This is a genomic window from Sphingobacterium thalpophilum (assembly GCF_901482695.1).
GTDB classification, from domain to species: Bacteria; Bacteroidota; Bacteroidia; order Sphingobacteriales; family Sphingobacteriaceae; genus Sphingobacterium; species Sphingobacterium thalpophilum.
Genome location: NZ_LR590484.1, coordinates 865073 through 922743, shown reverse-complemented (window position 1 = coordinate 922743; position 57671 = coordinate 865073). Strand labels below are relative to the sequence as shown.

The 57671-nt window shown below is 43.9% G+C and carries 48 protein-coding genes and 1 other RNA gene (2 of these 49 running past the window's edge); 32 read left to right on the top strand and 17 right to left on the bottom strand.

All coding sequences use genetic code 11. The annotated features are described in order from the left end of the window. The 3 genes in view from FGL37_RS04015 to FGL37_RS04005 are tightly spaced (at most 21 nt apart) and all read right to left on the bottom strand, a layout consistent with a single transcriptional unit that may run on beyond the window. A protein-coding gene (locus FGL37_RS04015) for a SusD/RagB family nutrient-binding outer membrane lipoprotein (RefSeq protein WP_028072496.1) crosses the window boundary here: on the bottom strand, window positions 1-120 show its 5' portion. It extends 1461 nt beyond the left edge of the window; the window shows 120 of its 1581 coding nt (coding positions 1-120); its start codon is at window positions 118-120; its stop codon lies beyond the left edge, outside the window. A 12-nt stretch (window positions 121-132) separates the two neighbouring features. Next, window positions 133-3357, bottom strand: a complete 3225-nt coding sequence (locus tag FGL37_RS04010; protein WP_028072497.1) for a SusC/RagA family TonB-linked outer membrane protein — start codon at window positions 3355-3357, stop codon at window positions 133-135. A gap of 21 nt (window positions 3358-3378) precedes the next feature. Beyond that, entirely contained in the window at window positions 3379-4545 is a 1167-nt protein-coding gene (locus FGL37_RS04005; RefSeq protein WP_028072498.1) for an ROK family protein, read from the bottom strand. Between the two features lie 349 nt (window positions 4546-4894). Here FGL37_RS04005 and FGL37_RS04000 point away from each other — a divergent pair, with 349 nt between their 5' ends. The 3 genes from FGL37_RS04000 (at window position 4895) to pnp (ending at window position 9523) form a co-directional block, all read left to right on the top strand. Beyond that, window positions 4895-6109, top strand: coding sequence for an acyltransferase family protein (locus tag FGL37_RS04000; RefSeq protein WP_232048628.1), 1215 nt, complete (start codon window positions 4895-4897; stop codon window positions 6107-6109). Between the two features lie 95 nt (window positions 6110-6204). After that, window positions 6205-6483, top strand: coding sequence for a 30S ribosomal protein S15 (rpsO, locus tag FGL37_RS03995; RefSeq protein ID WP_028072500.1), 279 nt, complete (start codon window positions 6205-6207; stop codon window positions 6481-6483). An 853-nt stretch (window positions 6484-7336) separates the two neighbouring features. Next, on the top strand, window positions 7337-9523 hold the full coding sequence (gene pnp / locus FGL37_RS03990; RefSeq protein ID WP_028072502.1) for a polyribonucleotide nucleotidyltransferase: 2187 nt from the start codon (window positions 7337-7339) through the stop codon (window positions 9521-9523). A gap of 233 nt (window positions 9524-9756) precedes the next feature. Here the strand turns inward: pnp and FGL37_RS03985 are convergent, their stop codons facing one another. Both FGL37_RS03985 and FGL37_RS03980 read right to left on the bottom strand, forming a co-directional pair. Beyond that, on the bottom strand, window positions 9757-10083 hold the full coding sequence (locus FGL37_RS03985; RefSeq protein WP_051607384.1) for a DUF493 domain-containing protein: 327 nt from the start codon (window positions 10081-10083) through the stop codon (window positions 9757-9759). Between the two features lie 73 nt (window positions 10084-10156). Continuing rightward, window positions 10157-12439, bottom strand: coding sequence for a GH92 family glycosyl hydrolase (locus FGL37_RS03980; RefSeq protein ID WP_028072504.1), 2283 nt, complete (start codon window positions 12437-12439; stop codon window positions 10157-10159). A 143-nt stretch (window positions 12440-12582) separates the two neighbouring features. Between FGL37_RS03980 and FGL37_RS03975 the strand changes: the two genes are divergently transcribed. Beyond that, window positions 12583-13593, top strand: a complete 1011-nt coding sequence (locus tag FGL37_RS03975) for a LacI family DNA-binding transcriptional regulator (protein WP_028072505.1) — start codon at window positions 12583-12585, stop codon at window positions 13591-13593. Here the strand turns inward: FGL37_RS03975 and FGL37_RS03970 are convergent. Next, a complete protein-coding gene (locus FGL37_RS03970; RefSeq protein WP_037534693.1) occupies window positions 13583-13963 on the bottom strand; it encodes a methionine-R-sulfoxide reductase in 381 nt (126 codons plus the stop codon). The two genes, FGL37_RS03975 and FGL37_RS03970, sit on opposite strands and share 11 nt — an antisense overlap. A 426-nt stretch (window positions 13964-14389) precedes the next feature. On the opposite strand from FGL37_RS03970, the gene FGL37_RS03965 reads away from it, so the two are divergent. From FGL37_RS03965 to FGL37_RS03890, 16 genes are all read left to right on the top strand, one after another. Next, complete coding sequence (locus tag FGL37_RS03965) at window positions 14390-15652, top strand: c-type cytochrome (RefSeq protein WP_028072507.1); 1263 nt, start codon at window positions 14390-14392, stop codon at window positions 15650-15652. Between the two features lie 37 nt (window positions 15653-15689). Continuing rightward, a complete protein-coding gene (locus FGL37_RS03960) occupies window positions 15690-18704 on the top strand; it encodes a TAT-variant-translocated molybdopterin oxidoreductase (protein WP_028072508.1) in 3015 nt (1004 codons plus the stop codon). Window positions 18705-18733: 29 nt separating this feature from the next. Then, a complete protein-coding gene (gene nrfD, locus FGL37_RS03955; RefSeq protein ID WP_028072509.1) occupies window positions 18734-20218 on the top strand; it encodes an NrfD/PsrC family molybdoenzyme membrane anchor subunit in 1485 nt (494 codons plus the stop codon). 6 nt (window positions 20219-20224) lie between these two features. After that, on the top strand, window positions 20225-20761 hold the full coding sequence (locus tag FGL37_RS03950; RefSeq protein ID WP_028072510.1) for a DUF3341 domain-containing protein: 537 nt from the start codon (window positions 20225-20227) through the stop codon (window positions 20759-20761). After that, on the top strand, window positions 20745-21383 hold the full coding sequence (locus tag FGL37_RS03945) for a c-type cytochrome (RefSeq protein ID WP_370482420.1): 639 nt from the start codon (window positions 20745-20747) through the stop codon (window positions 21381-21383). Before FGL37_RS03950 ends, FGL37_RS03945 begins: the two co-directional genes overlap by 17 nt. Window positions 21384-21401: 18 nt before the next feature. Continuing rightward, window positions 21402-22637, top strand: a complete 1236-nt coding sequence (locus FGL37_RS03940; RefSeq protein ID WP_028072512.1) for a hypothetical protein — start codon at window positions 21402-21404, stop codon at window positions 22635-22637. A gap of 37 nt (window positions 22638-22674) precedes the next feature. Beyond that, complete coding sequence (locus tag FGL37_RS03935; protein ID WP_051607397.1) at window positions 22675-24012, top strand: cytochrome c oxidase subunit II; 1338 nt, start codon at window positions 22675-22677, stop codon at window positions 24010-24012. Between the two features lie 28 nt (window positions 24013-24040). Continuing rightward, a complete protein-coding gene (locus FGL37_RS03930) occupies window positions 24041-25912 on the top strand; it encodes a cytochrome c oxidase subunit I (RefSeq protein ID WP_028072514.1) in 1872 nt (623 codons plus the stop codon). 78 nt (window positions 25913-25990) lie between these two features. Then, complete coding sequence (locus tag FGL37_RS03925) at window positions 25991-27034, top strand: COX15/CtaA family protein (RefSeq protein ID WP_028072515.1); 1044 nt, start codon at window positions 25991-25993, stop codon at window positions 27032-27034. 73 nt (window positions 27035-27107) lie between these two features. Further along, window positions 27108-28013 (top strand): heme o synthase, encoded by a 906-nt coding sequence (gene cyoE, locus FGL37_RS03920; protein ID WP_028072516.1) that lies wholly within the window; start codon window positions 27108-27110, stop codon window positions 28011-28013. Further along, a complete protein-coding gene (locus FGL37_RS03915; RefSeq protein WP_028072517.1) occupies window positions 28013-28594 on the top strand; it encodes a cytochrome c oxidase subunit 3 in 582 nt (193 codons plus the stop codon). Before cyoE ends, FGL37_RS03915 begins: the two co-directional genes overlap by 1 nt. Window positions 28595-28603: 9 nt before the next feature. After that, window positions 28604-29338 (top strand): cytochrome c oxidase subunit 3, encoded by a 735-nt coding sequence (locus tag FGL37_RS03910; protein WP_028072518.1) that lies wholly within the window; start codon window positions 28604-28606, stop codon window positions 29336-29338. Window positions 29339-29365: 27 nt separating this feature from the next. Further along, window positions 29366-29743 carry a cytochrome C oxidase subunit IV family protein gene (locus FGL37_RS03905; protein ID WP_028072519.1) on the top strand — a complete coding sequence of 126 codons (378 nt, stop codon included), beginning with the start codon at window positions 29366-29368 and terminating at the stop codon, window positions 29741-29743. A 5-nt stretch (window positions 29744-29748) separates the two neighbouring features. Then, complete coding sequence (locus FGL37_RS03900; protein WP_028072520.1) at window positions 29749-30477, top strand: SCO family protein; 729 nt, start codon at window positions 29749-29751, stop codon at window positions 30475-30477. Window positions 30478-30485: 8 nt separating this feature from the next. Further along, window positions 30486-31031, top strand: coding sequence for a DUF420 domain-containing protein (locus tag FGL37_RS03895; RefSeq protein ID WP_028072521.1), 546 nt, complete (start codon window positions 30486-30488; stop codon window positions 31029-31031). Window positions 31032-31172: 141 nt separating this feature from the next. Beyond that, window positions 31173-31628, top strand: a complete 456-nt coding sequence (locus FGL37_RS03890) for a hypothetical protein (RefSeq protein ID WP_028072522.1) — start codon at window positions 31173-31175, stop codon at window positions 31626-31628. A 78-nt stretch (window positions 31629-31706) separates the two neighbouring features. Here the strand turns inward: FGL37_RS03890 and mtgA are convergent, their stop codons facing one another. After that, a complete protein-coding gene (gene mtgA / locus FGL37_RS03885; RefSeq protein WP_028072523.1) occupies window positions 31707-32471 on the bottom strand; it encodes a monofunctional biosynthetic peptidoglycan transglycosylase in 765 nt (254 codons plus the stop codon). A gap of 136 nt (window positions 32472-32607) precedes the next feature. Between mtgA and mutS the strand changes: the two genes are divergently transcribed. Genes mutS through FGL37_RS03870 form a run of 3 tightly spaced genes read left to right on the top strand, consistent with a single transcriptional unit; the run spans window position 32608 to window position 36438 of the window. Further along, a complete protein-coding gene (gene mutS, locus FGL37_RS03880; protein ID WP_028072524.1) occupies window positions 32608-35214 on the top strand; it encodes a DNA mismatch repair protein MutS in 2607 nt (868 codons plus the stop codon). A 19-nt stretch (window positions 35215-35233) separates the two neighbouring features. Continuing rightward, window positions 35234-35941 carry a tRNA1(Val) (adenine(37)-N6)-methyltransferase gene (locus FGL37_RS03875; RefSeq protein WP_028072525.1) on the top strand — a complete coding sequence of 236 codons (708 nt, stop codon included), beginning with the start codon at window positions 35234-35236 and terminating at the stop codon, window positions 35939-35941. A 2-nt stretch (window positions 35942-35943) separates the two neighbouring features. After that, window positions 35944-36438, top strand: a complete 495-nt coding sequence (locus FGL37_RS03870; RefSeq protein ID WP_028072526.1) for a metallophosphoesterase family protein — start codon at window positions 35944-35946, stop codon at window positions 36436-36438. Window positions 36439-36630: 192 nt separating this feature from the next. On the opposite strand, the gene FGL37_RS03865 is transcribed toward FGL37_RS03870, so the two are convergent. Next, window positions 36631-36966, bottom strand: a complete 336-nt coding sequence (locus FGL37_RS03865; RefSeq protein WP_028072527.1) for a MerR family transcriptional regulator — start codon at window positions 36964-36966, stop codon at window positions 36631-36633. Between the two features lie 204 nt (window positions 36967-37170). On the opposite strand from FGL37_RS03865, the gene FGL37_RS03860 reads away from it, so the two are divergent. Next, entirely contained in the window at window positions 37171-37506 is a 336-nt protein-coding gene (locus FGL37_RS03860) for a hypothetical protein (RefSeq protein WP_028072528.1), read from the top strand. Window positions 37507-37562: 56 nt separating this feature from the next. Here FGL37_RS03860 and accD read toward each other — a convergent pair whose 3' ends face one another. From accD to dprA, 5 genes are all read right to left on the bottom strand, one after another. Next, on the bottom strand, window positions 37563-38405 hold the full coding sequence (gene accD / locus FGL37_RS03855) for an acetyl-CoA carboxylase, carboxyltransferase subunit beta (RefSeq protein ID WP_028072529.1): 843 nt from the start codon (window positions 38403-38405) through the stop codon (window positions 37563-37565). 216 nt (window positions 38406-38621) lie between these two features. Further along, window positions 38622-38719, bottom strand: an RNA gene (gene ffs, locus FGL37_RS03850) — signal recognition particle sRNA small type. A gap of 255 nt (window positions 38720-38974) precedes the next feature. After that, window positions 38975-39202, bottom strand: coding sequence for a DUF6814 family protein (locus FGL37_RS03845; RefSeq protein ID WP_028072530.1), 228 nt, complete (start codon window positions 39200-39202; stop codon window positions 38975-38977). Next, a complete protein-coding gene (locus FGL37_RS03840) occupies window positions 39195-40697 on the bottom strand; it encodes an MFS transporter (RefSeq protein WP_028072531.1) in 1503 nt (500 codons plus the stop codon). The genes FGL37_RS03845 and FGL37_RS03840 overlap by 8 nt, the downstream gene beginning before the upstream one ends. 63 nt (window positions 40698-40760) lie before the next feature. After that, window positions 40761-41891, bottom strand: coding sequence for a DNA-processing protein DprA (dprA, locus tag FGL37_RS03835; RefSeq protein ID WP_051607385.1), 1131 nt, complete (start codon window positions 41889-41891; stop codon window positions 40761-40763). A 157-nt stretch (window positions 41892-42048) separates the two neighbouring features. Between dprA and FGL37_RS03830 the strand changes: the two genes are divergently transcribed. Continuing rightward, window positions 42049-42282: a hypothetical protein gene (locus FGL37_RS03830; RefSeq protein WP_028072532.1), complete on the top strand. Its 234-nt coding sequence runs from the start codon at window positions 42049-42051 to the stop codon at window positions 42280-42282. A gap of 72 nt (window positions 42283-42354) precedes the next feature. Continuing rightward, window positions 42355-42936 (top strand): hypothetical protein, encoded by a 582-nt coding sequence (locus FGL37_RS03825; protein ID WP_037534697.1) that lies wholly within the window; start codon window positions 42355-42357, stop codon window positions 42934-42936. Here FGL37_RS03825 and rsmG read toward each other — a convergent pair whose 3' ends face one another. Together rsmG and FGL37_RS03815 are read right to left on the bottom strand one after the other, a co-directional pair. Further along, window positions 42937-43572 carry a 16S rRNA (guanine(527)-N(7))-methyltransferase RsmG gene (rsmG, locus tag FGL37_RS03820; protein ID WP_028072534.1) on the bottom strand — a complete coding sequence of 212 codons (636 nt, stop codon included), beginning with the start codon at window positions 43570-43572 and terminating at the stop codon, window positions 42937-42939. Window positions 43573-43594: 22 nt separating this feature from the next. After that, window positions 43595-44758, bottom strand: coding sequence for a glycosyltransferase (locus FGL37_RS03815; RefSeq protein WP_232048627.1), 1164 nt, complete (start codon window positions 44756-44758; stop codon window positions 43595-43597). 241 nt (window positions 44759-44999) lie between these two features. On the opposite strand from FGL37_RS03815, the gene tgt reads away from it, so the two are divergent. The 3 genes from tgt to FGL37_RS03800 all read left to right on the top strand — a co-directional run bounded on the left by tgt (window position 45000) and on the right by FGL37_RS03800 (window position 48270). Next, complete coding sequence (tgt, locus tag FGL37_RS03810; protein WP_028072536.1) at window positions 45000-46130, top strand: tRNA guanosine(34) transglycosylase Tgt; 1131 nt, start codon at window positions 45000-45002, stop codon at window positions 46128-46130. Between the two features lie 45 nt (window positions 46131-46175). Further along, on the top strand, window positions 46176-47255 hold the full coding sequence (locus FGL37_RS03805; RefSeq protein ID WP_037534699.1) for an LptF/LptG family permease: 1080 nt from the start codon (window positions 46176-46178) through the stop codon (window positions 47253-47255). A 103-nt stretch (window positions 47256-47358) separates the two neighbouring features. After that, a complete protein-coding gene (locus FGL37_RS03800; protein WP_028072538.1) occupies window positions 47359-48270 on the top strand; it encodes a DMT family transporter in 912 nt (303 codons plus the stop codon). 304 nt (window positions 48271-48574) lie between these two features. Here FGL37_RS03800 and FGL37_RS03795 read toward each other — a convergent pair whose 3' ends face one another. Beyond that, entirely contained in the window at window positions 48575-50035 is a 1461-nt protein-coding gene (locus tag FGL37_RS03795; RefSeq protein WP_028072539.1) for a glutamate synthase subunit beta, read from the bottom strand. A gap of 17 nt (window positions 50036-50052) precedes the next feature. Beyond that, a complete protein-coding gene (gene gltB / locus FGL37_RS03790; RefSeq protein ID WP_028072540.1) occupies window positions 50053-54567 on the bottom strand; it encodes a glutamate synthase large subunit in 4515 nt (1504 codons plus the stop codon). Window positions 54568-54857: 290 nt separating this feature from the next. Between gltB and FGL37_RS03785 the strand changes: the two genes are divergently transcribed. The 3 genes in view from FGL37_RS03785 to FGL37_RS03775 are tightly spaced (at most 57 nt apart) and all read left to right on the top strand, a layout consistent with a single transcriptional unit that may run on beyond the window. Continuing rightward, a complete protein-coding gene (locus tag FGL37_RS03785; protein WP_037534701.1) occupies window positions 54858-55430 on the top strand; it encodes an RNA polymerase sigma-70 factor in 573 nt (190 codons plus the stop codon). Between the two features lie 57 nt (window positions 55431-55487). Beyond that, window positions 55488-56423, top strand: a complete 936-nt coding sequence (locus FGL37_RS03780) for a FecR family protein (protein ID WP_028072542.1) — start codon at window positions 55488-55490, stop codon at window positions 56421-56423. A 3-nt stretch (window positions 56424-56426) separates the two neighbouring features. Continuing rightward, window positions 56427-57671, top strand: partial view of a SusC/RagA family TonB-linked outer membrane protein gene (locus tag FGL37_RS03775; RefSeq protein WP_028072543.1) — the 5' end (the start) only. It continues 2112 nt past the right edge of the window; 1245 of the gene's 3357 nt are visible here — the first part of the coding sequence; the start codon lies at window positions 56427-56429; its stop codon lies beyond the right edge, outside the window.

Below are 57671 nucleotides of genomic sequence, written 5' to 3'. Positions count from 1 at the left end.
TATACTGGCTTCGGTGGTTTGATCCGGATTTCCGAAGGCATCTTCCAGTTGTTTCTTACACCCTGTAAGACATAACATGGATAATGCGAAAAATAGGAATATAGAAAGTGATTTTTTCATGATTAATTTCGATTAAAAATTAGCATTTAGTGAAATACCGAAACTTCTTGTTGCTGTATTTGATCCTACATCAACACCTTGTGACCACCACTGATTTCCGACTGGAGATTCTGGATCGAGGTTTTCAAGCGTTCGGTAGAAATAGAATAGGTTCCTTCCAAGTAATGATACACGTACGTTATTTAATTTGAGTTTCTGGGTTACAGAAGAAGGAATACGATAGCTTATAGATAGTTCACGCATCTTGATGTATGAGTTGTCATATACAGCACCTTTTTCTGACCATGAATCAGCACCCCAATTGAATGTATTCATATAATAGTCTGCAGCACTAAGATGTACTGTGTTTTTGTCTCCCGTGTTTTGATTCACACCATCCAATGTCACACCAGTGTCTCTATATTCTAGCGTGTTTTCATACATCCCCGCACCCATGGCATATTTTTGGTTTTCAGAAACCATTTTTCCTCCGAAACGGTAATCAACTGTGAAGTCAAGAGACAAATTTTTATAGTTGAATGTATTGGTCATACCACCAATAGCTTTTGGTAATATATTACCGACGTATTTGTATTTTGTTTTGTCAATTACATAATAACCCTCGTCGGAAATCAGATTATTGCCTTTTTCATCTTTGGCAATATCATAAACATAAATGTTTCCCAGTTTTTTACCTGCTTCTGCTACGACTTTTAATGAACTTTGATCAGCACTATAGAATACAATCTCGGTTTCACCACCGCTGAATTCATCAACCATTGTTTTATTGAAAGAATAATTCAGTCGGGTATTCCAGCTAAAATTCTCCTGTTGGATAGGGGTTGCTGTAAGTGATACCTCTAGACCTTTATTTGAAATACGCCCGACGTTGACTGTTTGCGAAGTCGCACCTCGAGAAGGCTCATTTTGTAAATCCAGGATCTGCTTATCAATGTAGTTATGATAGTAACTTAAGTCTAAACCGAGTCTATTTTTTAGAAATTTCGTTTCTAATCCGTACTCCCATTCATATTTCATCTCTGGCATTAGTGCTAAATTTCCGTATTTTCCGCTGTAAGTCAGCGCTGGGATCGACCCGTTGATTGTCTCGAGAGAAGTCTGGCTGTTTGTTACGTTGGCAACATATATTCCAGCATCATTTCCCACGATACCATAAGAAATACGTAATTTTCCGAAATTTAGTTTGTCAGATTTCCAGCCAAATGCATCGCTAAAAATAAAACTTCCACTTATTGAACCGTACTTGTAATTATTGTTGCCAATTGGTAAGGTTGAGGAATATTCAGAACGATAGGTTCCATCTAAATATGCAAAACCTTTATAACCGATATTAGCCATACCAAAGTAAGCGTACTTTATTTTTTTCTTCCGTTCATTAGTTGTGGTCGCTGGCGAATAGCTGTTACTTATACTAAACCAATTTTCTTTGACCAATCCATTTTTTGTAGTAGAGAACTGGTCGTCATAGTTTTCTTCCCGGGATTGGAATCCAGCACTTACACTATAGTCCCAATCCGTGTTTATTTTATTTGAGTAAGTTGCTAATACGTCGCCATAAAGAATGGAGTAGATGCCTTTTGAAGTTGAAAAGCCTCCGGAGCTACTTTCGGCGTTGTTGTATCTACTTGCATGCTGATTAAATTGTTTGTCTGTGATAGCAGCCGAAGTAAAATCGTTTCCGATACGACCTCTTAGTTTTAGATGATTGATGACATCCCAATTTAAAGTTGCGCTCGTTAACAAACGATTTTCTGTTTCGTCATAACTATTTTTGTATTGCGACCAAAAGTAGTCTAGCAAGTTGTATGGGCGAATTGTATAGACAAAATCTTCATCGCGACCTGTTCCAAATGCAGAATACTTATATCCATCAGTGGTTTGATATTTTTCCTTCAAAACAGCCATATCCTCGGTACGGCTGAAGAAACCTCCGAAGCTACCTAACACCTGACCAAGTAATTGTGAGCGATTGTGTGTTTTTGTATTCGTATAGTTAGCGACCAGGTCCAGTGACAATTTTTCATGCATCTTTACTGTGCTATTTAAATTAAATGTGTTTCTGCTTTGTTTTGAACCAGGACTTGTACTTTTATAGTCCATACGTGTACCACTCAATCGATAATTTACTTTTTCGGTTTGATTGGAAATAGCAAAGTTGATATTTGAATTATATCCGTTATCAAAGATATCTCTAAAATTATTTTCGCGAGCTTCATACTTTTTAACCGATCCATCCCACCAGCGCACTTCCTCGCCTGTAAATTTAGGTCCAAAGTTGCCGTATGAACGGAAATAAGGGCGTCTTCCAGATGGAGATTTATCATCGATTATCCAGCCTTCCTCTGTTGCGCCATTTGCCAAATTTGTAGCAGCATCATAGCCTGGACCATAGATGTTCTGGAATTTGGGTAAGAAGGCAGCACGTTCGAATGATCCTGTATAATTGAAATCGACCCCCAAACCTCTTCCTTTAATTCCTTTTTTTGTCGTGATCACGATCACCCCACTCGCTGCATCGGAGCCGTACAATGCACTTGCTGCTGATCCTTTCAGGATAGACATACTCTCAATATCTGCAGGGTTGATGTCGAGCATACCATTACCGCGAATACGTTGATCATCCCAGTAATTGTTATTGTTAGCTCCCTTAGTTCCATATTGTTCGTCGTTTCGGATAATTACACCGTCGACAACATATAAAGGTTGACGTTGATAATTTAAGGAGTTAATACCACGGATTTGCACATTTACCGCACTGGAGGCCCCACCAGGTGCAGTTGTGATCTTCACGCCGGAAGCTTTTCCGTATAAAGCTGATCCAAAGTTTGTATTACCTGCTTTAGTCAGTTCCTCGGCTTTGATTGTGCTAACCGCATAACCCAGTGCTTTTGATTCACGTTTAATTCCCATGGCTGTAACGACCACTTCATCAAGTGCCGAGGCATCAGCGGTCAACGTAATATTAATCGTTTTAGTCGCACCGACCACAATTTCTTGAGCTTTGTAGCCGACTAAGGAAATGCGTAGTGTTTCCCCTTGTGAAGCTTGGATCGTAAAGGATCCATTAGCTGCTGTCTGGGTCCCCCTAGTTGTTCCCTTGACAGATACGGTTGCCCCCGCGATTGGCCCATTGGCATCTGAAACTGTTCCAGAAATGCCCTGCTGTGCAAATAGTGAAGATGCACTGAAGAGAGTGCATAACGCTAAACCAGCTGTTTTTTTGTAGAATAGACTCATTGTTTAGTTTTTTGGTAATAATTATTTAGTTAGGATACTGTTGATATGGCTTTCGACCACTATAGCAGCAGTGCCCTTTATTTGCGCTTGTTTGTTTAACTCAGACATCTGTATCTGTGTAGTTTTTGCTATGTCAGGGATGCAGAATTCATTTATTGCAATCTGTATCTGTGGATTTAGTATGCGTCCGAATTCGGCGCCTCTTCCACTGACAATTATCTGTTTTGGATTTAGTATATGGATTAAGGTGGAGATGCCTTTTCCTAGCATGTACCCTATCTTTCCGAGGTTGTTGATGACGATCTGATCTCCTGCGTTGGTCGACTCAATCAGCGCATCGATCTTATTTAAATTACGTTTTACAAACGTACTATAGATTGAATATTCATTGTTTGCAATATCGTTTTCCGTATTTCTAATAGCAGCATTGAGCGAGGCTTCGACTTCCAGGCATCCCCGTTTTCCGCAGGAGCAAAGGGTATTATTGTCGGAAAGCGGAATATGACTAAACTCTCCCGCAAATCCCGATTCGCCTTTGAATACAACTCCATTAATAATGATCCCTAATCCGACGCCCCAGTTTAAGTTTATGATCAGTGAATTTTTGATATTTTTTGCCAGACCAAATTCTTTTTCGGCAAGGGCAATGCAGCGGGAGTCGTTTTCGATTACGGTAGGTACCCGATATTTTTTCTCTATATCTTTTTTGATTTTATAGAGTGGATGCTGGGCAGGGTACGATTCGTTGACTCCCAATTCAGAATTGACGAAGCCGGGCATACTTAGCCCAATACCAATTAAACGATCTATACGAATGGAAGAAGAAGCTAAAATATTTTCTATTTCAGACAAGAGTTGGTTCGAAGAATTGCTGCCCTTCAATTCTAAGGGAACGTCCCGGAATTCCGCTATAACGACATGGCTTAAATTTGTTAGTGTAAATGTAGAAAAGTATTGATCTGCTGAAATAGTTAGTATGTGAAAATCTAAATCGGGGTTGAGCGCAAATTGAATAGGTCGTCTTCCACCTGTCGACTCCGCGAAACCACATTCAATAATAATTTTCTCATCCAACAGACGGTTAATAGCCTTTGTAATGGAAGGTGTGCTTTTCGTTAGCTTTTTTACCAGCTCTGCAATCGAAAGGGTTGCATCAAAATATAGGCTTTTTAAAATTTCTTTTTCCATTGGTCTCAATGTTCATAAAGTTGGTTAAACTTTTGTTAAAGATATATTAAAATAAAATCAAGTTGCAAATACTTTTTAAACAAATTTAAAAAGTATTGTTTTTTATGTGTTAAGCGAGTTAAAGATTTAGAATTGTAACAAAATGGTGGGAAATTAATAATGTTGGGGTATGTGTCCTAGTTTAAAAAAATCTCCAAAATTCTATTTAAAAATCTCTCGGTTAACGATTACATGGATTGACTTTATGACGAAAAGGAATTGTTTTCGCGTGATTGTGCTGTTGTATTGATAAATTTTGCATAAAAATGTATTCTAAATACCTTATATTTACTCACTAATCACTTAATTTATGATAAAACAACGCTATTATTCCTTGGATGTATTTCGTGGGGCTACTGTGGCACTGATGATTATGGTGAATAATCCCGGGACATGGACGTACATGTTTACACCGCTTAAACATGCAGCCTGGCATGGCTGCTCGCCAACAGATCTGGTTTTCCCTTTCTTTTTATTTGCGGTCGGCAATGCCATGTCCTTTGTGATTCCGCGGCTGCAGGAAGCAGGGCCGGCGGTTTTCTGGAAAAAAGTGCTTAAGCGCACCGTGTTGATCTTTGCGATAGGACTTTTTATCAATTGGTGGCCTTTTGTCAAATGGGAGGGAGCTGAACTGGTCTTTAAACACTGGGTGGATCCACTGGATCCGAGCCGTGGTATCCGTATTCTCGGTGTATTGCAGCGTATTGCCATCGCATATTGTTTTGCTTCCATACTGGCCTATTATTTTAAAGAGAAGGCAATTATCACGATCTCCACTATTATTTTATTGCTGTACTGGGCGATCTGCGCATTGGCTGGTGGAGCTGATCCTTACAGCCTGGAAGGATGGTTCGGTACTAAATACGATATTGCTATTCTTGGATTGCCACATGTGTATAAGGGGGAAGGGGTGCCATTCGATCCCGAAGGGCTGATGAGTACGCTGCCAGCTGTGGTGCAGGTTGCATTTGGTTATCTGGTCGGCGTGTTCATAAAAAAACAGAGCCAGGTGGATTGGCTGTGGACGAAGGTGCCCGCTTCGAATGAGCCGCATTTCAAACTGCTTGCTGGTATGTTTGTGACGGGATTTATCCTGCTTGTATTAGCTTGGGTGTGGGCTTTGGGTTTCCCGATCAATAAAAAAATATGGACCAGTTCTTATGTCCTCTATACAACAGGTCTGGCAATAATGACCATTGGGGGCATGATCTGGTTTATTGAGGTGCAGGGTGTAAAAAATAAACTGACACAATTTTTTGATGTTTTTGGTAAGAACCCGCTGTTTATATTTGTGCTGAGCGGTATTTTGCCACGCCTGCTCGGGTTGTTCCGTATTCCAGATGGGACAAAAGATGATGGCACTGCGCGTTATTTAGATGCTTTTGGCTGGTTTTATAAATATGTCTGTGCCAAGATCCCGGGTATTCCCGAGATCGGCTCATTCGTGTATTCATTGTGCTTTTTGACATTGATGTGGGTTATCTGTTATTGGTTGGATAAGAAGAAGATATATGTGAAGGTGTGATATTCAGCTGTCAATTTTAATTTGATAATGCCAAAGTTTTTGCTACCTTTGCACGCAATTAATAAATTTTTAAACGCTTTAATATTATTCAAGAGATGTATTTAAGTAAAGAGTACAAAGCTGATATCTTCGCAGAATTTGCTGGATCAGCTACCAACACTGGATCTGCTGAAGGTCAAGTTGCTTTATTTACAAAAAGAATTGCTCACTTAACTGAGCATTTGAAAAAAAACAGAAAAGACTTCGGTACGCAACGTGCCCTACAAAAACTAGTAGGTAAACGTCGTTCTTTGTTGGCTTATTTGTACAAAACTGATATTGAAAGATACCGTGCTATCATCAAAGCTTTAGGCTTGCGTGATATCATCAAATAAGCTTTTGATAAAAATTTTGAAAGCCATCCAGATTCTGGATGGCTTTTTTTTGTTTGTATGTACTTCATAGGTCGCTTCCTTTCCATTTCCTGGAATAATAATACCTTGTTTGCCAGCTATCAAGCTGTTTTTAGAGTTGTTCGTCAAAAATGGATATTCAACCTCATTATTTACTGCGTTATAGAGGATTAAGAAGGCATCATAAGATCTGGTGTCAGCCATTTTTGATGATTATCATAACTAACCGATTAGAAAATAGATAATCAAGATAAGCATTAAAACGGAAACATCTTAGTATCAGGTTATGCCTAATGACATTTTTTAATCAATTTTTAGACAGTATTTAGTCAATGTTTATACAGTCTGTACTGAGTAATCACTGAGCAAGCACTGAACAAACACTGAACAAACACTATTTAAAGGAAGAATTTGGTACTCATCTGATCTTCGTTTGCTTCACCTCTAAAATTGAAAGAGAGAACCTACGTTTGCGTAACAAAAATATTCTTGCTGAAACTCATTGCACTGGAGCTTAAAAGCCGCGAAATGTTATATGTCGTCCTGCATTACTTGGAAAATGTATAACGGATTCGGTGGGAACAGAAAGGGGGGTACCATAGAGGTACCATAGAATCGATTATTCAACCTAAGGTTTATTTAGGATAATCTTTTTTATGCGTTGACCCTGCGGCTTAAGAAGGCAAATGTGAGGAAGTGCTGGTATTTGCGTAATTTCGCCTGCTGTTAATTGCATTAATCTTAATATTTTAATTTACCTTTGTGCTGAAATCTAATGTATTTAAAATATCGGCATGCTGCCAAAAGATGAAAAGCATGTCACAAATAAGATTAAATGAATTACAACGAAATTAAAACGACCATCGATATGGGTAATGGCACCCAGATCGAATTGTCTACAGGCAAGTTGGCTAAACAGGCTGATGGCGCCGTAGTATTAAAACAGGGCAATACGATGTTGCTGGCGACAGTCGTTTCAGCCAAAGAAGCAAAATCTGGCGTGGACTTTTTGCCACTTTCAGTAGACTATCAAGAAAAATATGCGGCGACAGGCCGAATCCCGGGTGGTTTCTTACGTCGCGAAGCGAGATTATCCGACTATGAGGTATTGATCTCCCGTTTAGTAGACCGCGCATTGCGTCCATTGTTCCCCGAGAATTACCACGCCGAAACTCAAGTTCAGATCAGTTTGATCTCGGCAGACAAAGAGATCATGCCGGATGCATTGGCCGGACTTGCAGCCTCAGCTGCTATTGCAGTTTCCGATATTCCATTTAATGGCCCCATCTCAGAAGTTCGTGTCGCTAAGATTGATGGCCAGCTGGTGATCAATCCGAAATTGTCCGAGCTTGAAAAGGCTACTTTAGAGTTTATCGTTGCTGGATCTGCGCAAGATATCGGTATGGTAGAAGGTGAGGCAAAAGAGATTTCGGAAGCTGAAATGGTCGAAGCAATCGCCTTTGCACACCAAGCAATCAAAAAGCAGATTGCAGCTCAGGTGGAACTGGCCAACTTGGTTGGAAAGACCGTGAAGCGTGAGTACAACCACGAGCCTGAAAATCTCGAATTGAGAGAGGCGATTTACGCTGCTACCTATGATAAAGTATATGCGGTTGCCAAATCAGCTTCGGCGAAACATGAGCGTTCGGAGAGCTTCGCAAAAATTGCAGAAGAATATAGAGCGACGATGCCTGAAGAGCTGGACGAGGACACCGAATTTCTGTTCAAAAAATATTTCCATGACGTACAATACGATGCTGTTCGTAACCTGGTGCTGAATGAAGGTATCCGTTTGGATGGCCGCGATGTACGCACAGTGCGTCCGATCTGGTCTGAGGTGGATTATCTGCCAGCAGCACATGGTTCGGCTCTATTTACCCGTGGTGAAACACAATCATTGACATCGGTCACTTTGGGTGCCAAGGATGATGAGCAGATGATTGATGGCGCGTTTATCAATGGATATAACAGATTTATTCTGCACTACAACTTCCCCGCATTTTCTACAGGTGAAGTGAGACCGAATAGAGGTCCCGGCCGTCGTGAAGTTGGTCATGGTAACCTGGCCATGCGTTCGTTGAAGCAGGTATTGCCTTCTGATTCTGAAAATCCTTACACGATCCGTGTTGTTTCTGATATCTTAGAATCCAATGGTTCATCGTCAATGGCAACAGTATGTGCCGGTACCTTGGCGCTTTTGGATGCCGGTGTGAAATTAAAAGCTCCTGTTTCGGGTATCGCTATGGGATTGATCTCTGACGAAAAAACCGGTAAATACGCTATTCTATCTGATATCCTTGGCGATGAAGACCATTTGGGAGACATGGACTTTAAAGTAACCGGTACTGAAAAAGGTATCGTTGCCTGCCAGATGGACTTGAAAATCAACGGCCTGAAATGGGAAGTGTTGACACAAGCTCTAGATCAGGCAAAAGAAGCCCGTCTACATATCTTGGGTGAAATGAAGAAAACGATAGCGGCTCCTCGTGAGGATTATAAACCGCACGCGCCACGTATCGTTCAGTTGCTGATTGATAAAGAGTTTATCGGTGCTGTGATCGGTCCGGGTGGTAAGATCATTCAGGAAATGCAACGCGAGACTGGTGCCACGATTTCGATCGAAGAAGTGGACAATAAAGGCGTTGTTCAGGTGTTTGCGGACAATAAAGCCTCTATTGACGATGCAGTGGGCCGTATCAAGGCAATCGCTTCTAAACCTGAGGTAGGTGAGACTTATGAAGGTAAAGTGAAATCGATCATGCCTTTCGGTGCTTTTGTGGAAATTATGCCAGGCAAAGATGGTTTGTTGCATATCTCTGAAATTGACTGGAAACGTTTTGAAACGATGGACGGTATTTTCAAAGAAGGTGATAAAGTAACTGTTAAACTTCTGGATATTGACAAACAGGGTAAAATGAAGCTTTCCCGGAAAGCATTGTTGCCTCGTCCTCCAAAAGAAGAAAAACCAAAGCAGGATAAAACTCCAGGCGAAGCTCCAATAGCTGGCGCTGGTCAAGAATAAATATTTTCTTAACATACTGAAAGAGCCCGCTGGAAAGCGGGCTTTTTTGTATCATCAAAGATGAGCATGTTAAGCGATAAAAATACTTGTGTCATCATTCGCTTTGCAGTTTCGAAAACAAGGGATGTGTTGATTTGGCTCAATGAGATAGTCAGATCGAGCTATTTGTTACGTTAAGTGTGGGGGAGAAGTAAAACAAGAAAGGCTGTCAATTCGACAGCCTTTCTTGTTTTTTATAACATAATTACACCTTTTATCTTGGCTACTTCCTTGTAGAAGTAAATAACCTGATCGGCATCCTTGACGGGCAGCGTTACCGTGATGGAAGTATACTTACCTGTCTTGGAGTCCTTGAAATCAAATTTGGCATCTGTATCATCGAATACTCGCTGAATCTGATTGAAATGATCCTGGTCTTTCGGTAAGATAAACTTGTATGTATAATCTTTAGGAAATGTTTCCATGTCTTCCAGTCTTTCTTTGAAAGTTTCATAGAAGTCCTTTGGATTATCGCCACCATCGGGGATGTCCTGTATATTGATGTTTTTGTAATCTGTCATTGTTGTTCTCCTTAATATGTATTAAGGTATTAACAAATATTAATCCACGAAGGTTTTACTGACAATATTTCAGTTAATTATTGTCTACGCTCGAGGGCCAGTCTGCTTTGTTTTTACCGAAGTTCTTATTGGGTCTTGCACTCATTTCAATTTCCATATCACCCCCTTGCAATAATTGAGCATGGGTAATAAATGTTTTTGTATAGGGCTTGCCGTTTAATTTGATCGATTTGATGTACGTGTTTGTTTTGCCCTGGTTTTTCACTTTAATAGACAGAGTATTGCCATTTGGAAGATTGATGTTGGCATGGTCCATCATCGGTGAACCAAAGACGTAGACGCCACTCATCGCATTTAACGGATAGAATCCCATCGCTGAAAAGACGTACCAGGCACTCATCTGGCCTACGTCGTCATTTCCGCAAAGTCCGGCTGGTGTATTGGTGTAGAATTCGGTCATTGCTTTACGCGCGAGTGCAGCCCCTTTCCATGGCTGGCCCGCGTAGGCATACAGATAGGGGATATGATGGTTCGGTTCGTTGCCTTGCGCATATTGACCGATTAAACCAGAGATATCCGGCGAAGCTTCGCCGCCCAGGTCTGACGACATGGTTGTGAAGTAATCTAGTTTCTTTAAAAATTTCTCTTCACCCCCAAAAAGACTGATCAGGCCTTTGACATCCTGTGGCACCAGCCAGGTGTATTGCCATGCATTGCCTTCGCAGTAATCGTTTTCACGGTGCTTGGCCATTAACGGGTCAAAGGGGCGGCGGAACTCACCATTGGCTTTGCGTCCGACAAAATGGCCGACTTCCTTATCAAAATATTGCTCATAAAGTTTGTAACGCTTTTTGAAGTAGATGGCATCTTCTGTCTTCCCAAGTTTCTCCGCAATTTTATAAGCGCCAAAGTCCGCAATGGCGTACTCCAATGCCCAGGCCACGGACTCATTTGGCATGCTGTCGATAGGGATGTAGGTCAGATCGCGGGCGTATTTTAAACCATGATCGTTGCCCATGGCCGTTGTTTTGACCGCTTCCCATACCAAGGGATAATCTTTTTCATCTATAATCCCTTTGAGCAGTGCATCTGCAATGACCGGTATGGCTGGAAGGCCAACCATGGTATTGGTCTCATTTCCCTGTAAATGCCACATGGGCAATTTGCCCTGCTGTTGATAAATGGCCAGCATGGTTTTGATAAAGTCCTGGTTGATTTTGCGATCTTCAAGGATTGTCATCAGCGGATGCAGCCCACGGTAGGTGTCCCACAGCGAGAATACGGTATGATTGACAAAATCCTGTTTTTCGTATACCTGCTTATCGGTGCCCATATAATCGCCGTTGGCATCGTTAAAGATCGTCGGTGCAAAGTAAGTGTGGTATAACGCGGTATAGAAGATGGTCTTTGTCTCTTTGTCTGCTTCAAACTGGATTTTGTTCAAAGTTTTATTCCAGCGCTGATCGGCTTCTTGCTTTACCTTTTCGAAATTCCAGCCGCGTGTTTCGGCCTCGATATTATTCAGGGCATTGATTGAGCTGACCGGCGAGATTCCGACTTTCAGCTCCATGGTACTGTTTTTAGCAGCATCAAAGAAAAGCGCTGCTTTGATCGCCTGCCCTTGGAATGTGGTCTGCCCAAGTTTTTCATCTTTACCGTCGAAAAATCGTACCTTCTGTATCGGCTGCGATGTCCGGATGGCAAAATAGAGTTTCTGATCACTGGCCCAGCCTGTGGAGAAACGGTAACCTACAAAGGTTGAATCATTGACCTGTTTGATGTAAGTGTCTGTCGGTTTATCCCAGTTGATGTGATAGCCAAGGTCGACCAGAATGTGCGCATTGTCCGTTTTATCGTATTTGTACTGGTGATATCCCACGCGTTCTGTAGCAGTCAGGTTGGCCTGCACCTGATAGTCTTCCAGATAGGCGCTATAAAAGCCCGGACGTGCCACTTCCTTTTCTTTTTTGAAGGACGAACCATAGCCTGTATGCATCTTGTTGAATTCTGCAGGCGTGAGCTGCAGTTTTCCGTTGGCCGGAACGATCATCAGATCATTCAGATCGCCGATACCTGTTCCACTGAGATGGGTATGTGTAAAACCTAATATTTCCTGGCTTTTATAGTTGTAACCGCTACACCAGTCCCATCCATTGAATTTGTCCCACACCTGCGGGATCTGAGTAGGCCCCAGTTGCACTGCTCCCAGGGGGACATTGGCCCCGACAAAGACGTGACCATGGTCCGCCGACCCGATAAAGGGGTTGACATATGCTGTTAAATTTTGCTGTGCCTGAACGCAAAATGGTAGAAATACTGCGCCCAGTACTGTTTTTAATAGTTTATTTCCTGTCATAGGTTTTGTTTTCGGGTATTTGAAACTGCTTAAAATTAGTAAATAAAACCTTTTAGCGCAATTTTATTATTATTTTGGTAAATTGTCTTTAATTTTTTTACTTTAGTAATCTTCGAAATAAAAACTTAACAAACCTACTCTACATGAAGAAACGTATTCTGATCAGTGATATCGCAAAGGCGCTAGGAATTTCTGTCACCACCGTATCTTTTATTTTGAATGACAAGGCGAAAGAAAAGCGTATCAGTGAAGCTTTGACCAAGCGCGTACTGGACTATGTCAAGAAAGTAGGGTATAAGCCAAACGAACTGGCGAAGAGTTTGCGTACGGGCAAAACCAAGATTCTGGGCTTGATTATCGAAGATATCTCCAATCCTTTTTTTGGAAACGTCGCACGTCTGATCGAAAGCAAAGTGTATGAGCAGGGATACCGTATTATTTACTGTAGTACCAACAACGATGTTGCGAAGGCAAAGGAGCTTATCCAGATGTTTTACGACCGCCAGGTCGATGGCTTTATTATCACACCATCAGACGGTCTGGAAGACACGGTGAAGCAGCTGCAGCAAAATAATATTCCAGTGGTGCTCTTTGACCGTTATTTTCCGTCGCTGGAAACCGACTATGTGGGCGCGGACAATTTTCAGGGAGCTTTTGATGCCAGCAACCACCTCTGCCAGCAGGGATACAAGCGTATTGGCTTTGTGTCGCTATATTCAGACCAGACACAGATGAAGGAACGTTCTGAAGGCTATCTGAAGGCCATGGATAACAACAAACAGCAGAGCTTCATCCAGAAGGTGCAAATGGACGCTTCGGATGAAGAGGCCATGGAGTCCCTGCGAGATTTTATCTGCGAGAACCGTTTGGATGCCGTTTTATTTTCGACCAACTATCTGGCGATCTCTGGACTGAAGGCTTCTAAAAGCTATGGTTTTGCCATGCCGGCGATGATTGCCTTCGACGACCATACTGTATTTAAATTGCTCGAGCCATCTATTACGGTGGTTTCCCAGCCGATCAAAGAGATTGCGGAAAACCTGATCAATATCCTTTTGCTGCGTCTGCAGGGTAAAATAAAAGCAACACGCAAGATGGTGTTGCCCTGCGAACTGAAAATCCGCGAATCGACCAAACCCAAACTTACGGCATAGGGTCAGCTACGAATTTCATCGAAATGGAGTTCACGCAATGACGTGTGTTTTTTGCGGTGAACCCTTCGCCATTAAAAACATGGCCGAGGTGGGCGCCACATGTGCTGCAGAGGATCTCGGTCCGCCGTCCATCAGCATCCGTCTCACGCGTGATGGCTCCGGGGATTTCGTCGTCAAAACTCGGCCACCCGCAACCAGATTCAAACTTTGACTCCGACCGGTAGAGCGGGCTGTCACAGCGCCGACATATATAAGTGCCCTTCGCTTTATTGTCCAATAACGCCCCAGTAAATGGACGCTCTGTTCCTTTGTGAACGATGACATACTCTTCTTCTTTGCTCAGCGTGTTGTACTTTCTGTTTGTTTCCATGACCTTTTTAATTTATTATGCTGCCTGGAGCGCGAAAACTGCTGCGACGCATCACATCCGGCATGCAGGTGACCTGTGCTCCTTACCTGTAAAGATACGGAAAATTAATGCAAACAATGCCGCTTCACTAGCCCTGAAACTATCCGAATTACTCATTTTAGATTGTCATGAAAATGTCTTAATTTTGAAGGGATAGCCGATGAAAAGTTGTAGCTGTAATACTACTTTAGTAAGGAAAATAATGGATTTTGTGGCTGTTTTAAATTAATTGTTTAGAATGATTATAAATTGATATTAAAGGTCACAAAATTGTCAGCGATTTGTTAATAAATCATACTTTTGTGGCATTGTTAGGGGGGTAGTGGCTCCTTTAACCATGGGATTTAATTTTTTACATTCACAAATAAATAGTATAAAGTGCTAAATATGAGAACTATCTCATCCGTTTTGGGAAGCCTTGCGAGGGTGGTGTCAACGAGTTTGATGCTATTATTTGCCGTTACGACGTTGCATGCGCAAGATGTCAAGGAAGGTGAAAAAATCTTCAAATCTAAGTGTACATCCTGTCACGCCATTGACAGAAAAGTAGTTGGGCCTGCTTTGAAAGGAGTTCCAGATACAAAGTCTGAAGAATGGTTGATCAAATGGATCCGTAACTCTCAGGCATTAATTGCTTCTGGCGATGCTGAAGCAATTAAGATCTTCGAAGAGTATAACAAGTCGGTGATGACTTCGTTTACGGATTTGTCTGATGACCAAATTAAATCGGTGATCGCATACATTAAAGATGCGTCTGTCGAAAAACCAAAAGAGGCAGGTGCTGCTGGTGCTGCTGAGAAAGATGATAATGCTTCAACGTTCATGATCCTGGGCTTGATCGCAGTTGTTGTTTTGGCGGTTGTGGTTATCGTGGTGTTGAATCGTGTGATCCGTACCTTAGAAAATGTAATTGCTAAAAATCAGGCTGCTATCGAAGCTCAACAAGAGCCGGAAGATAGTCAGCGTTTTGTGAAGTTTGCGAAAGCATTTGTTAAAAACAAAAAGTTAGTTGGATTTACTGTGTTGATGCTGGTTGCATTATTAGCTGTAGGTGGCTGGAAAACGATGTGGAACGTTGGTGTTCACGAAGGGTATAAACCTGTTCAGCCGATTAAGTTCTCGCACCAAATTCACGCTGGTGTCAATAAAATTGAGTGTCAGTACTGTCACGGTGGTGCATACAAGTCGAAAAACGCTTCGATTCCATCGGCCAACGTATGTATGAACTGTCACAATACCATTACGGCTTCTGAGCATTATGATGGTGAAATTTCTCCAGAAATTGCGAAGATCTACCGTGCATTGGACTGGGATCCTGAAACGCGTACTTACGGTAACAATCCAAAGCCAATTCAATGGATCCGTATCCACAACTTGCCTGACTTTGCTTACTTTAACCACTCACAACACGTTGTGGTGGCAGGAGTAGAGTGTCAGACTTGTCACGGTCCGATCCAGAATATGGAAGAAGTGTATCAATACTCTCCATTGACTATGAAATGGTGTGTGGATTGTCACAAGAAGACAGATATCAAATCGGATAACAAATATTATGAAGATTTGATCAAAGCTCACGAGAGAATTAAGAAAGGTGAAAAAATGACTGCAGCCATGATCGGTGGTCTTGAGTGTGGTAAATGTCACTATTAATAATTATTTGAAATACGCAATCTTATATACAGCTTAAATGGATAGCAATAAAAAATATTGGAAAGGTTTGGAAGAGTTAAATCAGACTCCTGCTTTTGTTGAGGGAAGCAAAGGTGAGTTTGCCGAATCTATTCCTGTAGAAGATGTATTAAACGAAGCTGGCTTGAGTACTAAAACTCCTCGCCGTGACTTCTTGAAAGCATTAGGTTTTGGTTTGGGTGCTGTTTCTTTAGCGGCTTGTAACCGTACACCTGTGCATAAGGCAGTTCCTTATTTAATTAAACCTGAAGAGGTTACTCCAGGTATTCCTAACTATTATGCTTCGACATTTAATGGACAGAGCATTTTGGTGAAAACCCGTGAAGGCCGTCCAATCAATGTGGAGCCTAACCCGAATGCGGTTGGTCTCAACCAAGGTTTGGATTCAACTGCTGCAGCTTCAGTGTTGGACCTATATGATGAGTCTAAATTGAAGCAGGCGCAATTGAAAGGACAGGATGTAGAGTGGTCTAAATTAGACGCTGAAGTGGTCAAAGCATTGAACGCTGCGGCATCTTCAGGCAAGCAGATTACCATTGTGTCCAACACGGTAAATAGTCCTTCTACCTTGGCAGCTATTGCGGCATTGGCCGGTAAGTTCCCGACAGTAAACCATGTACAATACGACGCGGTATCATACAGCGGTATCATTGAAGCAAATAAAGCTTCATTCGGTAGAGCTGTTATCCCTTCATACAATTTTGATAAAGCAAACGTTATCGTTTCCGTAGCTGCTGATTTCTTAGGAACTTGGCTGGCTGGTGAAGAACATACACAGCAATACGCTAAAAACCGTGATTACAAATCGTTGAAGAACGGTAAAATGTCACGTCACGTGCAGTTTGAGTCTGGTCTATCCATGACTGGTACCAACGCTGACGCGCGTATCGCTATCAAACCTTCGGAAGAAGGAGCTACCCTGATCGCCTTATATAACGCGGTTACAGGTCAGTCACTTCCTGGTGCAACCACCAACAAGAAAGCGCAAAAAGGTGTGGCATTAGCCGCAAAAGAATTAGTGAACAGCAAGGGCGCAGCCGTTGTTGTGGCTGGTTCAAACGATGTGAATGTGCAGGTATTGGTAAATGCCATCAACGTTGCTTTGGGTGCCTATGGTACGATCATCGACCTGGATAACTACTCCAAGCAATATCAAGGCTCCGATGCAGCGTTTCAGGCTTTCCTGGCAGCGGCGAAAGCAGGGCAGGTTGGTGTCGCTTTCTTCTTGAACAGCAACCCAGTCTATGACTACTTCAAAGCCGACGATGTGAAGGCTGCTCTAAAACAGATTCCTTTCACATTATCATTCTCGTCACGTGCGGATGAAACGGCTTCTGAACTGACTGCCATTGCTCCAGCATCTACATTTTTGGAATCTTGGGGTGATGCCAATCCGAAAGAAGGATTGTACTCTATTGTTCAACCTACAATCAACCCTGTTTTCCAAACTCGTCAGGCGGAACAAAGCTTGTTGACTTGGGCAGGAAATAACACAGACATGTACAACTTTGTTAAGAACTTGTGGTCTACACAAATCTTGGCAGGTTCTACCAAAAATTGGGATGCTGTATTGCAAACCGGTTTTGAATATAAAGGTGCGAAAGCTGCGACTGCTCCTGCGTTTACAGGAAATGCTGCTGCTGCTGCATCGGCTATTGAAGCGACGAGCAAAGCTATCGTAGGAGAGTTTGAATTGAAACTTTACGAACCTGCTGGCCTTCGCGATGGCCGTTATGCCAACAACGCATACCTGCAGGAATTGCCAGATCCAGTATCTAAAGTAACCTGGGACAACTATGCTGCTTTAAATCCAAAAGACGCTGAGAAATTGGGCTTAGGCGAAGATGGTAAAGTTACTGTAAAAGCAAACGGTGTCGAAATCGAGCTACCAGTCGTGCAGCAACCTGGTCAGGCACAGGGCACGGTATCGGTTGCAGTGGGGTATGGTCGTACCAAAGTGGGTAAAGCTGGAGATAACGTAGGTAAAAACGCGTTTCCTTTTGCTTCTATCATCAACGGTACTGTACAGGGTGTTGCCAAGGCATCGGTAGCGAAAGCTTCTGGTACTTATCAATTGGCACAGACACAGACACACCACACCATCGAAGGCCGTAATGTGATCCGTGAGACTACATTCGCGAAATATTTGAAAGATCCGAACTCGGAGGCAGGACGTTTTACAGATAATCACAAAACGTACGATCTTTGGAATAAATATGAGCAGCCGGGTCACAAGTGGGTTATGGCGATCGACCTAAATGCTTGTACAGGTTGTGGTGCTTGTATCGTCGCTTGTAATGTGGAGAACAATATTCCGGTAGTAGGCCGTGATGAGGTGCGTCGTCGTCGCGAAATGCACTGGTTGCGGATCGACCGTTATTATACGATCGAGGGCAAAGAGAAAGATCTGACCAAAGAAAAAGAAATAGCAAAAGCTTCAGATGATCTGGATTTTGAAGATATTACCGTTGTTCACCAACCGATGTTGTGTCAGCACTGTGGACACGCTCCTTGTGAGACGGTTTGTCCGGTATTGGCAACAGTACACTCTTCAGAAGGTTTGAACCACATGGCGTACAACCGTTGTTTCGGTACTCGTTACTGTGCAAACAACTGTCCGTTCAAAGTACGTCGTTTCAACTGGTTCGCTTACTGGAATGATTCACGCTTTGACAACTACCTGAACAATGAGTTTACACAGTTGGTATTGAATCCGGATGTAGTGACCCGTTCACGTGGGGTAATGGAAAAATGTTCAATGTGTATCCAACGTATCCAAGCCGGTAAATTGCAGGCCAAAATCGAAAATCGCAAATTGAGAGATGGCGATATCCAAATGGCTTGTCAACAAGCATGTTCGGCTAATGCAATTATCTTTGGTGATGCTAATGATCCAGAATCTGAAGTATCCAAAGCGTTGCGCAACGAGCGTGTTTATTACGTACTTGAGGAAATCAATGTTCAGCCGGGTATCGGTTATATGACAAAAGTTAGAAACACTTTTGACGCGTAATCTTGTACAATATTTGAAATAAAAATACTATGTCATCGCATAACGAATCAATATTAAGAGAACCATTAATGACCGGTAAGGACATCACGTATGCACAAATTACGGATGATATCTTACTACCGGTTGAAAATAAACCGAATAAAGCATGGTGGATTGGTTTTACCGTTGCTGTATTAGGTGCTTTATTATGGGTAGTGAGCGTTAGTTATACCTTTTGGACAGGTATCGGCGCTTGGGGTCTGAATAAAACAGTTGGCTGGGCTTGGGATATCACCGACTTCGTATGGTGGGTAGGTATCGGTCACGCTGGTACGTTGATTTCAGCTGTATTATTAATTTTCCGCCAGAACTGGCGTAACTCCATCAACCGTTCCGCTGAGGCGATGACGATCTTTGCGGTAATCTGTGCGGCCACATACGTTGTGGCTCACATGGGACGTCCTTGGTTGGCTTACTGGATCTTCCCGCTTCCAAATCAGTTTGGATCGCTTTGGGTTAATTTTAACTCCCCATTGGTATGGGATGCTTTCGCGATCTCGACTTATTTTACGGTATCCTTGGTATTCTGGTACTGTGGTTTGTTGCCAGATATCGCTACAATCCGCGACCGTGCTACTGGTTTAAAACAACGTATTTACTCGGTGTTATCATTCGGCTGGAATGGTTCTGTGAAAACCTGGCAACGTTTCGAGATCGTGTCATTGATCTTGGCAGGTATTTCCACACCTCTGGTACTTTCTGTACACACTATCGTATCCATGGACTTTGCAACATCCGTTATCCCTGGATGGCATACAACGATCTTCCCGCCGTATTTCGTGGCAGGAGCGATCTTCTCGGGCTTTGCGATGGTACAGACCTTATTGCTGATCTTACGTAAGGTCATGAATTTTGAGAACTACATCACGATGTTCCATATCGAATCCATGAATATCATCATCATGACCACCGGTTCTATCGTGGGTGTGGCTTACTTAACGGAGTTGTTTATCGCGATGTATTCTCGTTCGGAGTATGAAATGTACGCTTTCGAGAACCGTATGTTGGGTCCATACGCATGGGCATACTGGTCGATGATGACATGTAACGTAATTTCTCCGCAGTTATTCTGGTTCAAAAAGATTCGTACAAGTATTCCAATTTCCTGGATCTTATCCATTGTGGTGAACATCGGTATGTGGTTTGAGCGTTTTGTAATCATCGTGACTTCATTGCACCGTGATTACCTGCCTTCATCCTGGGCAATGTTCTACCCAACTTGGACAGACGTGGGTATCTTTGTAGGTTCAATTGGATTATTTTTCACGTTATTCTTGTTGTTCTTACGTTTCTTGCCAGGTATCGCTATCGCCGAAGTGAAGCTGTTGTTGAAATCATCATCATTACAGCATAAAACTAAATTGGCTCAGGAAGGCGCATTCCCTGCAGAGCAAGTTGAGTACTTCCAGGAATCATTAGAGAAATATGATTCAGTGACAGAAGAAGAGATTAAAGAATTATCAGTTAGAAAATAATCAGCAATGAGCAATACAAAATATATATTAGGTAGTTTTGCGGATCCGGATGATTTGATGCATGGGATCGACAAATTGCAAGCAAACAATATAAGTATTTATGACTGCTTTACTCCGATGCCTATTCACGGCATCGAAGCGAAGTTGGGTGTAAAACCTTCTCGCTTACCGATTGCAGCATTTTGCTTTGGAGCATTAGGAACGACATTGGGTTTCAGTCTATTGTATTATACGATGGTATACGATTGGCCGATGAATATTGGTGGTAAACCCTCTTTTGCCATGCCAAACTTTGTTCCTGTAACATTTGAGGTTACCATTTTATTGTGTGCTTTGGGTATGGTTGCTACGTTTTTCTTCCGTAACCATTTATTCCCTGGACGTGCGCCACGTGTAATGGACCTGAGAGCAACAGATGACCGTTTCATCCTTGCTGTAGATGCCAAAGAGAATACAGATCACGCCTTGATCGACAGCTTGTTGAAAGAAGCGGGTGCTGTTGAAGTTAAGTACAATGATAGAAAATATGTTAGCTATGAATAAGAAGAATTTACTTGGAACTGTATGCGCAGCTGTAGCATTGACAGCACTTGTTTCTTCTTGTGGTGATAAAACGACTCGTAGTACAGGTTTGGAGTTTTCTCGCAACATGTACGATCCTCTTGCGTTTAATCCGGATCAGCCCAATGCGAATTTTGCTGATGGAAAAACAGCACAGACGCCACCTAAGGGTACAGATCCTGTTGGTTTCACCCGCTTTGAGTATGCCAACACGTTAGAGGATTACGAACGTGCGGGAAGAGAAGTTAAAAATCCGCTGGTTGTCAACGCAGAAAACCTGGAGAAAGGTAAAGCGTTGTTCACAACTTACTGTTCGGTATGTCACGGAGCAGAAGGTAAGGGGGATGGCCCGTTGACCAAAGATCGTAGTGTAACGGATTCTAGAGGTACTCGTCAATTAGAGAACTTTCCGCCGCCGCCATCTTATCATAGAACGGATGCGGCAAACTCTTCAAGAGGTGGTTTGATGGCTGACTTGACAGATGGTAAAATTTACCATACGATTTATTATGGTCACAACTCCATGGGATCTCATGCATCTCAACTGTCTCCGGAAGAGAGATGGAAAGTTGTTATGTATGTTCACGAATTACAAAAGAAATAATCAACATCAGATATATAAATGGGAACTCACAGTCATCATCACGATTATAATTTCAACGAGCGATACGAGTTTGCTGGCAAAGCTAAAATGTTCAGTATTGTCGCTGTTGTACTCGGCGTAGCTGCTGTAGCTTTCGGATTGCTTTCGGGCGATCACGCAACTGTAGAGCGCACTTACGCCAACTTGTTATTGATGGGTTATTACTTTACATGTGTGTGCGCAGCTGGAGCATTCTTTGTTGCCTTGCAATATGTAACACAGTCTGCATGGTCTGCAGGTCTGGTACGTATACCTCAAGCTATGGCGAGTGTATTGCCAATCGCGGCACTCTTGTTAGTGGTTATCGTTGGATTGGGTTTATCTACGCATAATCTTTACCACCACTGGCACGGTGAAGGTCTATTGGATAAAAACAGTCCAAATTACGACCCGATCATCGAAGGAAAGTCGGCTTATTTAAATGTACCTTTCTTTTTAGCTCGTCAGGTTATCTTTTTAGGTGTTTATAGCATTTTTGCTGTCATCCTTGCGAAACTTTCTTATAAAGAGGATTTGGAAGGTGGATTGGCTTCGTATAAGAAGTCATTCAAATTGTCAGCAATCTTTTTGGTTATCTTCGGATTCACGACGCCGATCTGGGCATTCGATACGGTGATGTCATTAGAAGCGCACTGGTTTTCGACCATGTTTGGCTGGTACAACTTCGCCGCCATGTGGGTAAGTGGTTTATGTGCCATTACAGTCATACTGGTCGTATTGAAGAAAGCTGGTTATATGAACTGGGTAAATGAAAACCATCTGCACGATTTGGGTAAACTCATGTTCGGTTTCTCGATCTTCTGGACTTATGTGTGGTTTGCACAGTTCATGCTGATCTGGTATTCGAACATTCCTGAGGAAACAGTTTATTTCTACAAACGTTGGGAACCCGAATACAAACCTTGGTTTTGGTTGAGTATTATCATTAACTTTGTTGCGCCATTATTACTTTTGGTGGATCGCGATGCAAAACGTAAACAGAATGTGATGTTGTTTGTAGGAATTCTGTTGTTGGCGGGTCACTGGTTGGATTACTACATCATGGTCATGCCCGGAACTGTTGCAGAACACAGAGGATTTGGTATCATCGAGATCGGAACTACACTTGGTTTCTTAGGTTTGTTTGTCTTTTTGGTGATGAGCAAATTGAGTAAACAAGCATTGGTGCCTAAAAACCATCCGTTCTTGGATGAGAGTTTACATCACCAAATATAGTTTTACAGGAAGGTTACGTAAAAACGTTATAAAAGAAATGAGCTTTAAATTAAATAATAGATTCAAATCCATCTCGGGTTTTGTGCTTGCACTAGGGTTGCTTTTTGCAAATCCTATCCTAGCGAGTCAACAAGATACAGTAGCATCTGATTCTGCTAAAGTGGCGACTACTGCGGTAGCTGCTCCTGCGGCTGCGGATTCGGTTGCAAAAGATACAACAGCTGCAGCAGGTACTGCTGCTGTTGCATCTGCTAGTTCTTCTACGGAAGCTAGCGCAGCTGCTCCTGCTGCTGAAGAAGTGAAGCAGATAGATCCTCAGGTTTATAAAAACTTCACATATTATGTCCTGTTGTTCTTGGTTGTTTGTACAGTGGTTGCAGTTATCGGCAAAGTGCTTTCGATCTATGAACTGACAAGAAAAATGAACGGTAAATACAATCCGTTTGCGAACAACACGTTCCAGTCGGTATTGTTCTTCATCTTTTTGGTGGTATTCCTATACGGTGTGTATTGGACGTATACACACTGGGGTATTGAATACTGGAGATCAGCGGTGACTGAGCATGGTGAACGTATTGATACCATGTTTATCATCACGACTGCGATCACGACATTTGTGTTGGTCATCACACACATCTTGTTGATGACGTTCACATTCTTGTACCGTATGCGTGCAAAACGTCAGGCTTATTATTATCCGCACAACAATACGATAGAAAAAATCTGGACCATCGTTCCCGCTGTTGTATTGACGGTGTTGGTATTATTTGGTTTCTTTACGTGGAGATCAATTACAAATATCCCTGAAGATCTTCAGAAATCCGCTCTTCAAGTGGAGGTGTTAGGTGAGCAGTTCCAATGGCAGGTGCGTTATCCTGGTATCGATGGCGTGATTGGTAAGCGTAACTATAAAATGACGACACCAACCAACTCTTATGGTATTGATTTCAATGATAAGAACTCCTGGGATGATATTCAAGCTTCTGATATCGTATTACCTGTAAACAAATCTGTTCGTTTCCATATCATTTCGAAAGATATTATTCACTCGTTTTATATTCCTGACTTCCGTGTTCAGATCAACGCTGTACCGGGGATGACCAACTATTTTCAGTTTACCCCTACGGTAACCACAGAAGAGATGCGTGATCGTCTGGGAGATTACAACTATGATTTTGTCATGTTATGTAATAAAATCTGTGGTCAAGGCCACTACAACATGCAGAAGAAAGTAGTCGTGGTTACAGAGGCTGAGTATAAAGAGTGGTTAGCTAAGCAAAACAAATATTTTACTGAGGAGCTACAGAAGGAGTTCAGCGGTAAAACAGCTAACGTAAAAAAGGATAGCGTACAAGTTACAGCATCTTTGAACTAATTAAGAATTTTTGAATATAAAATCGAATATGTCAAGTACAGTAATATCGCATAGCGCTGAACATCACGATTCGCACGGACATCATCACGAGGAATCCTTCATCAGGAAGTATATCTTTTCTGGTGACCACAAGATGATTGCCAAGCAATTCTTGATCACTGGTATCATCATGGCAGTTTTTGCGATGCTTTTATCAGTATTATTCCGTATCCAGTTAGCATGGCCGGATAAGGAGTTCCCTATATTAGAAGTATTCTTGGGCAAATGGGCTGAAGGTGGCCGTATTAAGCCTGATTTTTTCCTTTCTTTGGTGACCATCCACGGTACTGTCATGGTATTCTTCGTGTTGACAGCTGGTCTATCGGGTACATTCAGTAACTTATTGATCCCATACCAAATCGGTGCGCGCGATATGGCGTCACCTTTTATGAACATGTTGTCATACTGGTTGTTTTTCGTTGCATCAGTGATCATGGTTGCTTCTTTCTTCGTAGAAAGTGGCCCTGCATCGGCGGGTTGGACAATTTACCCACCATTATCTGCTGTACCTACAGCGATCGCTGGATCAGCAACGGGTATGACCTTGTGGTTGGTTAGTATGGTTCTATTCGTCGCTTCTCAGTTGATCGGTGGTATCAACTATGTGAGTACGATTTTGAACATGCGTACAAAAGGTATGGATTTATGGAAAATGCCTTTGACCATCTGGGCGTTTTTCTTAACTGCGATCGTGGGTATGTTGTCATTCCCAGTGTTGGTATCTGCAGTTGTACTATTGATTTTTGACCGTGCCGCTGGTACGTCATTCTATTTGTCTGACTTGGTTGTACAAGGTCAGATCTTACCTAATGAAGGCGGTTCACCCATCTTATTCCAGCACTTATTCTGGTTCTTGGGTCACCCTGAGGTATATATCGTTGTGATGCCTGCCTTGGGTTTAACTTCCGAGGTTATCGCGACCAACTCACGTAAACCGATTTTCGGTTACCACGCGATGGTTTACTCGTTGATCGGTATTACCGTATTGTCGTTTATCGTATGGGGTCACCATATGTTTGTGACCGGTATGAACCCGTTCTTGGGGGGGGTATTTATGATCACTACCTTGATTATTGCTGTGCCTTCGGCTGTAAAAGCCTTCAACTACCTAGCGACATTGTGGAAGGGTAATATCCGTTTCACACCGGCTATGATGTTTGCAATTGGTCTGGTATCTTTCTTTATCTCCGGTGGTCTGACGGGTCTGTTCTTGGGTAATGCAGCATTGGACATCAACTTGCATGATACGTATTTTGTTGTGGCTCACTTCCACCTGGTGATGGGATCGGCATCTATTTTCGGTATGCTTTGTGGTGTATATCACTGGTATCCTAAAATGTTTGGCCGTATGATGAACACGAAATTAGGTTATTTGCATTTTTGGTTGACTTTTATCGGTGCGTACCTGGTATTCTTCCCGATGCACTTTATGGGTATCGATGGTGTACCTCGTCGTTACTATGCATTTACTGAATTTGCTTTCATGGCGAAATGGGTATCTGTAAACCAATTGGTGACTTGGGCTGCGATCGTTGCTGCTTTAGGTCAGGTTGCTTTCTTGTGGAACTTCTTCTACTCGATTTTCTTCGGTAAAAAAGCTCCTCAGAACCCTTGGCAGTCCAACACTTTGGAATGGACTACACCGGTTGAGCACATCCACGGTAACTGGCCGGGAGAGATCCCAACAGTACACCGTTGGCCATACGACTATAGCAAACCAGGTCACGGCGAGGACTTTATTCCTCAGAACGTTCCTTTCTCCGAAACGATGAGTTCAAACTTGCCTCACGATTTTGAAGGGGATGAGGAAGCTGAGCGTATCCAGGCAGAATGGAATGCGCAGAATGGTAGAAAAGATTAATAAGATAGCATAAAATGGAGTAGGCGTAGCCCTACTCTATTTTATACAAGTTTGTATTTTAAGAGGTAGGGGGAGTTTATGTTTCCAGCAGCTGAAAAGCGATTTATAAAGACCAATTTTATAACAATCCTTGTGTTGTTTCTGGTCATTATTGCTGGAGGGGTGGTGCGAAGTACGGGTTCAGGTATGGGATGTCCCGATTGGCCCAAATGTTTCAACCGTATCATTCCGCCGACAGATATCTCCCAGTTACCGCAGGGATATGAACAGCATTATATTGAAGGAAGAGCAAAGAAGAACGAGCGTTTCGCCAGGATTGTTGAATTTTTTGGCGATAAAGAAATGGCTAACAAGCTCCGTACAGACAAGAGTATCCTGCAGCATGAGGAGTTTAATGCTGCCAAAACCTGGACGGAATATATCAATCGTCTGGTAGGGGTTGTTTCGGGGTTTTGTCTGTTATTCACGGCGGTCTATTCTTTCACTTATTTGAAATCAAAAAGTTCGATCGTTGTTTGGTCAGTGGTTAATCTTTTTGTAGTGGTCGTTCAGGCCTGGTTAGGTTCGATTGTGGTGTCCACCAATCTGATGCCCTGGATCATCACAGTACATATGCTTTTGGCGTTGGTTATTGTTTGTATAAGTATATACACTTATTTTAAGGCGGTTACACTACGCGACAAAACAATATTGGTTAATCGTTCTTTGGGGGTGTTGAAAGGACTTGCATTGCTATCCTTGGTGGTGATGCTGACACAGGTGATTGTCGGAACCGGCGTAAGGGAAGAGGTTGATGTATTGACCGGCTCGGATCTAGCCCGCGAAGACTTTATAACAACTATTGGCCAGCAGTTCGAAGTACATCGGTGGCTGGCATATTGTTCTTTGATTTTAGTTATTGTATTATTCTTTTTGGTCCGCACTAGCTTCAAGACAGGATCGAAGCAATTTAAGTTTGCTTTTATCACGTTGATCCTCGTGTGTATTCAAATGCTATCAGGAATTATCTTAGCTCGATTTGCAATACCTGCTTTTGCGCAAACGACACATCTGGTTGTGGGCACGCTGTTGTTTGGTGCTCAGTTTTATCTGCTGTTGTTGTTGAATAAGCAGAGGCATTAATTTTTGAAATTCGGGATTTTTGTGTGTAACGTACATTTTTGAGAACACTGGTAGTAGGAGGTCTCTTTTAATTATGAAAGAATTTATTTCAGATTTCAAAAAGCTAGTTAAGCTAAGGCTTACATTGACAGTGGTATTTTCCGCGTCGATTGCTTTTCTGATCGGATCAAAACAACAGGGTGATATTATCTGGTTCAATTGGTTGCTGTTGACTTTGGGCGGTTTTCTTGTTACAGGGTCCGCAAATGGTTTTAACGAGATCATTGAAAAAGATTTGGATAAATTGATGAAGCGTACAGAGGACAGACCACTACCTTCAGGGCGGATGACGACCGGTCAGGCCTTGGTATTAAGTGTCTTTATGGGGATTCTGGGTACTTTGGTGCTGGTACGTTTAAATTTTGTCGCCGGCCTATTGTCGGTGTTCTGTATTTTGCTCTATGCATTTATCTATACACCTTTAAAAAGAAAATCACCAATAGCCGTATTTGTAGGTGCATTTCCGGGGGCATTCCCACCATTGATTGGTTACTATGCCGCGTTTTCGCAAGATGATCTGGCCTATTATAGCGGGCATAACGAGGCGGCAATTATTATAATTCCCTTTGTTCTGTTTGCCATTCAGTTTTTATGGCAGTTTCCGCACTTTTGGGCAATTGCCTGGGTGGTGGATGATGACTATAAATTGGCTGGCTTCCGCTTGCTGCCGACTACAAAAAGGGATAAAGTATCCGCTTTTATGGTTTTCATCACAGGATTGCTGATGATTCCAGCTGGTTTTATCCCCTATTACTTTGGCTTTGGTGGAATTTGGTTTACGATAGTGTCCGTGATCGGTGGATTGATGTTTGGGTATTATGGTTTTTTGCTGTTTAAGAATTGCGATATTCCTTCGGCAAAGAAAGTCATGTTTACCTCGTTTATCTACCTGCCTGTAACACAACTCGTATTATTGCTTAACTTTATTCCTTTGAAATAATGTTAGATAAACAAGCACAGACTGACGAGAAGTTAGTACAGAGAAAAGCACAGAAATTCAACCTTTGGTTGGGTATGCTGGGCATGTTTATGATGTTTGCTGCGTTGTCCAGTGGTTTCATTGTATACACAGCAAGTGGCGTGGACAAGGGAATCAAGACGTTATTGCCTGACACATTTGTTTATAGTACAATTGTGATCGTGGTCAGTAGTCTTACGATGTTTTTAGCGCATAAAGCCGCTAAGAATGGTGATTCTTCCAAACAGAAGTTGCTATTACTGGTTACTTTTGTTTTGGGCGTCGTATTTTTTGCATTGCAGGTTCATGCTTGGAATGTGTTGACGGAACGAGGTGTTTATTTTGTGAATAATAACGCATCACAATCCTTTATATACATTTTCACGGGGATGCACTTGGCGCATATTATTGCGGGGTTGATCGTGTTGATTGGCGCGGTTATAGGAGCAAATAAGCTTTCTAAGGACGGCAATCTTTTCCGCATGGATCTTGCCAGTATTTTTTGGCATTTTCTCGATCTTTTATGGATTTATATATATGTTTTCTTACTTTTGAATCAATAATAGTAAACAATGAGTACAACAGTATCGCAATTGGATAAGGTTAAAACTGGTCCATGGAATGGTGGAAAATCACCTTGGAACTTAGAGTATGGAAAAATCATGATGTGGTTTTTCTTGGTAGGGGATGCCTTCACATTTTCTGCTTTTTTGGTTTATTACGGCGCACAACGCTTTTCTCACCCAACATGGCCTGATCCTGATAAGATTTTCCAATCTATCCCAGGTCTTGCAGAGTCGGGACAACCGCTGGTATTCGTAGGTTTGATGACATTTATTTTGATCATGTCTTCAGTAACTATGGTTTTGGCTGTTGAGGCTGGACATCGTAATTCAAAACAGGAAGTGGTGAAATGGATGCTTTGGACAATCCTCGGCGGGATGTGTTTCGTAGGCTGTCAGGCAATTGAGTGGACCCACTTGCACCATATGGGCTTCTGGTTTGGCAAAAACCCTGCAACAGGCTTAGAAGGTGATGCGATTAAAACGGCATTGGCACCTTATTTCACCCACGATATTTCCTATACTTCAGCATTGCAGTTCGCAAACTTGTTCTTTACCATTACCGGTTTCCACGGTTTCCACGTTACTGTTGGTATTATTCTGAACATCATTGTTCTTTGCATGACGTTGAATAATACGTTTGAAAATCGCGGTTCATATTTAATGATTGAAAAAGTAGGTTTATATTGGCACTTTGTGGATTTAGTGTGGGTATTCGTATTTACATTCTTCTACTTAATCTAATTCCTGAACTATTAATTTTAGATCGCTATGTCACAATATCAAGATAATATCGCTCATGGAGAGCACGCTCATGAAGGCGGGATGGATAAAAAAGCCATCTGGAGCGTATTTGGCGTACTTTTGGCGCTAACTTGTCTGGAGTTCTTAATTGCATTGGGTTTTGTTCACCACTGGCAGATTCTGGCGAAAGGTGCTCTAGTCAATACAATCTATATCGTTTTAACTTTGGTTAAAGCCTATTACATTGTTGCATTCTTCATGCACTTAAAATTCGAGAAATCGAGCTTTATCGTTACCGTAGCAATAGTGTTTATTTTTATTATTTATTTTATCGTCCTGATGTTAGTTGAAGGCGGTTTCTTGGCAGGTGCTTTTCAGGAGCATCAGCTATTCCCAAATAAATAAAGTGAATGGACAATAATACTGGACAAAAGAAAGGTATTAAAACAATATTGATCCTGGCAGTAATTCTTTTATTGCCAGGATTTTTATATTTTATACTAAATAAAAGTGGCTCTAATAGCTATGCTTCCTTACCTATTTTTGGCAAAAAGGAAGTACCGGGCACTACTCATCGCAAATGGGGCCGTGATATCCCCGATACAATCTATCACACCGTTCCCCCAGTAGATTTCGTTAATTATGATGGGCGGCCCGTGCGGTTGCTCAGCAATGATACGAGTTTGTCTGTGGTACATTTAATGTATACGCGGGATGCTTCACTCTCGCGGATGATGGCCCGGAAGCTGGATCAGATTGCCAGTCGTTTTATGCAAAACAAAAAGGTAAAGCTGTATTCCATTACAGTCGACACCGCGTATGATAGACCGGCGGTACTGGCGAATTATGCGAAAGTTTACAAACCATGGACCAAATCTTGGTTTTTTGTGACAGATCCCAGCACCGATATCTTTAAGTTTGCAAAAGAGAGTTTATTACAGGATGCTATTCCCACAGCTGACCCAACGAAGCCCTTTATCATCGGGTCTAACTATTTGTTGCTCGATTCCAGGGGCCGGATCAGGGGAATGTACGATATTAATGTGAAGACGGACGTAGACAGACTGGAAGATGAAATTAAGCTATTGCTCGTGGAAGAGATCCGTCAGCATCCAGCTACAATAGAACAAAGGAGATAATTTGGTATATGGAAGAGAGTCTTATTAAAGAGAAAAAATACAGCAAGTGGATTTGGCTGCTGTCTATCGTGATCCCATTGGTCGTAGCAATTCTGTTTTCGGTCAATCTGCAGAAACTGGGCTATAATGTAAAGCCACTGACCTTCCTTCCGCCTATTTATGCCACCATCAATGGCATAACGGCGATCTTGCTGGTCTGGGCCGTTGCGGCCATCAAGAACGGCAATAAATCCCTGCACGAAAGGTTGGTGAAGGTGTGCATCGGTTGCTCCTTGGCCTTTCTCGCTATGTATGTGGCTTATCATATGACCTCAATAGAAACAAAATATGGAGGCGAAGGTATTTTAAGACCGATTTATTTCTTTATTTTGATCAGTCATATTTTACTTTCCATCATCATTATCCCGTTTGTGCTTTTTACCTTTGTAAGAGGTATTTCAGGCTCCTATGCGCGACATAAGAAGCTCGCCCGGATCACCTATCCAATGTGGCTGTACGTGGCTGTGACCGGCGTCATTGTTTATTTGATGATTTCACCTTATTATATTGGATAATCCTCTCGATGGGTATGATCGGCCCACGAGGCTGAGGAATCATGACCAGTAAGACTGGATATTCCGGTCGGAAATAAAAACAAACCAAGTGTATCGGCTCGATACACAGCCATAAGAGCCGACATTTATAATGATTTGCATATGAAACGTATATGGATTTATCAAGCTGACCGCGTGCTTTCCGAAGAAGAGAGTCGGCAGATTTCTGTCGAACTGGCTGATTTTGCTGCACAGTGGAAAGTACACGGTGAACCTCTATCGGCTTCCGCCGAGTTGCGGGATAGCCTTTTTATTATTTTAAAGGTGGATGAAGCAGTAGCTGTAGCCTCCGGTTGTTCAATCGACAGCTCCGTCCGTTTTCTGAAAGGGATAGAAGAGCGCTATGATGTGCGGCTTTTTGACCGGATGTGCTTTGCCTACAAATCTGCCACTGGCATAGCTGTCTTGGACCGTGCGGGTTTTGAAAAGGCCCTTCACAATGGCGAAATCGACGATGATACACTTGTGTTTGATAATACGATTACTTATGATCATCAGCTGGAGAACGCTTGGGTTATTCCATTTAAGGCGAGCTGGCATAAGCGGTTATTTTCATAAGGAATCTTTTTTCGGCGTAACAGATGCACCAACAAAGCCAGCGAAATCGGCTGTACAGGATTGCCGATGGCGACGTGCCTACTCCGGAATGGTATAATGATGCATATATTTCGCGATAACATTCGCCCTTCTGTTGACATATGCGGAGGGGTTGCGTGCATCCCACTGACGTGGGTTGGGTAGGATAGCAATAATTAATGCGGCCTGTTTTTTGGAGAGATTGCTGCCATTTTTGCTAAAGTAATAACCTGCAGCAGCATCTGCACCATAAATACCCTGTCCCATTTCTATAATATTCAGGTAAACTTCAAGAATACGTTTTTTGCTCCAGAACGTTTCGATCAGAACGGTAAAGTACGTTTCGAAGCCCTTTCGTAACCATGAGCGTCCCGGCCATAAGAAAACATTCTTGGCTACCTGTTGACTGATGGTGCTCCCGCCACGTAATTTTTTTCCTGCAGCATTTTTCTTGATGGCGTTCTGTATGCCCTTTAAATCAAATCCCCAGTGAGTCATGAAATGTGCGTCTTCTCCAGCGATGGCCGCGCGTTTCAGATTATCGGAAAGCTCGTCATAGTTTAGCCAGTTCTTCTCAAGCTTGAAGCCTTTTCCTTGCTCTTTAAGTTCAAAGCCGCGCTGTATCATCAGCCAGGTAATCGGCGGGTTGATGAAACGTAGACTGATAACCCAAAAAAGGCTTATCCCGACAAAGTAAAGTATCACCTTGCTGAGGATGCGTAGTATCGGCGATTTTATAGACTTCAGCGGATTGAAGGACTTTGTTTTGAAGCTGTTTTTTTGTTTACTGGAGGTGTTTTTTCTACCGGATCTTTTGATGGCCATGACTCAATTTTTTCGGATACAAACTTAATTTATATTCTCCTTTAATGGAAATGATTTTATCGAGAACTTGTGGGTATTGTTTGCCAAAACGACTATATTATCCTATTTTTACGCTTCACAAATTTGATTTTAGAAGTTGGCAAAAGAAAAGAAAGTAACCCCGTTGATGCAGCAGTATAACGCGATCAAGGTCAAGTATCCTGGCGCATTGTTGCTGTTCCGTGTTGGCGATTTTTATGAGACGTTTGGTGAGGATGCGATCAAGGCTGCGCAGATTTTGGGCATCGTTCTGACGAAACGCGGCAATGGTTCAGAATCCGAAACGGCGCTGGCGGGCTTCCCGCATCATTCACTGGAGACTTACCTTCCCAAGCTCGTGCGCGCAGGGCAACGGGTAGCCATCTGCGATCAGCTGGAAGATCCCAAAACAACCAAAACAATTGTTAAACGCGGGGTCACAGAACTGGTAACACCGGGGGTTTCTTACAATGACAACATTGTTCAACAAAAGTCCAACAATTATCTGGCTTCCATTTTTACCGAAAAGGATAGGATCGGGATTTCTTTTTTAGATATCTCTACGGGTGAATTTTTGGTGGCGCAAGGAAATGCTGCCTACATCGATAAACTGCTGCAGGGTTTTAAACCAACTGAAATCATCCTCCCCAAAAAGCAGAGCAAGGATTTTATCGAGCAATTTGGATCACAATATTACACCTATTTTTTGGATGAGTGGCCTTATACCGGCGACTACGCAACTGAGGCCTTGTTGAAGCACTTTGAGGTGAGTTCCATGAAGGGCTTCGGGGTAGACCGCATGCCTGTGGGGCTTGTCGCTGCCGGAGTCGCATTACATTATCTGAATGAAACCGAACATCGTAATCTGCAGCATATTTCTACACTGTCCCGCATCGAAGAAGACCGTTTTATGTGGCTCGACAGGTTCACGATCCGCAATCTGGAACTGATCGGTTCGATGAATGAAAATGCAGTCACCTTGTCGGATGTCCTCGATCATACAGCTAGTCCGATGGGAGCAAGATTGCTCAGGCGGTGGATTGTGATGCCCCTGAAGGATAGAAAGAGCATTCAGGAACGGCTTAATGTCGTTGATTTCTTTTACAACGACCGGGACCTGCGGGACGAGCTTATTGGCCAGATCAAACAAGTGGGAGACTTAGAGCGTTTGATATCCAAAATTGGTCTTCAAAAAGCAAATCCTAGAGAGATTGTGCAATTAAAACGTGCTCTTTACGCGATTGAGAAACTAAAGGAACTGACAGACCGTGAGGATGCCGAAGCGCTTCGTTCCATTTCCCAGCAATTGGACGCTTGCACGGCCATCCGTGACCGGATCGAACGGCAGCTGCAGGCCGAGCCGCCAGTGGCCATCAATAAAGGTAGTGTCATTGCCGAAGGTGTTGATCCTGAGTTGGACCGCCTGCGGAAGATTGCATTTGGCGGTAAGGATTATCTGCTGGAAATTCAAAAAAGAGAATCTGAGTCAACCGGCATTCCTTCACTCAAGATCGCTTTTAACAACGTCTTTGGTTACTATCTCGAAGTGACCAATACGCATAAAGATAAGGTCCCTGCTGACTGGATCCGCAAACAGACGCTGGTGAATGCTGAGCGTTATATCACCGAAGAGCTCAAAGAGTATGAAGAGCAGATTCTTGGTGCTGAGGAAAAGATACAGGCACTGGAAACCAGATTATATGCCGAGTTACTGGCGGCTATAGCTGAGTTTATTAAACCGGTACAGCTCAATGCCCAGCTCATTGCGAAGCTGGATGTGCTGCTCAATTTTGCTGTTGTGGCAGAAAAGAACTACTATGTGAAGCCGGAAGTCAGCGACAGCAAGATTTTGGATATCAAAGGTGGCCGGCATCCCGTCATTGAAAAGAACTTGCCCATAGGGGAGGATTATATCACAAATGATACCTTTCTCGACCCCAGTGCACAGCAGATCATTATTATTACCGGTCCGAATATGGCCGGTAAATCGGCTTTGTTACGCCAGACGGGACTGATCGTGCTCATGGCACAGATCGGTTGTTTTGTGCCCGCCAAAGAAGCAAAGATCGGTGTTGTGGATAAGATATTTACCCGTGTGGGAGCTTCGGACAACCTCTCTTCCGGAGAGTCTACTTTCATGGTGGAAATGAACGAAACCGCAAGTATCATGAATAACTTGTCCGACCGAAGCTTGATTCTACTCGATGAGATCGGACGTGGTACCAGCACCTATGACGGGATTTCCATTGCCTGGGCGATTGCCGAATTCCTGCATAATCATCCCAGTGCTAAGGCAAAGACCTTGTTTGCCACCCATTATCACGAGCTGAATGAGCTGACCACTTCGCTTGACCGTATCAAAAATTACAATGTCACAGTGAAAGAAGTCAATAACAAAGTGATCTTTTTACGGAAGCTTGTACCGGGAGGCTCCGAACATAGCTTCGGAATACATGTCGCCAAACTGGCGGGTATGCCGCCAAAACTGCTTAACCGTGCCAATCAGATCTTAAAGCGGCTGGAACAGGAGCGCACAGGCGGTGAACAGATCAAGGATAGTATGCGCAAAATCCAGAAGCAGGCTTATCAGTTACAGATGTTTGCCATTGATGATCCGGTACTGAATAAGATTCGGGATATGCTCAATAACTTGGATGTCAACTCCCTTACTCCTGTAGAAGCACTGATGAAATTGGACGAAATACAGCGTTTGCTGAAAAATTAGGTAAGTATACGCGTTGGTTATGGCTTCGATATTCCGGTTTAAACAGTTTGAAGTGGACCAGTCCAGTTGTGCCATGAAGATCAATACGGATGGGGTGCTGCTGGCGTCCCTCGCTGATGCGACGGAGGCCAAGCGTATACTGGATGTGGGGACGGGTACCGGTGTAATTGCACTCATGCTGGCGCAGCGCTGTCCGGACAGCCGGGTGGAAGCAGTCGAAATAGATCCGTTAGCTGCCGAGATGGCTGGCAGGAACTTTAATAATTCGATTTTCCGTGACCGGTTATCGATACATGCCAAGGCTTTTCAGCAACTGGAAACAACTTCCCGTTACGATCTTATTGTTTCAAATCCACCTTTCTATACCGATTCGCTGCATAATCCGGATGCTCGCAAGAAACTCGCCAGACATACCGATCTGGGTTTCTTTGCGGAACTTCTTCAATTTGCGGCAGCCTATCTAAGTGCCAGCGGGAAGCTGACGATGATCCTTCCTGTACAGCTCGCAGACACTGTAGTCGGGCTGGCCGCCGGAATCGAGCTGTACTGTACCGGGCAGATTGAGATCCATTCGTTTGTTGGAGAACCTGCTATTCGTAAAATTATTACACTGGCGCGGAATGCAGCGATGGAGGCGGAACGGCGGGAATTTATTATTTATCAGTCCAGGGGAATTTATACCGAATCCTATAAAAGAGCACTAGCACCTTACTTTTTAGCATTTTGATCATGACAAAAATTGGACTCCTCTCTGACACACATTCGTATTTAGATGAAGCTGTATTCAGCTATTTTGCTGACTGTGATGAAATTTGGCATGCTGGTGACTTCGGTGATGCCGCGGTGGCCGACCGGCTGGAATCCTTCAAGCCCTTGCGCGGCGTATATGGGAATATTGATGGCAGGGACCTTCGTATTCGGTTTCCGGAAGATCTCCGGTTTACTTGCGAAGAGGTGGACGTGCTGATGACGCATATCGGCGGCTATCCGGGTAAATATGCACCCCGCATCAAATCGGCATTGATTGCAAATCCGCCGAAACTATTTATCACGGGACATTCTCATATTCTTAAAGTCATTTTTGATCCCAAAATCCATTGTCTGCATCTAAACCCAGGCGCCGCCGGCAAACATGGCTGGCATAAAGTGCGAACGCTCATGCGTTTTGAAATCAATAAAGACAAGATTGAAAATCTCGAAGTTATAGAGCTGAAGGAAAGATAGGGAGAAGAGATCTGTAATCAGGAAGTCAGATCATTGTGGGAGATGCACAAGTTCGGCTCGGTATTTTTTTTACAAATTCTTTCCATTGTTCCTTGATGGTGAAATTGTATCAATTTTCATCGTTCAGTTCATAGTGCCTGATAATGCTATCACTGTGGCTTGTAAGCTGTGGCCACAGCTGTGAAATGTAGCTTAGAGTGAGTCCCGCACTTCGATCAGGAAACTTTTTAGACGTTCCAGGGAGTCTACAACGCGTTGATTTTCTTTTGCTTCGGATTTATTGTCACGGAGATAATCTCTTGCCCCCTGCAGGGTGTAACCTTTCTCCTTTACCAGGTTAAAGATAATTTTTAGGTTGGCGATATCATCCTGAGTAAAAAGGCGATTTCCCTTTTTATTTTTTTTGGGTTGCAGAATATCAAATTCACGCTCGTAAAAACGTATCTGGGAAGCGTTAACGTCAAACATTTCAGTAACTTCTCCCATCGTATAATACAGTTTATTTATCTCACGCTCTTTGTACGGCATATTATTGCAATTTATTCTATAGCAAACTTAATAAAAATTCCAGTTCTAAAAGAAATTTTGCTGGTTCTTATTTTGCTGTCGGGGAAAACAAATCGATGTGGTACAGGAAGTAATCAGGGGAGGGGGGGTAGGGGCCAAGAATACTGATTGTAATTGACGGTAAAATTAGCTAAGTTTGATGATGCTTAGACGTTTTACGATCGCATGATTATCGTTAGCAAATTTTGGACAATTGTATTTTCTTTTGGCAAAGCCAATGCCATCACGATTTTTCCCTTTATCTTCTTAAGGTATCGCATTTTCAAACTGGATGAACAACTGATCCGTCACGAGCGCATCCATCTGCGGCAAGCCCTTGAATTGGGTATTGTGTTTTTTTATCTGTGGTATCTCTGTGAGTTTGTACTTCGCTTTATCCGATTTAAGAATTTTGACCGCGCATACCGAAATATATCCTTTGAGCGTGAAGCTTATCAGCAGGAGCATGACCCCGACTATCTGCTCAGGAGAAAGCTATGGTCTTTTTGGCGCTATCTCTAAAAAAAAGCCCGCCGGCGATATTGCGCAGCGGGCTCTTGTATAATGTGCCTTGATTGTTATCCAACTAACCTAAGATAGGTTGCTACTTTATCTTTTAACTGTCTGCGATCGACAATAAAATCAAGAAATCCATGTTCCAATACAAACTCAGATGTCTGGAATCCTTTTGGAAGGTCTTTTTTGATCGTTTCTTTGATGACGCGGGGGCCAGCAAATCCGATCAGGGCTCCCGGTTCGGCAATATTAATATCCCCCAGCATGGCATAAGACGCAGTCACTCCTCCCGTTGTTGGGTCTGTCAGCAGACAGACATAAGGGAGCCCGGCTTGTGCAAGTAAGGCTAATTTAGCCGAGGTTTTTGCCATTTGCATTAGGGAGAAAGCCGCTTCCATCATTCGCGCGCCACCTGATTTGGAGATCAACATAAACGGTAGTCTATGTTCAATACAGTAATCGATCGAGCGCGCAATTTTTTCGCCCACGACAGATCCCATCGATCCGCCGATAAAGCTAAAATCCATACAGGCAATAACGATGTCCTGACCATTCATTTTGCCATGGGCGGAGCGTAACGCATCTTTAAGTCCAGTCTTGGCCTGACTTTCCTTCAAACGTTCAGGATAAGGTTTGGAATCGAAAAACTCCAGCGGATCGCCTGAGCTTAATGTAGCGAATAGTTCGGTAAATTCGTTATTGTCAAATAAAATTGAAAAATATTCCTTGGAGCCAATTCTTAAGTGGTGGCCACAATATTGACAAACGTAGTCGTTTTCTACTTGTTCAAGATGCAACAAAGGTTTTTTGCATGTAGGACATTTGTTCCACATGCCATCTGGTGCTTCTTTTTTATTAGCGGTAGCTGTGCTAATACCAGCTTTTTCTCTTTTAAACCAACTCATACGATAGTTCTTATTCGACTACAAACTTATATAAAAATGCTTTTATATACAATTATAATTGCGTTGAATGTAAGCAGCAGTTAACCAGCGGTTTCATGAATACGTTTGTATATTGCAGTGGAGGGATAGTACAGATAGAGCTTGGGCTTGTTATTTGTATCGATAAGGCAGAGGAGGAGATCTCAGGTTTGGTGTTTTAAATTTTGGGGCACAAAAAAAGGGTAAGCTACTCCTATCGCACCGCTCAACCAAATACCCTTGCTTTGTTCCCAACCTGGGGGAGTCAATGGGAGCTGGTCGTAGAAGACTTACCCGCCACAAAAGTAGAAAAAAAAACAGTTTTTGGAAAGAAAAAATGCGTTTTTATTGTATTTCATTGATTCCCATTGAAATAATTTGTCTGCAGGCGCCTTTACCACAAGCTAACACCGATGATTACGGACATCTCACCCTTTATAGAGAGGAGTCTTCCCATCCTGAATGTATGGGAAGACTTCCGTTGGGGTCACGCTGTGTACAGAACAAAGCCGTGTATCAAGAAGGTGGCCAGCCATTGGACAGCACGATTCTTACATTTTGCTGTCATCGTATTCACCTAAAAGGGAATAATAACCAAATAGGCCTAAACCTAGTGATATAATGGGCGTCAATATGCAGAGGATAATGATTCCGAACACCAGATCTTCCTGATGCCCTGTAGAAATTTTTGGTAAGGCAAGTTCGAAAATGCTAAAATATGCGGTGTATATGGCCAAAATGATCCATACGATGCCGAGTAGTTTTTTAAGGTTATTCATGGTTTGAAGGAGTTGATTTGTTGTTGATATAGAGACTTCCGATGACGAAACAGACGGCTGCAATAATAATTGGATACCATAATCCCGCCAGGTAGAACTGAGATGCATGGGCTGTTTCCGCATTTGTCGTGAGATAGGTGGAAACCGCTGGAAGCAGACCTCCGAATATGCCGTTACCGACATGATATGGCAGGGACATGGATGTGTACCGGATTTTTACCGGGAACAGTTCGACCAGAAAAGCTGCGATGGGGCCATACACCATGGTGATATAAATTATCTGGATGAACAACAGGGCAATTAACCATACGTAATTTTTGCCGCTTAGGTGGACGGTCGTTTTGACGCTCTCCTTTCCTTTAAGATCACCCTCATGATGGTATGTCGTAGCATTGCTCATCTGGGTGCCGTCGTCATAGTCAGTTATCGTGACGGAGACCGCTGTGCCCTCTTCGGCCTGTGGTGGCTTGCTTGTCTCGTTTATTTTGGTTTTATGCTGAATGTCAGAGAGATGGTACATCGATTTGTAAATAGGACGGTACGTCAATACGGCGAGCAGCATTCCGGCCAACATAATCCATTTGCGGCCGACTTTATCGCTTAACCAACCAAACACAACAAAAAAGGGTGTCCCAAGCAACAAGGCGATCCCCAGGATGGTGTCAGCCTGATCCGACTGTAGATGCATGACGGTCTTCATGAAACTCATCGAGTAGAATTGGCCGGTATACCAGACAACGCCTTGGCCCATTGCCGCTCCGAAGAGGGCAAGTAGGACAAATTTAAGGTTATAACGATGTCCAAAGCTCTCTTTTAAGGGGTTTGTGCTTGTTTTGCCTTCGGCTTTAGCCTTACTAAATTCGGGCGACTCCTTCATTTTTTTACGGATAAGGTAGGATACGTATACCATCACCAGCGACAGTAGAAAGGGGACCCGCCAGCCCCAGTTGTCAAACTGTGTTTCGCTCAGAAAACTCTTTGTCAGGAGAATAACGACTAAGGAAATAAATAGACCAAAAGTGGCGGTAGTCTGTATCCAGGAGGTCCAGTATCCACGTTGTCCCATGGGTGCATGTTCGGCCACATACGTCGCGGCACCACCATATTCGCCGCCCAAAGCGAGTCCCTGCAGGAGCCTTAAAATCAGAACAATTAGCGGAGCCCAGAAACCTATACTTTCATAGCTGGGAATGCATCCTATCAGAAAGGTGGCACCTCCCATCAACAGAAGAGTCACCATAAACGTGTATTTACGGCCAATGATATCGCCGAGGCGGCCAAAAAAGAGCGCCCCAAAGGGCCTTACCACAAAACCGGCTGCAAAGGTAGCCAATGTTGACAGGAACGCAGCGGTTGGGTTATCAGCCGGGAAAAATTTGGTTGAAATGACGATGGAAAGGCTGCCGAAGATGAAAAAGTCATACCATTCAATGAGTGTTCCCATAGAGGAGGCGCCAATGACTTTCCAGATGCTTTTTGTGTTGTTTTCGTTCATTTAAATTGTGGGTTTAGTTTGGTTTATGCATGTAAATAAAATAGCTTATATCATTCTTGGATCTTATCGTCCCAATGGTCCAGCGGCTTCCGCGGGCCGTCCGGCCGACTTATACATTTTTCCGGGAAGGGCATGAACCAAGGACTGCATTTCCAGTTCCAGCAGGACCAGTGCTAATTTACTCTGAGGCCATTCGAGCTTTTCGATCAGCTGATCGATCCCCAATTGTCCGGCATCATGGATCAGCGCAAGCACTTTTTCCTGATCTTTTTCCAGTTTAAAGCCCAGTTCAAGCTGTTGGCCGGCCTGTTCTTTGCTGATGTCCCAGTTCATTAAATACTCCAGATCTTGCACGTGCCTGATCATATGGGCTCTATTAGTCTTGATCAGGTAGTTGGTACCTTCGCTGCTTTTATCATAAATTGCTCCCGGGAATGCGCAGACATCCCTATGATAACTATTGGCGATCTCTGCGGTAATCAATGCACCGCCTTTGATTGCAGCCTCCACAACAACGGTGACGTCCGCAAGCCCTGCAATAATGCGGTTACGCATGGGAAAATTGGTGCGCTCGGGCAATGTGTTGGACGCAAATTCCGTCAGTAACCCCCCTTGATTCAACATTCTGGACGCGAGTTCACGATGGGAGGCAGGGTATATCCGGTCCAGACCGTGACCGAGCACTGCTACCGTGGGAATATCATTTTTCAGTGCAAGCCGATGCGCACAGGCGTCTATGCCGTAGGCAAGACCGCTCACGATCAGGATATCCCCGTTCTGATCCAGCTGGCGGATAAAGTCTTCGCATAGCCGTTGCCCATAGGGGGTGGAATGTCTTGTACCCACAATGCTAATTACCTTTTTAGCGTTGAGGTTGCCGTTGCCCTTATAGTAAAGCAGCAGGGGAGCATCGTCGCATTGTTTTAACCGTTGCGGATACTGTTCGTCCTCTACCCATAGTGCCTGAATTTGATGTTTATCAATAAATTCAAGTTCACGCTCGCAGTCTTGCAGGTAGGTTCTGCTGCGTATCGCATCGGCAGCAGATTCCCGCATGCCCGGTATTTGCATTAATTCTCTTTTGGAATACGAAAAAAGGTCTTCCAGGTTCTCTGTATGCGTAAGGATACGCCGTGCTGTCCGAGGGCCAATGCCCTTGATTTTGGTCAAAGCTATGGGATAGATCAGTTTCATAATTGGGTACTTTAAAGATAGTGAAAATTATAACTCCTTGTATAACTTTTTAGTATGGTTTGCATGGTTGAGCTTCTCGCAGAAGTGACTGCGGCCATGCACATGCCTTGGGAAGATGCGCGATATTTGCTAGCTTTGTGGATAGAAAAGTAATGTTATGAACACGAAAGAACCCTTCGATATTGAATTAGGTGATGTGATTTATTCTGTATTCCCCGAGGAGGAGGATACTTATGTCATTTTCAAAGACGGCACAGAATATGTGAAAATCATTAAGGACACCGATACCAGCTGGCTGAAATTAAACCCAGAGACTGAACTACCCATGTTTGGCATGGATGAGGAAATCAATCTGATCGGCGAAGAGATAAAGAAAGAGCTGGGATTTTAACAGGCGTTAAAGATCGTTAAATCCATACTCACTTGATGGATAGTTGACTATTTTAGGGTAATCAATTATCACATGGTACGTATTAGCTTTCTCGTTTTGCTGCTTGCCGGCCTCTGTTTCACTGTCGATCGATCGGTTGTAGCGCATTCCCGAAACTCTATGCCACAGGATACTACAAAAAAGGGGGATACGCTGCGGCTCGATACCGTCCAGCTAAAAGGCATCAATTCAACTGCAAAAGATAAGTTCGATCAGAAGAAGTCGGAGTATAAGTCCATTTACTTTTGGGGGGACACCAAGGACATGGTAACTTTGCCCCATCAGGGTGGCCTTGCGGTCAATCTCAATAAGCTTTATAACAAATTTAGTCGCAAGGGCCGTCATTCCAGAAGACTACAGCGTCAATTTGAACGCGAATACGAAGCGGATCTAGTACGTGAAGAATGGTTTGCGCTGACCAAGGAGTATACTGTCCTTTCGGGCGATTCGCTGACCAAATTTAGGATGTATTATCAGCCCACCCTAAAATGGTTGCGCGGAAAGGATAATTACGAAAAGATAGCTTACATACAGCATTGTCTGAAATGCTATCTTGATTCTGTTGAGCTGATCCACAGCCGCCTCAGTTTACCGGGAGGCGATGTAAAACCTTAATTACATCGGCACATATACCAGATATTTCGTTTCGAAAAACTCTTCTCTGAAATAGCTCGACAAGGGATGCAGTTCAGCTTTTAATCTGGACTCCTTGATCTCTTCACTAAGGTCACCGCCTTTGAGGTAAAGGATACCGTTGGGAATACCATTTTTATCCTTTTTTTGAAATTTATTGCGTATCCAAGGGGCAAATTCTCCCAGTCGTGTTACGGCCCTTGAAATCACAAAATCGTATTTATCATCCAGCTGTTCGGCACGGATATGATCGGCTTCAACGTTTTGGAGGCCCAGTCCCGCCGCCACTTCGCGGACCACTTTGATTTTTTTTCCGATCGAATCGACCAGATGGAATCTGACCTCAGGAAATAAGATGGCCATGGGGATCCCCGGGAAGCCCCCGCCTGTGCCTACGTCAAGGATGCGTGTTCCTGGTGCCAGCTCCTGAACGAATTTAGCTATTCCCAGCGAATGCAGGACATGGTGAAGGTATAAGCTGTCAATATCTTTGCGTGAGATTACATTGATCTGGCTATTCCAAAAAGTATATAGCTCAGCAAGCTGGGCAAATTGCTCTTTTTGTATATCCGTCATTTTCGGAAAATAAGAGTAGATGATATCGACTGTAGGATTCAAAACGTAAAAATTTAATAGTAAATTATTTCCAGCTTATTTTTTTCTTTTTTCTGCTGAACAAACCGTTGGTGCAAATATAAAAATAGTAGATGAAGTCTACCAACGGTAGCCACCAAATCAATTCTTTTACTTCCAGTTTTCTATAAATGTTGCTAAATACAGCCCATTGCGCAAACAGGCGAAGTAGGTATGCTGATAAGGGGACATACCAAAATGCAGGGAATACAATGGCGACGGTAATGGCAGCGAGGTAAAACAGCGCCGCCGAAACCAACTGCGTGCCAAGCATGCGCTGATGGCGTTTTTTATAGATCGTGGAGGCTCCCGAATGTCTGGCTTTCTGCTTGTAATAGCTTTTCCATGTGGTCTTCGGCACTGAATATACAAATGATGTCGGATGCAGGGCAATGTTGACATTGGTCCTTGTTGCATTTTGGTTGACAAAGAGGTCGTCGTCACCGGACTTAATGTGCATGTGCGCAGCAAACCCCTTGTTACGGAAAAAGAGTTCCTTTTTGTATGCCATATTGCGTCCCACACCCATGTAAGCATCTCCTTTAAGTGCGTAAGATAAATAGCTCATGGCGGTATGTGTGGTTTCAAACCGGATCAAAAGGTTTAATAAGCCCCTTTTCTTGAAATAAGGGGAGTAACCCAATACAATTTCGGTCCCGGGCGTAAAAGCCCCGGCTATGTCCCGCAGCCATTGATTGGACTGTGGTGCACAGTCTGCATCTGTAAAAACCAGGGTCTGGAATCTGGATGCTTTGATCCCCATGCTTACGGCGAATTTTTTTCCGTGTTTCAGGCGGATATGCTCCTTGATATCCACAATTTTAAGATGGGGATGCTGCTGGCTGAATTCCTGCAGGATCCAGGGGGTATGATCTGTAGAGAAATCGTTGACTACAATAACCTCAAACTCGGGATAATCCTGCGTAAGGATAGCTGGCAAATATTCACGAAGATTATCTTCCTCATTGTGGGCGCAGATAATCAGCGACAATGGCGGAAGGGAATCCGTCTCGTTGTGGTGCTCCACCTGATAACTGCTCAATTTGCTGTAAACAAATAAGATGTAATATAATTGTACCAATAGGAGAAGACCTAATATCCCAAAAGCAATATCGGGAAGATTGGCCAAGATTACATGTAGGTCAAGCATAGCCCACAAAGATACGCGCATTCCTAATCTTTTTATAAAGGAAAATGATAATTTATTCCCGAAACATCCTCTTTGCAAATCTTTTTATAGTATTTTTGCAACATATTTAAGGGAGATAGGTCTAAGCCATTGGGACAAAGCAATCGGACCTGCAGGGGAAGGTATTGCTGTGAGCCTTTGTTGGAAGTTTGGGACAGTTTTGAAAAAGTTGTCCTGGATAACCTTTCCGTTAAAGTCAAATTAGTCTCAGAGGAATATATTCATGAAATTTACGCTACAAGCACAAGATAAATTGTCAAAAGCACGTGCAGGTGTTGTCGAAACTGCACATGGTCCCATCCAAACACCTATTTTTATGCCGGTTGGTACGGCAGGTACCGTAAAGGCCATCCATCAACACGAATTAAAAAATGATATCGAAGCCCAGATTATCCTGGGGAATACCTATCATCTTTACTTGCGTCCGGGGCTGAAGGTATTAAATAAGGCTGGTGGCTTGCACAAATTTAACGGCTGGGACCGTCCGATTTTGACCGACTCAGGTGGCTATCAGGTGTACTCCTTGACCGAAGTCCGTAAAATTAAAGAAGAAGGGGTGACATTTCGTTCCCATATCGATGGATCGAAGCATTTATTTACCCCCGAAAATGTGATGGATACGCAACGGATTATCGGCGCAGATATTATTATGGCATTTGATGAGTGTACACCGTATCCCTGTGACTACAGTTATGCACGCCGTTCGCTGGACATGACACACCGCTGGCTGAAACGTTGCGTGGACCGCTTTGACAGCACCGATCCATTGTATGGATATGAGCAGACCTTGTTTCCTATTGTGCAGGGATCAGTCTATAAGGATCTCAGAATTAAATCTGCTGAAACCATTGCTTCATTCAATCGGGAAGGTAACGCGATTGGAGGTCTTTCTGTTGGCGAGCCTGCAGAGGAGATGTACGCGATGACTGAGGTGGTCTGTGACATCCTGCCAAAAGACAAACCCCGTTACCTGATGGGGGTGGGTACACCTGTCAATATTCTTGAGAATATTGCGCTGGGTGTGGATATGTTTGACTGTGTGATGCCGACACGTAACGCGAGAAATGGAATGCTTTTTACGCAGAACGGTATTATTAATATTAAAAACGAAAAATGGAAAGATGACTTTTCGCCGATTGAAGCGGAAAGTGATCTGCATGCGGATCAGTTCTATACCAAGGCTTATTTACGCCATCTCATAAAATCACAGGAAATTTTGGGAGCGCAGATTGCCTCATTGCATAATTTGCATTTTTATCTTTGGCTCGTCAATCAGGCTAGGGAGAAAATTATAGCAGGTACATTTTATGACTGGAAAAATAAAATGGTGAAAATTCTGGATCAGCGTTTGTAATAGAGTCGGATAAAATAAATGAGATGAATACTCAAATCTAAATATATGCTTTCGTTAATTGACCGGTACATCATAAAAAAATACTTGACGACCTTTGTGTTTACCATGGCCATATTTACCGTGGTAATGGTTGTTTTTGACGTATCCGAACGGTTAGACGATTTTCTGAAATACAAAGCACCGCTGGACAAGATCATTTTTGAGTATTATGCAGGGTTTATTCCCTTTTATCTCAATTTTCTCTGTCCATTGATCAATTTTATTGCGGTTATCTTTTTTACGTCCAAGATGGCTGATCAGACCGAAATTGTTCCAATATTGAGTGCGGGGTATAGTTTTAACCGCTTGCTCCGGCCGTATATGATCGCGGCAACCTTGATCTTTGCGGTCTCGCTGGTGTTCAATATTTTTATTATTCCGCATACGAATAAAATGAAGGTGGACTTTGAGAACATTTATGTTAAACCTTTAAAGGACAATTCAAGGGTCTCGACCCATATGCAGCTTGATAAAAACAGCTACGTGTATATTGATAACTTTGACAATACCACCAAGACCGGATATGGGTTTGTTCTCGAAATCTTTAAGGGGGACACACTCAGAGAGAAAATGATGGCGGACCGGATTACCTGGGATTCGGTGGCGACCAAATGGAAGATTGAAGGATATACCAACAGGGTCATCAATGGTCTGCATGAGCGGATGGACAAAGGTGCGGTCAAGGACACCACATTGGATATGAAGCCCTCGGATTTTGAATTGCGGGACAATATGTTTACGGCGATGGATACCCGCGAGCTGAATACCCGGATCCGTAAAGAGGAGATCAGGGGAACGGGTGTGATGACCGATTTGTTGCTGGAAAAGTACAAACGTTATATTTACCCGTTTTCGGCATTCGTACTGACGCTTATGGGGGTTGCTCTCTCTTCGAAAAAGGTCCGGGGCGGAATCGGCTTAAGTCTGGGAATCGGGATAGGCCTCAGTTTTACGTACATCGTATTCATTCAGTTTGCAAACATGTTTTCATTAAAAGGGGGATTACCACCATTGATTGCCGTGCTAATCCCAAACGTCACTTTTCTGCTGGTGGCCATATATCTAGCGATCAAAGCACCGAAATAACTCTATTGGATGCAGACAGGTCGGAAAGGTAAAACATAAGGGAATACAATAACAGCAAAGATCGCTGATCGCGATATATATACATATTAAGGGTTAAGGGAAAATGGCCAAACTTCATCTAAATCGGAATGTTTTAATTCTGCATTTGACTATACTTATCTGGGGATTCACGGGGATTTTGGGTAGCCTCATTTCTGTTTCTGCCATTCATCTGGTTTGGTACCGTGTGGCCATAGCTTCGGTTTCATTGCTGGTATATTTTTTAGTGACTAAGCAGCAGATTTTAGTTGCCGGAAAGCAGGCGCTTCAATTTTTTATGGTTGGCGCAGTTGTGGGCCTGCATTGGGTGCTTTTCTTTTACTCCATTAAGGTATCGACTGTGTCAGTCACGCTGGTGACCCTGTCGTCAGTGACGTTATTTACCGCTATACTCGAACCTATAGTCAATAAAAAACGTATTGCCTTGCTTGATATTGTCGTTGGACTGGTCATTATTTTGGGCATTTATACTATATTCTCCTTCGAAACACATTATCTGGTGGGTCTGATGGCCGGCCTTGGCTGCGCCTTCTGTGCGAGCATATTTTCCATTGCCAATGCCCGCATGGTTAAAAAGTCAAGCCCCACACTGATCACGTTCTATGAAATGGTGGGAGCATGTTTCTGGATCAGCCTACTGATGCTATATACGGGTGACTTTAATGGGGCGATGCTGTTGGGACAGCAGGACCTGATCTATCTGCTATTATTAGGAGTGGTCTGCACAGCAGTGGCCTATGTGATGGGAGTTGCGGTAATGAAAGAACTTTCGGCTTTTACCGTTGCCTTGACCACTAACCTTGAACCGGTCTACGGCATCCTATTGGCGGTGTTGATTTTTGGACAGAAAGAAACCATGAGTGGTGGATTTTATCTGGGAGCATGTATTGTGCTGGGGGCAGTCTTCACCTATCCGTATATTAAAACAAAACTGGAGAAAAGACAAAAGGGGCTCATCATTCGTAAATTGCATTAAAACATTAGACTCTCCGAAAGACGTCGTTGGAGGTGCAGCGAGCATGTGCTAGACTGCTTGTCGTTGTGATAGACGAATGGCAGTATGCTGCAAATTGCATAGAGATTGGCGTAAAAAGCCTGCAGTCCGCTACAAACGATAAGGAGGCTGCGTTGAACGGATAGGAGTTTAGGTTAAAATGGGTGTTGTTTACCCGAGCAGAATAGTGGAGAAGGACCGAATATGATAAAAGCACCCTAAGGTGCTTTTATCATATGGAAAAGCGTCAGGATAACCTGAGCACTCTTTTGCAACTCATAATCTGTTATGCATGCTGAGCGGTCAGAAAGTCTTTGCTTTCCAGTTCAGAATAGCCCATCAGGTATTCGTCTACTTTCCTTGCGCATTCACGGCCTTCGGAAATTGCCCATACCACCAGAGATTGACCTTTACGGCAATCACCGGCCGTAAAGATGTTGTCAATAGTGGTTCGGTAATCCCGGTCATTGGCGAGAATATTGCCCTTTTCGTCCACTCTTACTCCGAGCTGCTCGAGAAGCGTATGCTCCGTATGTTGATACCCGATAGCCAATAAGACGAGATCTGCAGGGATTTCACGGACTTCGGACTCGCCAAGACGTGTTCTTCTGCCAAAGTCATCCACTTCGTATTGCACTTCCTTGATTTTGATTCCTTTGATATGACCATTTTCATCTTTGACAAACTCTTGTGTTTCTGTTGCCCACAGTCGTTCACAGCCCTCTTCCTGAGAAGAGGAGGTGGCAAAAGTAACTTTATCCAAGGGCCATGGATTATTTTTCAGCCGTTCTTTGGACGGCATGGGTTTACGGGCAATCTGTGTAATGCTTTTCGCACGATGGCGGTTGGATGTCCCGATACAATCCGATCCGGTATCGCCATCGCCGATCACGACGACATGCTTGTCCGTGGCCAGAATGCGTTCGCCGCTGACAGCGATTCCGCTGACTTCTTTGTTCTGCTGGGTGAGGAACTCCATGGCAAAATGTATGCCTTTGGCGTCATGTCCCGGCAGCTGCATGTGCCATGGAACGGTAGACCCGGTGGCCAAGATGACGGCATCATAGGCTTTCAATTCATAAAAACTGATATCCCTGCCTACTTCACTATTCACTCTGAATTCGATACCTGATTCCTTCATCAGATTGACACGGCGGTCAATGACTGATTTTTCGAGCTTGAAGTCAGGGATGCCATAGCGGAGCAAGCCACCGACCTGATCATCGCGTTCGAAGACAACGACATCGTGGCCAGCCTTATTCAGCTGTGCAGCTGCGGCAAGCCCAGCAGGGCCTGAGCCTACGATAGCCACACTTTTGCCCGTCTTCAGATAACTTTTATGAGGTTTGACATAGCCCTTTTTAAATGCAATCTCAATAATATGTTTTTCTATTTCCTCGATGGTTATCGGATTGCTATGGATTCCCAGCACACAGGCTGATTCGCAGGGAGCAGGGCATATCCTTCCTGTAAATTCTGGAAAGTTGTTGGTGGAGGTCAGGATCTGGTATGCTTCTTCCCATTTGCCGTCATAAACAGCATCGTTAAATTCAGGGATTACGTTGCCCAGGGGGCATCCTGAATGACAAAATGGAATACCACAATCCATACACCGTGCAGCCTGTTTGTTCAGCTCGTTTTCGGAATAACCTTTATTGAACTCTTTGAAGTGCTGTACGCGGGCTTCAACAGCTTCTTTGGGTGGAAGCACGCGCTCAAATTCTTTAAAACCTGTAATTTTTCCCATGATCTGTGCTCCCTATTTTATGCTTCAACTAATTTTTGACGAATGACATGTTTGTATTCTCTTGGGAATACTTTAATAAATTTATTTTTCTCGCGGCTCCAATTCTGCAGGATGAAGTCCGCCCGACGGCTGTTGGTGAGCAGCACATGACGCTTCAATAGAGCGATGATTGCCGTTTCGTCCTCGCTTTCCAATGGATCGAGGTCAACCATTTCCTGGTTACAGTTTTCACGGAAGTCGGCATTGATATCGTAAATCCAGGCGATACCGCCGCTCATGCCGGCAGCGAAGTTGCGACCTGTTGCGCCGAGGATCAATGCGCGTCCACCTGTCATGTATTCACAGCCGTGATCACCGACACCCTCAACGACCGCTGTAGCTCCGGAGTTGCGTACCGCAAAACGTTCACCAGCCTGTCCATTGACAAATAGATGGCCAGAGGTGGCTCCGAATAATGCCACGTTGCCTATAATGATGTTGTCTTCAGGTACAAGCGAGCTTTCAGGTGCGGGGTAGATGGCCAACTGGGCGCCGGATAGTCCTTTACCCACATAGTCGTTGGCTTCGCCTTGCAGCTCGAATGAAAGTCCCTTGGTGGCAAATGCACCGAAGCTCTGACCTGCAGAACCTTCAAATTTGAAATTGATCGTGTTGTCAGGCAAGCCTTCTGATCCATACAATTTGGAGATTTCGTTGGACAACATCGTTCCGATGGTACGATCCGTATTTTTTACTTTGAAGGTACCAAAGACAGGGGTTTTGCTTTCTAGAGCCAATTTGGATTGTTTTAACAAGCCCCAGTCCAGAATCATGGCCATTCCATGATCTTGCTCTTCCGTATTATACAGGGACTGGCCCGGCTCGTTACGTTCCACGTGCAGTATGTCCGTAAAGTCAATTTTCTTCGCTTTCCAATGGTCGATGTTTTCCCGTTTCTTCAAGAACTGTGCACGGCCGACCATTTCATTGATCGTGCGGAAGCCCAGATAAGCCATCGTTTCACGTACCTCCTCCGCCAGGAAGGTGAATAAGTTGACAATGTCTTCGGGTTTGCCGGAGAATAATTTCCGCAGTTCTGGGTCCTGTGTTGCAACGCCGACAGGGCAGGTATTCAGGTGGCATTTACGCATCATGATACAGCCGCCGGCCACCAGTGCTGCGGTGGATACTCCCCATTCTTCGGCACCTAACAGCGTGGCAATTACAATATCGCGTCCGGTTTTTACCTGACCATCGGCCTGCAGTACAACGCGGCTGCGCAATTTATTTTTGACGAGCGTCTGGTGTGCTTCGGCAAGTCCGAGCTCCCAAGGAAGCCCGGCATGTTTGATTGAGCTAATTGGTGATGCGCCTGTTCCCCCGTCAAAACCAGCGATCAGAATCACATCTGCATGGGCTTTGGCCACACCGGCAGCGATTGTGCCGACGCCGGCTTTGGAAACCAGCTTTACATTGATCCGCGCCTGCCGGTTGGCATTCTTTAAGTCGAATATCAGCTGGGCCAGATCTTCGATCGAATAGATATCATGATGCGGAGGTGGCGAAATCAGGCCTACGCCAGGTGTGGAGTGCCTGGTTTTAGCAATCCATGCATCCACTTTAGGGCCCGGCAGCTGGCCCCCCTCACCCGGTTTGGCACCCTGGGCCATTTTAATCTGCAGTTCATCGGCCTGTGTCAGGTAGTTGGCAGTAACACCAAAGCGTGCAGAAGCTACCTGCTTGATTGCCGAACGCATCGAGTCGCCATTTGGCAGTGGCTGATAACGTAGTTCATCCTCCCCCCCTTCACCGGTATTGGATTTTGCACCAATACGGTTCATGGCAATGGCCAATGTACTATGCGCCTCGTGAGAGATGGATCCGAAAGACATTGCACCTGTTGCAAAACGTTTGAGGATTTCACTTGCCGGTTCCACCTGCTCCAAAGGAATGGAGTTGCGGTGTTTGGCAAAATCCAGCAATCCACGCAGGGTAAACATATGCTCTTTCTGTTCGTTGATTTTGGCAGCGTACTTTTTATAGGTGGCATAATCGCCGGTACGGCAGGCCTGCTGAAGAAGATGTATGGTGTCGGGGTTCCATAAGTGGCCTTCACCACGGCGCTTCCACTGGTAAATACCACCTTCTGGCAGCAGGTTTTGTGGTGTCCGGCTTTTTTCGAATCCACGCCAGTGTTTGGACAGTGCTTCTTTGGCAAGGTCATCCAATGTCATGCCGCCAATGCGGGACACAGCACCGCAGAAGTATTTATCGACAACGGATTTGTCGATGCCAAGTACTTCAAATATCTGTGCTCCATGATAGGATTGCAGGGTTGATATTCCCATTTTGGAGAAAATCTTCAACAAGCCATTATTTACTGCCTTGACATAGTTTTTAGAAAGTTCTGGCCATGTGAGTTCGGTATCCAGCGTGTTCTGTTCTTTCATGGTCCGGATGCTGGCCAAGGCCATATATGGATTGATGGCCGTAGCGCCAAATGCCAGCAGGCAGGCAAAATGGTGTACTTCCCAGGCGTCGCCGGCTTCGACGACAAGTCCTACGGCACCTCGGTTTCCTGTTTTGATCAGATGGTGATGCACAGCGGATACGGCGAGCAGCGATGGAATCGCGGCGTGTTTAGAATCAATGGCGCGGTCAGAAAGGATCAGAACTTCAAATCCGTCGCGTACGGCATCGTCAGCATATCTGCACAAGCGTTCCAAACCTGCTTCCAGGGAGCCCGGTTTTCCGTCTGACCGGAAGTAGGACTGAATGGTCTTTGCCTGGAATAATCCGGTATCTATCGAACGTAATTTTTCGAGTTCCTTGGACGTTAGAATCGGATGTGGCAAGGTCACACAGTGACAGAATTTTTTATCTTCAATCAAAATATTGCCTGCATTGCCGATAAAGGTAGCCAGACTCATCACCAAGCGCTCGCGTATCGGATCGATCGGCGGGTTGGTCACCTGAGCAAAAAACTGTTTGAAGTAACTGGAGATATGCTGTGGCTGATCTGAAAGAATGGCTAACGGTACGTCTGACCCCATCGAACCGGTAGGTTCATAACCTGTCAAGGCCATAGGCGTTAATATCGTTTCCAGGTCTTCCCTGCTGTAGCCAAATGTCTTTTGGTATTTGAAAACCGATTCTTTGGAAAGATACGTATAGGTGACACGCGGCTCTTCAAGTTCTTCCAGTTTGATTTTATAATTATCCAACCAGTCGCCATAGGGTTGCTGATTGATCAGTTGATCTTTTACCTCTTTGTCTGTCAGGATACGACCCTGTTCCATGTCCACGAGGAAGATCTTGCCGGCTTGCTGCCGGCCTTTTTTAATGATGGTGGACTCGTCAATGGGAAGAGCTCCGGCTTCGGAGGCGACCACCACACGGTCATCCGAGGTTACGGCATACCGTAGCGGCCGTAGCCCGTTACGGTCCAATGTGGCTCCGATGTGCTTACCATCCGTAAAGCAAAGCGCTGCTGGACCATCCCAAGGCTCCATTAGTGTCGCGTGGTATTCGTAGAAGGCACGTTTTAACGGATCCATCTGTGTATTGCCATCCCAAGCTTCAGGTACCAGCATGAGCATGACATGGGTAAGGCTACGTCCGCTATGCAAAAGCAGCTCAGCAACATTGTCCAGACAGGCGGAGTCCGACTGCCCCCGATCTACCACAGGCAGCAAGATTTCCATCTCTTCATCCGTAAAATAGGGTGATGAAAGTGAGCGCATGCCGGCGTAGAACCAGTTGAGGTTTCCGGTTAAGGTATTGATTTCACCGTTGTGGGCCAACATGCGGAATGGCTGTGCCAACGACCATGAAGGGAAGGTATTGGTGGAGAAGCGTGAGTGTACCAGACCAAAGGCGGACACGACACGTGGATCACGCAGGTCAAGATAATAGGTGCCGACCTGGTATGTTGTTAATTGTCCTTTGTAGATAATTGTTTTGCAAGAAAGTGATGCAAAGTAGAGTGGGAGAGGGTATTCTTGTTGTTGTTTAACTTTTTGGATGATCAGGCGACGTAGCACAAAAAGTTTGCGTTCAAATTCTTCAGTGTTAGAAACGCCGTCCGGTCTGCTGACAAAAAATTGGACGATTTCAGGTTCTGCACTGAGCGCTGTCGGTCCAATACCCTCACGATTAACGGGTACTGGACGGTAGCCAAGGAATTTCATGCCCCTTTCCACTGTCGCTTCCTCAATCAGATCACGGCAGATCCTATTCATGGTCTCTTCCTTAGGCAGGAAAACCATTCCGGTTCCATAGTATCCTGGTTCTTCCAGCTGTATGCCTAAGTTGATGCATTCTTCCCATAAAAACTCATGTGGCAACTGAATCATAATACCGGCGCCATCGCCACTCTCCGGATCACAACCACAAGCTCCGCGGTGCTCCATGTTTTCCAGCATGGTCAACGCATCTTTTACTTGTGCATGTGATTTGTTCCCTTTGATATGGGCGACGAAGCCTACCCCACAGGCGTCATGCTCAAAATTAGGGTCGTAAAGGCCCTCCGTTTTCGGTCTCTGTTCGATCATCTTTCCTTTTCAAATAATTATAATTGCTAATATAGGAATAAAAAATGTAAATCCTTATAAAAATTGTAAATATTCTGTTTTTTATTTGATGTATTTTAATTTTAATCTCTTTTTGTTAACGAAGTTGTATTTGTTGATGAAATCGCCGGACTGTTGGGGCATCTCATTTTGCAATAGGATTTTCTACATTTGTATCTTGCTGACTTATAAAAGTATTATCGAATCTGCGTGAGCAGATTACATTTTGATATCGAGGATATCGTAGTGGATATCTTTAAAGATCGATTGAAATGGACTTTACATCTACGACCATACAGTATACCGGCCAACAAAGAAAATTCCGTGAATTTTATCTGACCTATAAGGACAAGGTATATACCTATGCTTTTTCCCATTTAAAGGATAAGGACATGGCCGTCGATGTTGTGCAGGAGGCTTTTACACGTATCTGGAAAAAGGTAACCGCCGGCGAGGAGCCAAACAACCTGCAGTCCTATCTCTATACTGTCTCCAGAAACATTGTATTTGATGAGATCCGCAAAGAAAAGGTGCGCATGAACTTTTTGGAAAAGCAGCGAATGGCGAATGAGGGCGGCGATAATTCCGGAGAGGAGCATATCGAATTTAAGGATTTGGAAAGGCTTTATCGTGAAGCATTGGAATTGCTTCCTGATGCGCGGAAGCGTATCTATTTACTCAGCAAGGAAGAGCATTTGTCCAATCAGGAAATTGCAGATCTACTAGGGATATCTATCAATACGGTCCGTGATCAGATTGTGAAATCAAACAAAATGGTACGCCAATTTATCCTTTCGCGGATGGGAAGCTCCCTTGCGCTGCTGATTTTTTTAAAAATTTTGTAATTCCCCATCGTCTTTCCGGGAGTCCCGGCCGTCTTTCTTATAATACGGAACGAAAAGATGAACAAAGATAATCTTAAAGCGCTTTATTGCCGATACTTAAGAGGAGAGTGCAATCGCAACGAAGAGAAGTTGCTCCAGCTGCTTTTGCCTGATCTGCTGGAACGGGAATTCTTTTCTTTTGAAGAGGTCCTCGATGTAGTTGAGGGTATGGAGCTCGAAGCTGCCGAAACAGAAGCGGTTTTTAGCCGGATACTTTCCGATTCATCGCCTATCATCCCGATGCGTAAAAAACCGTTTACGATGTTGCGCAGAATTGCGGCCGTATTACTGTTTGTCCTATTGTCGATGGGTGCAGTCTTCTATTACACTTTCCAAAAGGATAGAACCTACATGGTATATTCCAATCCCGGTCCGTTTGTTAAAACGATTGTATTGCCCGATAGCACACGTGTAGTCTTGGCCAGTCATGCGACATTGACACAGATTTCCGACTTTAAAACCAGTGACCTAAGGAAGGTCCGCTTATCTGGCGAGGCTTTTTTTGAGGTGAGGAAAGACCCTGCCAAGGCTTTCGTCGTCGAAAGTAAAACCAACTTTGAGGTCCGGGTGCTGGGTACCGCCTTTAACCTGATTGATCTACCGGGCAAAGGGCAGTTAGTCCTCAGCAAAGGGCTGGTCCGGGTCAGGAAAGCGAACAGGGAGGCTGTGGTTGTCCCGGGGCAGAAGGCAGAATATACCGCTGGACGTGGATTCGATATCGAGGCGGTGGATACCTTGGCTTTTTCTTCCTGGAAGAGCGGGTTAAAGTATTTTGACAAACAGGTGCTGAGCGATCTGGTGGCCGATCTGGAACGTCTATATGGGGTAAATCTGCATTTGGATCCCGCCTATTCACACAAAACGTATTCCGGTTATTTGCCGGTTGACAGTCTCGACAAAACAATTCTTATCCTAAATAAAGCATATAAAACAACAATCATTTATAAAAAATAATATATGAAAAGAACCAATACCTTCTTAAAGCTGGTCGGCTGTACCCTGTTGTTGCAGTCTCTGGCGTTCAGCAGTATCGCCAATCAGGCGCCTAAAGATGATTTTGCCCAGATCATCAGCCGGATGGAGAAAAAGCTGAATATTAAATTTGGCTACGATGCATCGATTGCACATGTACCTATTCATCAGGGCCTGTCGCTCGATAAGGTGAAAAAGGAAACCCTGGCGTCCTTTATCCATACGGTATCCAATGGTGCATTGACCGTGGAACGGATCGACGATACGTTTTATTTGATTACGGCCAAGGAAAAGACAAATGGCCAAAAGGCTGCCCCAGTAAAAAAGTCGGTTGGGAAGTCCATACAGCAACAAGAACTCCGCGGACTTGTCCTTGATCAGGAAAACGGCAGTCCTTTGGCGGGAGTTACCATCCGGGTCAAAGGGGGGACAAACGCGGCGACAACAGGAGAGGATGGTTCTTTTGTGCTGCGTGGTGTGACGGATAAAGAGGTTTTGCAAATTTCCTACGTCGGATATCAGAGCGTCGACCTTCCGGCCTCTTCAGCTAAAGTGATCCGGCTGGTCAAGTCATCTGAGGAGTTGGGTGAAGTGGTTGTCACGGCATTGGGGATCAAAAGAGAACAGAAAGCGCTGGGGTACGCCACACAGAGTGTGAAAGGGGAGGAACTGACACGTGTGAAAGGCGTCGATGTGGGCACCACTTTGACGGGACGTGTGTCGGGCGTGCGGGTATTGAATAGCTCTGAATTTAATTCCACTCCTGAAATCCAGGTTCGGGGGCTGACCCCACTTTTGGTGATTGACGGTGTTTCTTACGAAAACATGACCTTGCGGGATGTTCCCGTTGACAATATCCAGGATATGACGATTCTGAAAGGCGCAACTGCAACGGCGCTTTATGGTAGTAAGGGATCGGGCGGAGCGATCATGATCACAACCAAGAAGGGCCTGGCAGAAAAAGGAACAGAGATTACGGTAAATACAAATAATATGTTCTTCTCAGGCTATCTTGCGCTTCCCGAGGTGCAGCATAGTTACTCGGCCGGAGAGGGCGGTCAATTCAATAATAATGATTATGTATGGGGAGATAAATTGGATATTGGACGCCGGGCAAAGCAATGGAATCCGATTACAAAGCAGATTGAAGAGCAGGAACTGACTTCCAGGGGGAAAAATAATTTCAAGAATTTTCTGGAACCGGGTTTCATCAGTAACAATACGGTAAGT

Coding starts and splice junctions, on each gene's coding strand:
- FGL37_RS04010 (WP_028072497.1), bottom strand. CDS start 3,357: ATGAGTCTATTCTACAAAAAAACAGCTGGTTTAGCGTTATGCACTCTC.
- FGL37_RS04005 (WP_028072498.1), bottom strand. CDS start 4,545: ATGGAAAAAGAAATTTTAAAAAGCCTATATTTTGATGCAACCCTTTCG.
- FGL37_RS04000 (WP_232048628.1), top strand. CDS start 4,895: ATGATAAAACAACGCTATTATTCCTTGGATGTATTTCGTGGGGCTACT.
- rpsO (WP_028072500.1), top strand. CDS start 6,205: ATGTATTTAAGTAAAGAGTACAAAGCTGATATCTTCGCAGAATTTGCT.
- pnp (WP_028072502.1), top strand. CDS start 7,337: ATGAATTACAACGAAATTAAAACGACCATCGATATGGGTAATGGCACC.
- FGL37_RS03985 (WP_051607384.1), bottom strand. CDS start 10,083: ATGACAGATTACAAAAACATCAATATACAGGACATCCCCGATGGTGGC.
- FGL37_RS03980 (WP_028072504.1), bottom strand. CDS start 12,439: ATGACAGGAAATAAACTATTAAAAACAGTACTGGGCGCAGTATTTCTA.
- FGL37_RS03975 (WP_028072505.1), top strand. CDS start 12,583: ATGAAGAAACGTATTCTGATCAGTGATATCGCAAAGGCGCTAGGAATT.
- FGL37_RS03970 (WP_037534693.1), bottom strand. CDS start 13,963: ATGGAAACAAACAGAAAGTACAACACGCTGAGCAAAGAAGAAGAGTAT.
- FGL37_RS03965 (WP_028072507.1), top strand. CDS start 14,390: ATGAGAACTATCTCATCCGTTTTGGGAAGCCTTGCGAGGGTGGTGTCA.
- FGL37_RS03960 (WP_028072508.1), top strand. CDS start 15,690: ATGGATAGCAATAAAAAATATTGGAAAGGTTTGGAAGAGTTAAATCAG.
- nrfD (WP_028072509.1), top strand. CDS start 18,734: ATGTCATCGCATAACGAATCAATATTAAGAGAACCATTAATGACCGGT.
- FGL37_RS03950 (WP_028072510.1), top strand. CDS start 20,225: ATGAGCAATACAAAATATATATTAGGTAGTTTTGCGGATCCGGATGAT.
- FGL37_RS03945 (WP_370482420.1), top strand. CDS start 20,745: ATGTTAGCTATGAATAAGAAGAATTTACTTGGAACTGTATGCGCAGCT.
- FGL37_RS03940 (WP_028072512.1), top strand. CDS start 21,402: ATGGGAACTCACAGTCATCATCACGATTATAATTTCAACGAGCGATAC.
- FGL37_RS03935 (WP_051607397.1), top strand. CDS start 22,675: ATGAGCTTTAAATTAAATAATAGATTCAAATCCATCTCGGGTTTTGTG.
- FGL37_RS03930 (WP_028072514.1), top strand. CDS start 24,041: ATGTCAAGTACAGTAATATCGCATAGCGCTGAACATCACGATTCGCAC.
- FGL37_RS03925 (WP_028072515.1), top strand. CDS start 25,991: ATGTTTCCAGCAGCTGAAAAGCGATTTATAAAGACCAATTTTATAACA.
- cyoE (WP_028072516.1), top strand. CDS start 27,108: ATGAAAGAATTTATTTCAGATTTCAAAAAGCTAGTTAAGCTAAGGCTT.
- FGL37_RS03915 (WP_028072517.1), top strand. CDS start 28,013: ATGTTAGATAAACAAGCACAGACTGACGAGAAGTTAGTACAGAGAAAA.
- FGL37_RS03910 (WP_028072518.1), top strand. CDS start 28,604: ATGAGTACAACAGTATCGCAATTGGATAAGGTTAAAACTGGTCCATGG.
- FGL37_RS03905 (WP_028072519.1), top strand. CDS start 29,366: ATGTCACAATATCAAGATAATATCGCTCATGGAGAGCACGCTCATGAA.
- FGL37_RS03900 (WP_028072520.1), top strand. CDS start 29,749: ATGGACAATAATACTGGACAAAAGAAAGGTATTAAAACAATATTGATC.
- FGL37_RS03895 (WP_028072521.1), top strand. CDS start 30,486: ATGGAAGAGAGTCTTATTAAAGAGAAAAAATACAGCAAGTGGATTTGG.
- FGL37_RS03890 (WP_028072522.1), top strand. CDS start 31,173: ATGAAACGTATATGGATTTATCAAGCTGACCGCGTGCTTTCCGAAGAA.
- mtgA (WP_028072523.1), bottom strand. CDS start 32,471: ATGGCCATCAAAAGATCCGGTAGAAAAAACACCTCCAGTAAACAAAAA.
- FGL37_RS03875 (WP_028072525.1), top strand. CDS start 35,234: ATGGCTTCGATATTCCGGTTTAAACAGTTTGAAGTGGACCAGTCCAGT.
- FGL37_RS03870 (WP_028072526.1), top strand. CDS start 35,944: ATGACAAAAATTGGACTCCTCTCTGACACACATTCGTATTTAGATGAA.
- FGL37_RS03865 (WP_028072527.1), bottom strand. CDS start 36,966: ATGCCGTACAAAGAGCGTGAGATAAATAAACTGTATTATACGATGGGA.
- FGL37_RS03860 (WP_028072528.1), top strand. CDS start 37,171: ATGATTATCGTTAGCAAATTTTGGACAATTGTATTTTCTTTTGGCAAA.
- accD (WP_028072529.1), bottom strand. CDS start 38,405: ATGAGTTGGTTTAAAAGAGAAAAAGCTGGTATTAGCACAGCTACCGCT.
- FGL37_RS03845 (WP_028072530.1), bottom strand. CDS start 39,202: ATGAATAACCTTAAAAAACTACTCGGCATCGTATGGATCATTTTGGCC.
- FGL37_RS03840 (WP_028072531.1), bottom strand. CDS start 40,697: ATGAACGAAAACAACACAAAAAGCATCTGGAAAGTCATTGGCGCCTCC.
- dprA (WP_051607385.1), bottom strand. CDS start 41,891: ATGAAACTGATCTATCCCATAGCTTTGACCAAAATCAAGGGCATTGGC.
- FGL37_RS03830 (WP_028072532.1), top strand. CDS start 42,049: ATGAACACGAAAGAACCCTTCGATATTGAATTAGGTGATGTGATTTAT.
- FGL37_RS03825 (WP_037534697.1), top strand. CDS start 42,355: ATGGTACGTATTAGCTTTCTCGTTTTGCTGCTTGCCGGCCTCTGTTTC.
- FGL37_RS03815 (WP_232048627.1), bottom strand. CDS start 44,758: ATGCGCGTATCTTTGTGGGCTATGCTTGACCTACATGTAATCTTGGCC.
- tgt (WP_028072536.1), top strand. CDS start 45,000: ATGAAATTTACGCTACAAGCACAAGATAAATTGTCAAAAGCACGTGCA.
- FGL37_RS03805 (WP_037534699.1), top strand. CDS start 46,176: ATGCTTTCGTTAATTGACCGGTACATCATAAAAAAATACTTGACGACC.
- FGL37_RS03800 (WP_028072538.1), top strand. CDS start 47,359: ATGGCCAAACTTCATCTAAATCGGAATGTTTTAATTCTGCATTTGACT.
- FGL37_RS03795 (WP_028072539.1), bottom strand. CDS start 50,035: ATGGGAAAAATTACAGGTTTTAAAGAATTTGAGCGCGTGCTTCCACCC.
- gltB (WP_028072540.1), bottom strand. CDS start 54,567: ATGATCGAACAGAGACCGAAAACGGAGGGCCTTTACGACCCTAATTTT.
- FGL37_RS03785 (WP_037534701.1), top strand. CDS start 54,858: ATGGACTTTACATCTACGACCATACAGTATACCGGCCAACAAAGAAAA.
- FGL37_RS03780 (WP_028072542.1), top strand. CDS start 55,488: ATGAACAAAGATAATCTTAAAGCGCTTTATTGCCGATACTTAAGAGGA.